Genomic DNA, 56,245 nt, shown 5'->3' on the forward strand with positions numbered 1-56,245 from the left:
GCGAAAAGTGGCCCCGGCGAGGACAGTTTTTGCCGGGTTTGCAGCCTCATAGCCGTAGCTATGGGGCAAAAAGCCGGTGAAAAATGGACCGTCGCGGCCGCTTTGCAGCCGACGTCCCTTCTGCCGCCCAGGCTCCTAGGGTCAACGCCCAGTGCAGCAGCGGCGGCCAGGTACACATCAGGCGCGGGTTTGGAGCGCGGCAGCTCGTGGCCGCTGAAGATGCAGCCCTTGAAATAAGGCATCAGCCCGCACTTCGCCAGCTGCAGCTCGACCTTGAAGCGGTCAGCGCCCGAAGCCCAGGCGATGCGGCCCTGGTACAGCGCGTAGATCTTCGCCACGGCTTCGACGGCATTGTTGCAGGCCCAGATTGGCGGCCCAGCGCCTAACAAGCAACTCTCAAGACCTGCAGTCGTTGATGGTCGCAAATGCACGAAACCATGAATGCGGGTGAATGTCTGCTTCGGGTCGGTTCCGACAAGGGGAATAGCCGCTGTCGACGTCTGCAGCCGACCTCAAAGCGGTCTGCCCCAATCCAGAAAGCCGACGGTCAACGCCATGAGTGGCAGACTGGGGCTTGTCGGTGAACCCAATCGCAAAAGGTCCGAACTTGAGCGAATCGCCGGCTCAAACTTGAACGAGCAGGCATGTCCTCGAACGCCAGAGGCGCTACGCTGATCCGCTTTACCCCCTCCGCTGCACCGGCCCAGCCCTCAAGCCGGCAGCGCAAGCGTCATGCGGGTTGACAGCGCCGACCCACGCTTCAGCAGGAAACTGTGCAACAACGCCGGATAGTCTGGCCGCACGGCCTTGCGCACCGAATCACGCTGCGCCAGTGCCAGACGCCAGGTGTTGACCTTGGGCGTATCGGCAAACACGCCAAAATCAGCAATGGCGTCCAGCACGTCGATGTACCTGAAGACCGGGCCAAAGACCGCATCCACCATGCCGAAATGCTCGCCAGCAAACCAGGGGCCTGCGCCCAGCGCGGCTTCGATCTGCTGGAATTTGGCACGCAGCTCGGCAGCTCGCGCCGCCAGGGCTTCGTCGTCCGGTGCGTTGTAGAAAGCGCCTATGGTGTTGAGGACGGCGGAGCCGAACTCCATCCAGCTGCGGTGCCGGGCGCGTTGCAATGCGTCATTTGGGTGCAGGCGGGGTGCGGCGGTTTCGTCCAAGTATTCGCAGATCACGGCGGACTCGAACACCGCTTCGCCGTCCACCAGCAGCACGGGCGTTTTGCCCAACGGGGAGAGTTTGAGAAACCAGTCGGGCTTATTGGCCAGGTCAATGTCCTGCCGTTCGAAGGGGATGCCTTTTTCGGCCAGAACAATTGCTGCGCGCTGGACGTAGGGGCAAAGCTTGTGGCTGATGAGCGTTAGTTTGGGTGTGGTCATGGTTTGCGCCTTCATTACAAGGCGGGCACAAAACGCTGGCTGCGGCGCAGGGCCAGGGCGCCGTCGCCGGCCAGCCAAAGCGCTACCGATGCCGCCACCAGAAAAACGGGGTATTCCCAACCGCCACCCGGATTGGTGAACAGCCAGCCGTTGCCAAAGTGGACCGACGCGGCTCCCACCACGATGGGCGTCAGCGCCAGTGACACCTGGCGGGCATACAAGCCGAGCAGGATGGCAGTGCCGCCCAGCAGCTCCGCAGCAAACACGGGGTAGGCCAGGATGCCAGGCAAGCCCACGCTCTCAAAAAACTGCGCGGTACCCGGCAGGGTGAACACGAATAACTTGAGCAGAGCGTGGGCGATCCACATCACGCCCAGGCTGATTCGCAGCAGGGCCACGTCGTAGGCTGCGGTGTTGTCGGTTGGGTTTGCTTGCATTGCACTTCTCCAATGGGTTGATTGACGGATGTAATATAAGATTGCATCAACGCAATGAAAATAGGCGCACACGCAAACCATGAATGCAACAATGCAATACAAACTCAGCGCCCCGGACATTGAAGTGGTGCTCGCACTGGTACGCACCGGCACGCTGGCACAAGCGGGTGAGCGCCTGGCTGTGGATGCGTCCACCATATTCCGCTCACTGCAGCGGATTGAAAAGGGGCTGGGCCAGCGGCTGTTTGAGCGCTCCCGCACTGGCTATCAGCCGCTGGAGCTGGCACAGGTGCTGGCCACGCATGGTGAACAACTGGAGGTGCAACTCGAGTCAGCCCGCTCGGCCGCGCAGGCCAGCCCGGAGCAGGTCTCGGGCAGTGTGCGCATCACCACCACCGACACCGTTCTGCACGGGCTGGTGGCGCCAGCTCTGAAACTGCTGCAAACAAGCCATCCCCTGCTGAGTTATGAGCTGCATGCCGGCAATGAGCTGGCCAGCCTGACACGGCGTGACGCCGACATTGCGGTGCGCGCCACCCGGAGGCCGCCGCAACACCTGGTGGGCAAACATGTCGGGCCGATACGGGTGGCGCTGTTTGCCGCCAGAAAAGGCGGGCCCAAACGCTTTGACGCAGACGTGGCCACCACAGCCATCTGGATAGCCCCCGATGACGCGCTGCCAGACCACCCCTCGGTCATCTGGCGCAAGAGGCACTTTCCCAAAGTGGCGCCGCGCTACCGGGTCAACAGCATCCTGACGGTGGCGGAAATGGTGGGGCAAGGCATGGGCATTGGTTTGTTACCCCTGTTTCTGGCGCAGGGCCGCACCGACCTGCGGGCGCTGACGGATGCGCTGGATGAGTGCCAGACAGAGCTTTGGCTGCTGACCCATGCCGAGTCACGCCATCTGCGGCGGGTGTCTGCGGTGTACAGCCACCTGGCCCAACACATGACCTTGGGCTGAGCCGCGCCGGTTCAGCTCAGCAACGCCGCCAGCTCTTTCATGTCGGTAAAAATCCGCGCGGCGCCCGCTTTGGTCAACGCGCCTGGCGTATCATGCCCCGTCTCTGCCGGGCTGTAGCCAAACACCGTGGCCCCGGCGGCCACGCCAGACATGACGCCGGTGACCGTATCTTCCACCACGGCACAGCGCTTGGCATCCACCCCCAGCGCCGCAGCGGCGGCCAGGTACACATCGGGCGCTGGCTTGGAGCGTGGCAGCTCGTGGTCGCTGAAGATACGGCCTTTGAAGTAAGGCATGAGACCGCATTTTTCGAGCTGCAGCTCGACCTTGAAGCGGTCAGCGCCTGAGGCGCAGGCGATGCGGCCCTGGTACAGCGCGTCGATTTGCGCCACGGCTTCAAGGACGCCGCGAATCGGCAGCAGGCCTTCGGCCAGCCCCTCGTTGCGCCGGCCACGAAACTCGTGCAGCCATTCTTCGGTCAGTGGGCGACCGGTGTTGGCCTCGATCAAGGCGGCCTGATCTTTGACAGCCTTGCCGATGAACAGGCGCATGCATTCGGCGCTGCTGAGCTGCCAGCCGGCTTCTTCCAGCATGTCGCGCAGCACGCCGTTGGTGATGGGCTCGCTGTCTACCAGCACGCCATCACAGTCAAACAACACCGCATCGAATTTCAACAAGGCCATGTTTACTACCAATTTAATAGCTGCTTACGCCCGCCCGATAAGGGCCAGAGGCCGATTTGACGTTTAATCACAGTTGATCGCCGTCCACATAGTACCAACGGCCGCCCTCGCGCAGGCGCAGCGCCGCGCTGCCCGGGCTTTTCTGCCGGGCGACAAATTCAACTTCGGAGTGCGTAGCGTCAAGTACCCGGTGCTGCCGCACTTCAAGACCCAGCCATTTCACGCCGGGGTCAAACTCGATGCTTGCCGGGCGCTGGCTGGTATGCCAGGTGGCCAGCAGGTAGTCAGACCGCGCCAGCACAAAGGCGGCGTAACGTGAGCGCATCAGCGACTCGGCATCGGGCGCGGGGGTGTCATGCGCCAGGTAGCGGGCGCAGCAGGCGGCCCAGGCCAGCGGCAGGCCACGCCCATCGGCCCGGTCGCAAGGGCAGGCAGCCACTGTCAACCCTTCGCGGGATGACGCGCTGCGTGGGCCAGCTTGTGCGCTTCCAGGGTTTCCATCGGAGCGCCCTGCTTTTTCCACTCGGCAAAGCCGCCGTCAATGTGGGCCACGTTGCTCATGCCCATGTCCTGAAGCGTTTTGGCGGCCAGCGCACTGCGCCAGCCGGCGCCACAGAACAGGATGAACTGCTTGCCCTCGTCGCCAAACACCGGCTTGAAATAGGGTGAGGCCGGGTCCACCCAGAACTCGAGCATGCCGCGCGGCGCCAGCAAGGCGCCGGGCACCGTGCCCTCGCGTTCGAGCTCACGCACATCGCGGATGTCAACGATCTGCACCTGCGGGTCGGCGAGTGTGGCCTGGGCTTCGGCCACCGAATAAGTGGTGACCTCGGCCATAGCCTCATCGACGAGGGCGCGGAATCCTTTGGTAATCGGCATTTTGGGTTGGCTCCGGCTGTGTGGTTGGTGGGCATGGATTGCGGATCGGGCCTGCCCCGGACCAGGATCCAGGATCCGGGATCCGGGATCCGGGGTCCGGGGTCCGGGGTCCGGGGTCTGGGGTCTGGGGTCCGCAATGACAGAGCAGTTTAGGCCTCTTCTGTCATCCCGGGCTCGACCCGGGATCCACGCAGCAGAAACCTCCGCCGCCAGTCTGCACACATGGATTGCGGATCGAGTCCGCAATGACAAGCCAAGGGCCCTCATACAGGCAAATGGCCGGGTAAGCAGGACTTTTTCGGGGGCAAAAAATTCTATTTCCCCATGGACGCCATGCATGTGATTGTAGAAGTAGCCCTGCGGGCGACCTTGCCCTTGCGTTAAATGCCGGACGCGACGGAGCGCGTCTTTTCCAGCCATGCCTCTCGCTGCGACGGTTTGGAGCCGAGGATCGGACCAAAGCTGAACACCTTGACCGGCTTGATCCCGCAAAACTCCAGTGTGGTCTTGCGCATCTGGTGCAGCGCGGGCATGCGATACATCCATCTGAAATACCAGGGCGGTGTGTCCATGGTCGCCAAAACATGAGCCGAGCGTCCTTTCAGGAGCTGATCCGGAAATGCGGCGCCTGCCCGGTACTTGAACGCGAATCCCGGCAGGAAAGCCCGGTCCAGAAAACCTTTTAACGACGCCGGCACCCCGCCCCACCAGATCGGGAAAACAAAGCACACATGCTCTGCCCACCGGATGGCCTCCTGCGCCTGCACCAGGTCGGGCTCCAGCTCCTGAACCTGCCTGAATCCCTCATGCAATACAACATCAAACTTCAACGCCCCCAGGCGAAGCAGTCTGACCTCATTGCCTGCGCTGCTGGCAGCTTTGACATAACTGTCGGCGAGCGCGCTACAAAAACTGTTGCTCGAAGGATGACCCAAAATAACCAGAATCCGCTTACCCATGTTGCCCTGCTCCAAAGTAAAAGGGTCAGGGTAAGGCTTGCCCCTAGGGGCAGAGTCAAGAAGTTTTTGCGGTTGGCAGCGGCGGCGCAACATCGCAGGCTTCGCCTATGCTTTCGCCACCGCCGGGACAGGAGCGGATTTCCAGATTGATCCGATCCAATTGGGCGTCCAGGCTGCGCAGCCTGTCGATTTCGTGCCTGATGCTCTGTCGCTTGCGCTCTATTTGTTGCGACAGCCCTTCCCAGTCGGGTTCGTTTGCTTCGTCTTGCAAGACCAGGCGCAACTCTGACAAACGAAAGCTCAGGGTTTGCGCTTGCCTGATCAAACTGACTTGCCTCACGTCATTGCTTGAATACACACGGTAGGACCCGGCGCGGCTGACCTTGCCCAGAAGGCCAAGCGATTCATAGTGGCGAATGGCCTTGGGCGATGCGCCCGTCAACTGGGATATTTCTCCGATGAACATGCGCCAGCGGTTGTTTGGAGTCGGCGAGGCGCCCCCCACGGTCCCGGCGCTGAGCTCGCGCACATCGCGGATGTCAACGATCTGCACCGTGGGGTCGTTGAGCCTTGCTTTGACCTCGTCCACCGAATCAGTGGTGACCTGGGCCATGGCCTCATCGACAAGGGCGCGGAATCCTTTGGTGATGGGCATGGGGTTCTCCTTGTAAAAGCAGCGCTGGCAATACTAGTACTAGGCCCGATCAGCGGCCCACCAGAAGGACAGAGGCACGGCCCAGAGTTGGTCCCCAAACGGCACAACTTCGCGTCCCGCATACAGCACGACGCCGTGTTGAAAAATGGCAGGCTCTGTCTCTTGCAGATGGCGCAGCCCTTTGAAGTCCTTGCTGTCCACCGTGGCGCTGGCCTTGACCTCAATGCCAGTGATCTGGCCCAGGCGATTTTCAAGAAGAAAATCGACCTCAATGTGGGTTTGAGTCCGGTAGTGCCACAGCGACAGGCCTTGCGCAGAAAAAGCCACATGTTTAAGCAGCTCGGCAAGCACAAAAGTTTCGACCATGCCGCCTGGCAGGCCAGGTTTGGCCATCAGGCTGTCTGCGGTAGCCGCCATGAAATGGTTGAGCAGGCCGCTGTCGGGCAAAAAAACCTTGGGCGCTTTCACCAGGCGCTTGCCCGGGTTACGCTCCCACGAGGGCAGGCGCACCACAAGAAACAACATCTCCAGCAACGCGAAATAACGCTTGAGGGTGCTTTGCGGCAGCCCGGCGGTGCGGGACAGCTCGGCAAAGTTAAGCAAGGTGCCGCTGCGCGTCGCCAGCAATTGCAGCAAGTTTGGGATTTCAGTCAGTTGCTCGATGTTCGCCAAGTCGCGCACGTCACGCTGCAGGATGGCCTGAACATAGCTGTCAAACCAGGCCTCGCGTCGGCGCGCACCGGTACGCGCCACAGCGTCCGCGAAACCACCGGCCAGAAGATGGCTGACCAATTCAACTCGCTCGCAGGGCACTACCTTTAAAGCAGACCAATCGGCCTGGAACAAAGCGTCGGCGCGATTGAGCGAAGGGCTGCCTGCCATTTCGGCACACGACAGCGGCCAAAGCGACAACACCTCCATGCGCCCGGCCAGCGAATCGGCAATACCGGGCAACAACAACACGTCAGCCGAGCCGGTCAGCAAAAACTTGCCGGGCTGACGCCCGCGGTCCACCGCCGCCTTGATGGCCAGAAACAAACCGGGCGCGCGCTGCACTTCATCAAGCGTCACGGCCCCTTGTAGCGCGTTCACAAAACCGGCAGGGTCGGACCGAGCGGCATTGAGCACCACTGCGTCGTCCAGCGTCAGGTATTGGCGCGGCGCGCCCTCCGCCGCCGCTTGCGACTGCACCAGCGTGCTTTTGCCGCTTTGGCGCGCACCATTGACCAGCACAACCGGCGTATCCGAAAGCGCATCGGCAAGCAGAGGGGCGATGTGTCGGGGGTACATGGTCGGTAGTTTACTGGTTGAAAATCAACCACGCAATGGTTGATTTTCAACCTTTACATCACCCCAGTAGGGGCCGCGGGTCCGGCTTTGCCGATCCGAAGGCGCCGCCCCCAGCAAGGGGGGAGGAGGCTACACGCAGTGAGCCTCAACGGGGGTGCGCCTAGAGATTTCGCTGAATGATGATCTTCTGCACGTCAGACGTGCCTTCATAGATCTGGCAGACACGCACGTCGCGGTAAATTCGCTCTACCGGGAAGTCGCTCACATAACCATAACCCCCCAGGGTCTGGATGGCGGCGCTACAGACTTCTTCGGCCATCTCGCTGGCGAAGAGTTTGGCCATGGCGGCTTCTTTCAGGCAGGGCTGGCCGGCATCGCGCAGGCTGGCCGCATGCCAGATCAGCTGACGCGCGGCTTCAATTTTGGTGGCGCAATCAGCCAGCCTGAAACCGACCGCCTGGTGGTTGAAGATGGCGGTGCCAAAGCTTTGCCGCTCTTTGGCATAACTCAACGCAAACTCAAACGCGCTGCGGGCCATGCCGACACTTTGCGCGGCAATGCCGATGCGCCCGCCCTCCAGCGCGCCCAAGGCGATCTTGTAGCCTTCGCCCTCGGCGCCTATCAGGTTGTCCGCCGGGATGCGGCAGTTGTCAAAGTTGATCTGCGCCGTGTCGCTGCTGTGCTGGCCCAGCTTGTCCTCCAGCCGCGCCACCACGTAGCCGGGCGCGTCAGTCGGCACGATGAAGGCGCTCATGCCTTTTTTGCCGGCGCCCTTGTCGGTGACGGCGATCACCACCGCCGCGTGGCCATTTTTGCCGCTGGTGATGAACTGCTTGACGCCGTTGATCACGTATTCGTCGCCCTGTTTGACCGCCGTCGTGCGCAGTGATGAGGCGTCGCTGCCCACCTGCGGCTCGGTCAGGCAGAACACGCCGAGCATCTGGCCCTGCGCCAGCGGTGTGAGCCACTGCTTTTTCTGCGCTGCATTGCCGTAACGCATCAGGATGGCGTTGACCGGGCAATTCGTCACGGAAATCGCCGTGCTGGTGCCGCCGTCACCGGCGGCAATTTCTTCCAGCACCAGCGCCAGCGTCATGTAGTCGAGGTTGGCACCACCAAACTCTTCCGGCACACAAATGCCGTAAGCACCCAGCGCGGCCAGGCCCTTGTGTGCCTCGACCGGAAAGTGGTGCTCTTTGTCCCATCGGGCGGCATGGGGCCAGAGTTCGGTCTGCGCAAAGTCGCGCACCGCGTCGCGGATCATCTGCTGGTCTTGCGTCAAAAGCATGTCAGGTCACCAAGTTGCAAAACGCGAGCCGTCGTAATTGAGGAACGCGCCTTTGTGTTGCGGGGTCAAGGCAGCCAGTGTTTTACGCATGGCCGCCACGCTGCTGTGAACGCTCAGCGGAGCGCCAGTGCCACCCATCTCAGTCTGCACCCAACCTGGCGACAGCGCCACCAGCACGGCGCCGGGGTAGTCGTGCTGGGCAGCGGCAACAGCCATGTTCAGCGCCGCTTTGCTGACGCGGTAAGTCCAGGCGTCACTGGAGGGGACCTCACCGATACAGCCCATCTCGCTGGTGATGCAGGCAAAGCAACCACCAGTCGCCTCTACCAGCGGCGCCACTTGCGGCAGGGCCTGCATGGCGCCCAGCACGTTGGTGTGCAAAGTGTGGTCAAACACAGCCTGCGTGGGCGGCGTGCGCGCATCGCCTTGGGGGAAAACACCCGCCACATAGAGCGCAATATCGATTTTTTCACCGTCGAGTTGCCCGGTCAGACCGCTGATGCTGGCCGGGTCGGCCAAATCCAGCTGGAGGGCCTGGGCGCCCAGCTTGCGCAGACGCTGCAAGCCCGCCTCGTCGCGCGCGGTGCCCAGCACGCGCACGTTATCTGCGCGGTACTGGCGAACAAACTCAAGGCCAATGCCGCGCGATGCGCCTATCACCAAAACTGTGTTCATACCAACATCTTTATAGTAAAATCAGGCTGTAGCCCTTTACCTACGGGCGCAAGCAGCTATCTTATTTATAGCAACTCCAGCGCCAGAGCCGTACCTTCACCGCCACCAATACACAGCGTGGCCACGCCGCGTTGAAGGCCGCGCGCCTGTAGCGCATAGATGAGGGTGACGATAATGCGGGCGCCGCTGGCACCAATCGGGTGGCCCAGCGCGCAGGCGCCGCCGTTGACATTGACGATAGCGTGGCTGATACCCAGCTCTTTCATGGCGGCCATGGGCACGACGGCAAAAGCTTCGTTGACCTCCCACAGGTCCACGTCTTTCACGCTCCAGCCGATTTTCTTGAGCAGCTTGTTGACCGCGCCGACAGGTGCGGTGGTAAACCACTCGGGCTCTTGCGCAAAGGTGGCGTGGCCTACGATGCGGGCGATGGGCTTGGCGCCAAGCTCTTTCGCCGTTGATGCACGCGCCAGCACCAGAGCGGCGGCGCCGTCGTTGATGGACGAGCTGGACGCGGCGGTGATCGTGCCGTCTTTCTTGAACGCGGGTTTGAGCGTGGGGATTTTGTCGAGCTTGACCTTGCCCGGGCCTTCGTCGATGGAAACCACCGTCTCGCCACTGCGGCTCTTGACGGTGACGGGTGTGATCTCGGCCTTGAAAGCGCCGGACTCGGTGGCAGCCTTGGCGCGGTTGACGCTGGTGGTGGCAAAGGCGTCCTGCGCCTCACGCGTGAACTTGTATTTGTCGGCGCACTGCTCGCCAAAGGTGCCCATGGCGCGGCCGGGCTCGTAGGCATCCTCCAGGCCGTCGAGCATCATGTGGTCAAAAATGCGGTCATGCCCGATGCGTATGCCACTGCGACCCTTGAGCAGCAGGTGCGGCGCGTTGGTCATGCTTTCCATGCCGCCAGCGACCATCACGTCGCGGCTGCCGACCAGGAGCTGGTCGTGCGCGAGCATCGTGGCTTCCATGCCGGAGCCGCACATCTTGGACAGCGTGACAGCGCCGGTGCTGGCGGGCAAGCCGCCCTTGAAACCGGCCTGACGCGCGGGCGCCTGGCCCTGGCCGGCCATCAGGCAATTGCCAAACAGCACTTCATCCACCTTTTCAGGCGCAATACCCGAGCGCTCAATGGCGGCCTTGATCGCGGCGCCGCCCAGGTCATGCGCGGACAGGCTGGAAAAATCGCCCTGAAAACCGCCCATGGGGGTGCGCGCGGCGCCAAGAATGACGATGGGGTCGACGATGGTAGTGGACATGGTTTTCCTTGAAAATGGTTATACAAGCTGGATCACGGTGCCGCGCTCTTCATCGGCGACACGCAGGATGTATTTCTGGAATTGCGGGTCCTCGCCGCGCAACAGCAGCGGCAGGGCATTGAAAAAATTTTCGCGGCGGCACCAGTCGCGGATGTAGTCGTCCCAGCTATTCCAGCGGCGCGCTTCCACTTCGGACATGCGCTCGCGCCAAGCCACGATGTAGGCGCGCTCGAAAAGCGAGATCAGCATCTCGTAGATGATCATGGTTCGCTCGTTCTGTTCTGTCGTGGGGTGTGACAGGGCCTCGTTGGTGCGCAGATGCAGGTCGGGGTTAGCGAGCACGACTTTCAGAAAGTCGTTGTAAGCGTCAGACAGTAGCTGGTAAGCCTCTTCGTCTTCGTTGTCGCGCTCCTTGCGCTGCTCCAGCGCAAAGAAAATGATGGCAAACGGCAGGGCCAGTGCGGTCACCACGAAGCTGGCATATTCCCAAGCGTCTCTCATCATGCAGCCTCAAGCCTTGGGCTCAGCGTACTTGCGCACAAAGCGCCGCTCGCGCTCGTACGGAAACACGTCATGCACATGACCGGCGGCAATCCGCTCCTTGTGGCCTTGCCAGAAGGCGGCTTCAAGCAGGTCGGCATGGTGCTTCATGAACACTTCGCGCACTGCGTCGTTGCCCAGCAAAAAGGGGCCGAAGGTTTCCGGAAAGACGTCTTTGGGACCGACCTTGTACCAGACCTCGCCGCTCATTTCTTCTTCTTCGTTGCGCGGCGTCGGCACCTTGCGGAAGTTGCAGTCGGTGATGTATTCGATCTCGTCATAGTCGTAGAACACCACCTTGCCGTGGCGCGTGATGCCGAAGTTTTTCCAGAGCATGTCGCCGGGGAAGATGTTGGCGGCCACCAGGTCCTTGATCGCGTTGCCGTATTCCAGCACAGCGCGCTCGATCTGGCCCTTGGCAAAAGGGTCTTCCACGCCGGTGTCAAACGCCTCCTGCAGGTAGATGTTCAGCGGGATCATGCGCCGCTCGATGTACACATGTTTGATGATGACTTCGGTCTGGCCGTCGCCGTCGCGGTCGCTGATCTCAAGCTGGCTGGGCGCGAACTTTTCAATCTCGGCAATCAGCTCGTCGTCAAAACGCTCGCGCGGAAAAGCCACCTCGCTGTACTCCTGGGTATCGGCCATGCGGCCTACACGGTCGTGCTGCTTGACCAGCAGGTACTTGCCCTTGATCTGCTCGCGCGTGGTGTCTTTTTGCGGCGGGTAATAGTCTTTGATGACCTTGAAGACGTAGGGGAAAGACGGCAAGTCAAACACCAGCATGACCATTCCCTTGATGCCGGGCGCGGTGCGGAATTTGTCGGTCGAATGCCGCAGGTGGTACAAAAAGTCGCGGTAAAAAAGCGTCTTGCCCTGTTTGGCCAGGCCCAGCGCGTTGTAGATCTCGGCGCGTGGCATGCGCGGCATCATGCTGCGCAAAAACTGAACATAAGCCGACGGAATGCCCATGTCGACCATGAAGTAAGCGCGCGCAAAGCTGAACAGGATCAGCAGGTCGTCTTCGCCGATCAGCACCGAGTCAATCGCCAGTTTGCCCGATTTGGCATGCAGCAGCGGCAGCGCAAAAGGCAGCTCACTGAAACCGTTGATCAGCTTGCCGACGATGTAAGCGCCCTTGTTGCGAAAAAACAGGCCGGAGAGCACCTGCATCTGGAAGTTGGCGCGCAGCTTGACCTCGCCCAGACGAGCGCTGAGCTCCTCGACAACATAACCGGCATCACGCTCCAGGTCCTCGAACTCAATATGCAGTTCGAAGTCATTGACCAGCTTGACCAGATGCTCTTTCAGGGTGTCGCGTGTGGGGTAGTAGGCCCGGTAGGTCGGCTGCGCAGCCGGTTCGTCGTTTTCGATGTATTCGGTGCTGACAGCGGGCCGAACGAAAATAAAGTCGTTGTGGAAATAGCTGCGGTGCAGGATTTTGGTGGTGACCGAATTGAAAAAAGTCTCAGCCAGCTCGGGCTGGTGGTGGTCCACCAGCAAGCCGATGTAATGCAGCTTGATCTGATGCCAGACCTCCATCGGCTGCTCGCCGGCCTTGAACTCGCGCTCCAGCCGCATGGAGGCTTCACGCACACGCAGGTCGTAAAACTCGATGCGCTCGCGCTGCGCGCGCTGCTGGCCGTGCCAGTCGGCGGTTTCAAAGCGGTGTTTGGCACGCGCCGACTCGGTGCGGAACAGCTGGTAATGGCGGTTGAAGCCGTCCATCATCGCCTTGGCTATGTCGTAGGCAAGCGGGGAGTCGAGGCGCTGGGGAAACACGCTCAAGCCTCGGCAGAGGGTCGGTTCCAGGTTTCCGCGACCCGGTCGATCGCCTTGCGATACAGGCCGTCAAGTTGCCCGGGGCTGGAGATGCTCATCTGCAAGTCCTGCAACAGGCCGTCATGCACACCGAAAGCCCAGCCGTGCACCCTGACCTCCTGGCCACGCGACCAGGCATCGACCAGAACTGTGCTGACCGACACATTGACCACCTGCTCGATCACATTGATGTCACACAGTGCATTGGCACGCACGGCTTCCGGCAGGCTGTCCAGCATTTGCCGGTGTCGGTGGCGCACGTCCTGGATGTGACGTATCCAGTTGTCGGCCAAGCCGATACGCGCGCCCTCCTGGGCAGCCTGCACACCCGAGCAACCGTAGTGACCGACCACCATGATGTCCCTGACCTTGAGTCGCTCGACGGCAAACTGGATCGCCGACAGCGCATTGAGGTCGGAATGCACCACGAGGTTGGCCACGTTGCGGTGCACAAACACCTCGCCCGGCTCCAGCCCGGTGATCTGGTTGGCGGGCACGCGGCTGTCGGAGCAGCCTATCCACATATAGCGCGGGGTCTGCTGCTTGACCAGCCCGGTGAAGAAACCGGGGCGCTCGCGCTCCATCTGTGCGGCCCAGGCACGGTTGTGGGCGAAGAGCTTTTGTATTTGCAGGGGCATGGCCGATTTTCACATGGTCTCGGCAAACAGCTCGCGCCCAATCAGCATGCGGCGTATCTCGCTGGTTCCTGCACCAATCTCATACAGCTTGGCGTCGCGCCAGAGCCGGCCCAGCGGGTAGTCGTTGATGTAGCCATTGCCGCCGAAAATCTGCACGCCCTCGCCGGCCATCCAGGTGGCTTTTTCAGCGCACCAGAGAATCACCGAAGCGCAGTCCTTGCGCACCTGGCGCACATGGCCGGTGCCCAACATGTCGAGGTTTTTGGCGACGGTGTAGGCAAACGAGCGTCCGGCCTGCAGCGCGGTGTACATGTCGGCCACCTTGCCCTGGATCAGTTGGAACTCGCCAATGGGGGTGCCAAACTGCTTGCGGTCATGGATGTAGGGAATCACGTTGTCCATCACGGATTGCATGATGCCCAGTGGCCCGCCGGTCAGCACGGCGCGTTCATAGTCAAGCCCGCTCATCAGCACCTTGGCGCCGCCGTTGAGGCCACCCAGAATGTTTTGCGCGGGCACCTCGACATTGCTGAACACCAGCTCGCCGGTGTGTGAGCCGCGCATGCCCAGTTTGTCGAGCTTTTGCGCGACCGAAAAACCCTTCATGCCTTTTTCGATCAGGAAAGCCGTGACGCCCCTCGCGCCCAGCTCAGGCTCGGTCTTGGCATACACCACCAGGGTGTCGGCATCCGGCCCGTTGGTGATCCACATCTTGCTGCCGTTGAGCAGGTAGTAGCCGCCTTTGTCTTCAGCCTTGAGCTTCATGCTGATCACGTCGCTACCGGCGCCCGGCTCGCTCATGGCGAGCGCACCGACATGTTCGCCGCTGATCAACTTGGGCAGATACTTCTGGCGCTGTTCTTCAGTGCCGTTGCGTTTGATCTGGTTGACACACAGGTTGCTGTGCGCGCCGTAAGACAGGCCCACCGACGCGCTGGCACGGCTGATCTCTTCCATGGCAATCATGTGCGCCAGGTAACCCATGTTGGCGCCGCCATATTCTTCGCTGACAGTGATGCCCAGCACGCCCAGGCTGCCCATTTTTTGCCAGAGGTCCATGGGGAACTGGTCGTTGCGGTCGATCTCCGTTGCGCGGGGCGCGATCTCGGCCTGCGCAAATTCGCGCACTGCGTCGCGCAGTGCGTCGATGTCTTCACCGAGCTGGAAGTTGAGTCCGGGCAGGTTGTTCACAAAAGTCTCCTTGAGAATTCAGTTCTTGACGTCGTCGCGGCCGGTGATGGTCATCAGCGTGGCGCCCAGGGTAGCGATCAATTTTTCACGCCCGTCGTCGATGGCGTAAGCCCGGCCTTCGGTGACGGTGATGGTGCGGCCGGGCTTGATGACCTGGCCGACCATGCGAAAGCTCTGGCCCTTGGCCGGCGCCAGCAGGTTGATCTTGAATTCAATGGTCAGCACGCCGGCACCCTCCGGCATCAGCGTGAAGCCGGCATAACCGCAGGCCGAGTCCAGCGCCGTGGCGACCATGCCGGCATGCAAAAAGCCGTGCTGCTGGGTCAGGCCGGCGGCCCAGGGCAGCTCGATCACGACACGACCGGGTGCGATATCGCCCAGCGAAGCGCCAAGGGTGGCCATGGCGCCCTGCAACGCAAAGCTGTCCCGCACGCGGGCCGCGTAAGCCGCGTCTTTGGGCTTGAAGTCAGGCTGATGCATGCGCTGTTTGTCGTTTCTTTTGATTGACGTTTACGTAAACGTCAATTATGGTCTATTTTGCCTTTTTACCGGTCTTGGCCAGTAGCGTACGGGCTTCTTTTTCGTGCACTTTCACTTCTTCCAGGTTGGCCTGCAGGTCGGCCATCTGCTCTTCGAGCTGCTTGCGATGCTGGGCCAGCACGGCCAGGAACTTGGTCAGTTGCGGGCCGGTGTCACGCGGGCTGTCATAGGTGTCGATGATTTCGCGCGCCTCGGTCAGGCTCAGGCCCAGGCGCTTGGCGCGCAAGGTCAATTTGAGCCGGGTGCGGTCGCGGGCGGTGTACACGCGGCTGCGCCCGCCCGGCCCTTCGCGCTGCGGCTGCAGCAGCCCCATGTCTTCATAAAACCGGATCGCGCGCGTGGTCAGGTCAAACTCTTTGGCCAAGTCGCTGATGGAATAGGTGGTGCTTGCCATGCTTGTCAAACCCGGGTGACAGGACCTTTGTGAAACTGCCCGCCAAATCAGGTGTAATGGGCTGTTTACGTTAACGTAAACGTCAATGAATCGGTGATCTTACAAGATGAATGCACAGGAAGCCGAACTTCTCTACCCCCTGGGCGACGCCCTGCCGACCGCCGGCGGCACGCTGGAGGTCGCGCCCGGCGTGAAGTGGATACGCATGGGCCTGCCGTTTGCGCTGGACCACATCAACCTGTGGCTGCTGCGCGACGAGCTTGACGGCCCGCAAGGCTGGCAGCAGGGCTGGACCGTGGTTGATTGCTGCGTCAGCCGCGACGAAGCGAAAGCCCAATGGGAACAAATTTTTGCCGACGCGCTTGAAGGCCTGCCGATCCTGCGCGTCATCGTGACCCACATGCATCCCGACCACCTCGGACTCGCGCACTGGCTGTGCGAACGCTGGAAAGCGCCGCTGTGGATCAGCGCCACCGACTACAACACGGCCAGCCTGAGCATTCGCGGCGGCACCGGTTTCGGCGGTGAAAATTCAGCCGTTTTTTTCGCCTCGCATGGCCTGACCAACGCCGACTACCTTGCGCAGATTCGTGGCCGCAGCAACTACTACCCCGGACTGGTGCCAGCCCTCCCCAGCTGCTTTCACCGCATGATGGACGGGCAGGTGATCCGCATCGGCGGGCGCAACTGGACCTGCATCAGTGGCTACGGCCACGCACCGGAACATATCGCCCTGGCCTCTGAAAACGCCGGCTTGCTGATCAGCGGCGACATGGTCCTGCCGCGCATCTCGACCAACATCAGCGTCTACGATGTGGAGCCCGAGTCCAACCCGTTGACGCTGTTCCTGCAATCGATAGCCAGGTTCAAGACCCTGGATGCCGACACGCTGGTGCTGCCATCCCACGGCAAGCCTTTTCGTGGCCTGCACACACGGATTGACCAGTTGCATGCGCACCACCGCGACCGGCTGGCTGAAGTGATGCAGGCCTGCACGGCCAGCCCCTGCAGCGGCGCCGACATCCTGCCAGTGATGTTCAAACGTCCACTGGATCTGCACCAGACCACGTTTGCCATGGGTGAGGCCGTGGCCCACCTGCATACGCTGTGGTTTGAGGGCAAGCTGCGGCGCCAGTTGGGCAGCGACGGCATCTACCGGTTTCAGCCCGCTTGATCTGGCGGCGGCAGGCGCGGCACCTCCGTTGCACCGTCGTCCTGCGGTGCCTGTGGCAGCGACATGAAAAAACTGGCGCCACCGTTGTCTGTGGTGGTGGCCCAGACAGCACCGCCGTGGCGCTCGGTCACACGCTTGACAATCGCCAGGCCCAGGCCGCCGCCAGGAAAATCTGCGGACGAATGCAGGCGCTGAAAAGCGGTGAACAGTTTGTCGGCATAGGCCGCGTCGAAACCGGCCCCGTTGTCCGCCACCATCAACACGCTGTGCTGGGGTGATGCGCCTGGCATCAGCGCCACCTTGATCCAGCCTTGTTCTTTTTTGGCGGTGAACTTCCAGGCGTTGTCCATCAGGCAGTCCACCGCCGTGACCAGCAGGTTTTTGTCGCCGAACACCGGCAGCGTCTGCGCAATCTCAAGCACCAGTTGACGCTGCGGCTCGCGCTTGCGCCAGTCCTCAATCAGCCGACGACACAGTGGCGCCAGGTTCACCTGCTCGCGGTTGAGCACCACTCCCGGCAAATGGGCCAGCGTGCGCACGTCGTCGATCAGTTTGGCCAGTTGGCGGGTGCTGACGCGGATACGCGCGAGGTAGTGGCGGCCCAGCGGGTCCAGCGCGGCCGAATAGCGCTCAGCCAGCATGGTGGCAAAGCCACTGACGACATGCAGCGGCGCCTTGAGGAAATCGGACATGGCGTGCGTGAAGATGCCGAGCTCATCGCGGCTACGCTGCAAGTCAGCGCTGCATTGCGCGATGCGCTGCTCCAGCGTGTCGTTGAGCCTCTGCAACTGCGAGTCGGCAAAATGCCGCGCCCCCACATCCACAACGCTGACCAGCCTAGCTGGCCGCTCAAACCATTTCACGGTGCTGCAGGCCAACTCCACCAGCACCAGCTCGCCAGTGATCTTGCGTTGTGTGCAAACCCGCATCTGCTGCTGGAAGTCACCGGCCGGCAGGCTGGTCAACCAGCGCACCGCTTCGCCTTCCGGAAAAAAGGCCTCCACCTGCGGCATCGCCACGCTGCCGCCCGGCAGCCCGTAAAAAACAGCCGCCGCCTTGTTGAGCGCCAGCACATGCCGGGAGTCGGCATCCAACAGCCACATGGCCTGGGTGTTGCCGTCAAAAAGGCTTTTGTTGCAACCCTCGCTGCCCTGCAGCAGCAGCTGCGCTTGGCGGGTGTCACTGACATCGCGCAGGTTGACCACTGTTCCGCAGCCATGCGGCCTGAGGCTGTACTCGACCCACTGGTCTTCAAACGAATCGTGGACAACAAAGGCATGCGCAAAGCCGCCTCGCAAGGCCTGCTCGGAAACGCTGCGGTGGTTTTCTGCAATCAGGTCCGGCACGGCTTCCCAGAACTCCGTTCCGGGCAGGCTGGCGCCGAACGAACGAATCAGCGACTGCGCATGGCTGTTGAGCGCCACGATGGTCCAGCCGGCGTCGAGCACGATGATGCCCTGGGTCGCCAGCTCCAGCCCGGCTTGCAGCGCCTCAATGCTGGCCGCCTCGCTGCCGTCGGCTCCGGCGTCACATGAGGTGGGACGCCGCCGCCCAGGCCGGACGGCTCGCAGCCAAGCGCGGAACACGGTCAGTGGGGACTGCACGATGGCCGCTCTTTTCAAGCGCCGTTGTAGGCTGACGCGTCAGCGCCACTTGCGATTGGCCACCAGCAGAGCGGTCACGTAACCGTGCAGCCAATCGAAGTTGATGGGTTTTTCCAGGTAATGCGAGTTGGGTGGAAGCCCGCCGCGCTCTGCCACAGCTTGCCGGGGCAAGCCGCTGATCACCAGGATTTGCATGGCCACCAGTTGCTGGTTGCGCTTGAGCGCGCGCAACATCTCCATGCCGTCGACACCAGGCATGTTCAGGTCCGTGATCAGCAGGTCTGGCCGCATGGTGGCGATGTCCATCAGGGCTTCGAGCGCGGAGGGCATGAAGCTGCAGTCCACCGCCATGTCCCACTCCTCAAATTGCGCCTTGTAGAGCTCGCGCGCGTCTTCGTCGTCTTCCACCACCAGAACGCTCAAGCGGCTGCGCGGATCGGGGTCCGCTGGCGACAGTTGCGGGCTGTTTTTCTGCAGGTAAATGTTGATGGCTCGCAACGACAGCCGGCGGTGACCGCCGAGCGTTTTCCAGGCCTCAATTTCGCCCTTTTCAACCAGTGACTGCACGGTAGCCACCGACAAGCCAAGCAGCTTCGCGGCATAGGTGGTGCCGCAGTAGTCGTCGCTGGAGAAATCATTGGCCGTGATGGCAGTCTCAAAAGTCTGGGGTTCGCGTGGCATTGGAATAACCCAAAAAAGATAGAAATTGCAATTTAATAGATTTATTGAATTTAATCAATCGAATTGATTTTTATCAATTTTTTATGGCACCTATGTCCTGACATCAAGGCAGCGGCAGGACAGAGGGCAAGGTGAAAAAGAAAGTGGCACCTTTGCCCGGCTCGGACTCGGCCCACACCCGGCCCCGATGACGCCCAATGACCCGGCTGACCGTTGCCAGACCCACGCCGGTGCCGGGGAACTCACTGACCGCATGCAGCCGCTGAAAGGTATTGAAAAGTTTGTCCGCATACGCCATGTCAAAGCCAGCACCGTTGTCCCGGACAAAAAAGACCGGCACACCGGCGGCATCTGCTGCGAATCCAACCTTGATCAAGGCTTGCGGCCGCTGGGAGGTAAATTTCCAGGCGTTGCCCAGCAGGTTTTCCATCACCACGCGCAGCAGGCGCCCGTCGCCGCGCGCCTGCAAACCGTGTTCAATGCTGATGTCGGCCACGCGCTCAGGGTTGCGGCCCCGGCATTCATCGGCGATCTCGCGCGCAAGCGCGCTCAGATCGACAGTTTCGTCACGCAACTGCATGCGTGAAACCTGCGCGAGGGAAAGCAGGTCCTCGATCAATCGCCCCATCTGCGCGACGCCGGCCTGGATACGCGACAAGTAGTGCTGCACTTTTTCACTGGTGTTGCCGGCATTGAGCTGCTTGGCCAGCAGGCGGCTGAAGCCGTCCACGGTGTTCAGCGGTGAGCGCAGGTCATGCGAGACGGAATATGAAAAAGCCTCCAATTCCTGGTTAGACAGGCGCAGGGCGGTCTCAATCGCCTTGATCTCGGTCACGTCTGCATCAATGCCGACCCAGAACAACACTTGGCCGTCTTCGTCCAGCACGGGAGAAGCCCGGTAGGACATGGTGTGATAGACCCCATCGCGCGCGAGCAGGCGCCGCATGCCCTCGTACGGCTGCAGGCTTTCGCGCGACGAAGCCCAGTTGGTGGCCAAGGCGTCGAGGTCATCGGGATGAACAGCGGCCAGCCACTTGTTTCCCATCCAGTCAGCGGGGGTGCCGCCCATCAGCTCGTACCACTTGAGGTTCAGGTAGGTCAGCCGGCCTTGCGCATCGGCGTTCCAGATGACCTGCGGCGCCTGCTCGGCCAGCACCCGGAACAAGGCTTCCTGCCGCGCCAGGGCGGCGGACCGCTCGGCGACTTTTTCTTCCAGCCCAAGGTTGAGCTGGTGCACCTGCTCAAACAACTTGGCATTTTCAATCGCGATGGAGGCGAGCTGGGCGAGCTCGACCGCCACAAACTGGTCCTGCAAAGTGAACTCGCCCTCGTATTTGTCGGTGAGCTGCAGCAGCCCGACATTCTCGCCATGGCGACCGGTCAAGGGCACGGCCAGCCAGCCCCGCATGGCCAGGACTTGGGCCCTATCGCCAGCAAACTCGCGCCAGCGTGGATGCGCCTCCAGCTCCGCCTGGGTCAGCCGCACCGGGTTGTTGGTTTCACAGACGATAGAGGTGAGGCCGCTGGCATGCGACTGGGCGACAAAGTCACGGCAGTTGGCATATTTGTCTGAAAAAGACACGGCGTTCATCACCAACGCTGGCTCGCCACGGGCCAGCAGACTCACCACCGCATGGTGCGCGCCGACGACGGCTCGGGCCTGATCCACGGTTTCCTGCAGAGTGGCGTCCAGCGTGCGGCGGCTGGTGATGGCCAGGCTCGCGTCGGCGGCGCGCTGCAGGGTAAACAGGTAGGCTTGCACCTCGTTTTCGGCCTTGACCTGGGCGGCGACATTGACGGCCACCACAAAACGTGCCGGCCGGTCCAGGTAGGTGATGGCGCGCGAGAAGGTCTCTACCGGAAACTGCCGCCCTTGACTGTCCACATGTTGCCAGCGATGAACGATGTCAGAACTGCTTTTGGCAATGTGCTGCTGCAGGTCCGCGCGCTCCACGGGCGCCAGGATGTTGGAGATGGTCAGGCGTAAAAACTCGTCGCGGCTGTAGCCATAGTTACTCAGGGCGGCTTCGTTGACGGCCAAAAAGCCCAGTGTCTGCATATCCACAATCCACATCGCCACCGGCGATGACTCAAAAAGTGCGGCGTAACGCTGCTCGCTGTTCATTAGCGCCTGCTCGGCCAGCTTGCGCCGGGTGATGTCGCGCTCGACCGCCACGAAGTGCGTGAACTGGCCCTTGCCGTCGGCGATGGGGACCATGTCCAGGTCAAGCCAGAACTCCTCACCATTTTTTCTGTAATTAATCAGCTCGGCGCGCACCGGCTTCATTTGCTTGAGCGCTGCGCCTATGCGGTCGAGTTCGGCGCGCTGCGTTTTCGGCCCCTGCAGGAAGCGCGGCGAACGGCCCAACGCTTCCTCACGGCTGTAGCCGGTGCGGCGCACAAACGCATCGTTGACAAACACGATGCGCGGACCAGGCTCGTCAATCGGGCTGGTCTCGGTGATCAGCACCATGTCATTCAAGCGGGAAATGCTGGTTCCCAGCAGCCGAAGCTGCTCCTGCGATTCGTGTTTTTCGGTGATGTCCTGGAGTGCACCCACCACGCGCACGATCTTGCCGTCCTGCATCAGCGCGAGCCCCTGGGTGCGCACCCAGATGGGCCGTCCTTTCATGGTCACCATCGGCATTTCCAGGTCCCAGGCGGTGCCGTGTTCGGCGGCGGCGCGGGCAGCCGCCCGCAGAATGGGCTGCGCTTCGGGGGCGTAACAGGCCATGGCCTGCGCCACGCTGAACGGCGTGTCGGGCGCCAACTCGTAGATCCGGTAGACCTGCTCGGACCAGACCGGCTGCAGGCCGTCGAGCAGGACTTCCCAGCCGCCGATTTTTGCCATGTCACCGGTTCGCCTGAGCATCGCCGTGGTTCGCGCGGCGGCTTGCTGCGCATGTTTTCGCGTCGTGATATCCTGCACCACCCCGACACGCAAGCTGCCCGTACCCGCACTGTCGCTGTGCGGCTCGCCAATCTGGTGGATCCAGCGGCTCTGCCCATCCGGCATGATGATGCGATATTCAACGTCGAGCGGCAGCCCATCCCGCACGGCCTCCTCGCGCAGACGCCCGTACTCAGCACGATCATCCACATGGATCAGGCCCATCACGGTGTCGGGCCTGCCGTCGAACGCCTCGCGCGCCAGTCCGTACAACACATACACCTCGTCCGACCACCAGAGCAGGCCGGTTTGCATATCCAGCTCCCAGTTACCGATGCGCCCCAGGCGCTGGGCATTGAGCAGCTTGCGCTGGACTTCGCGCAGTTGCTCGTAGCTGCGCGTCTGCTCCATCTGCAGCCGCTCAAGGTGCGTGATGTCGCTGAACACCATCAAGGCGCCGACGATGCCGTCAGGGCCACGCATCGGCCGGTAGCTGCAACTGATCAACCGCCCCTCGGCTTCGCGCTGCTTGTCCACGAGGATGTGCAAGGGCCCACCGCTGTTGCCCTGCAAAGCCCTGTACAAGGGAAGTTGCTCGAAGCTGAACAGCGTTTGCGTGCCGGGAACAAACAGGCCCTGTCGCTCTGGCCAGCGCGGGGACAGGACCATGGACATCTCGCCGATGCCAAACAGCTGGGCAGCCGTTTCGTTGATCAGCAGCGGCCGACCGGTGGTGTCAATCGCCAACAGGCCCTCCTGCATGCTGTTGACGGTCAGCTCCAGCGTCGCGTAGGCCTGCCGGCTGCGGGCCAACTCTTTTTCCACGTCACGTTCACGCTGCTCAAGCGAGTCGGCCATCAGGTTGAAGCCTGCGGCAATCCTCGCGAACTCCCCCTGGTGGGTGTTAGGACGAAGCGGGATGCGGACATTGAGATGGCCTTCTTCCAGCTGACGCGTCGCGTCGAGGATCTGGCGCGTCGGCCCCACAATGGCCGCGCCGCCTATCATCCAGGCCACCCACCCGCCCAGAAAGGCGACCAGCGCCAGCACCACCAGTTCCAGCCAGAGGTGTTTGTGACCCGGCCCCACGATCAGGTTGCGGTCCATGCTCACGGACACAAAAACCGATGCCTCGATGCGGGGACTGCTGGGCATGAAGGCCCACAGCCGATCGTGGCCGGCGCCGTCCAGGCCTTCGCGAACACCCGTGCTCAGGCTCTTCACGGCCTCCTGCAACACCGGACTTCGCACCATGTCGCCAACATTGATGGGAAGTTTCGGCTTGCCTGCCAGCAACCTACCCTCGCGGTCCTGGATCCCCAGGGCTGCGCCGGACGGCAGTTGTATGCCGCCAATCAGCCGGCCCATCTCAACAAGGTCAAACGAGGCAAACACCACCCCAGTGACCTTGTCTGCGGCGTCGATCACCGGCAGGGCGTAAGTCAGAACAGGTTTGTTCGCCAGCGGGCCCACAGCGTAGCTACCGACCACAAAACGGCGTAGTTGAAGGGCATCGTGAAAATAGGTCTGGTCACCCAGATAGACATTCCTGCCGCTGCCCAGGGCGTGGCAACGGGTCTGGCCGTCAAGCCCGATCAGGCCCAGGTTGGCATACTCCGGGAGCCCTCGGGACAGACGTGAAAAATGGCGGTCGCAATCGGTGTCGCCGGCGTCCTGGATATCCGGCAGGGACGCGATGAGCGTCAGGACCTGGCGGGCGGAGTCCGCCACCCGCTCCTGGCTGGCTGCAGCCAGCGACGCGGCGAAGCGAAGATCATTCTTGGCGCGTTCCACCTGGGCGTCAGCAGTGTGCAGCGCCGTGAGGGTGGACATGCCAAACAGCGGAACAATCGCCACGACCACCAGCATGACAATACGCGCGCGCAAACTGATCCTGGCCTTCATGGTGCTTTCAGCTATGTTGATGGACCCGACTGTAAATCACCCGGCCATCAGGCAAGCAAAGAAAGCCCCGGCCCGCGAAAGGCCGGGCCGCCCAGACGCCTAGCGGCGGCGCTCAAACCGTCGCGATGGACTCGTTGACGCGGAGCCAGTAGTGCTGCAAGCGGCTTAATTTTTCGGTGAAGTCACCAAAATCAATGGGCTTGCGGACAAACCCGTTGGCGCCGCTTTGGTAGCAGGCGATGATGTCAGACTGCTCGCTGGACGAGGTCAGCATGACCACCGGCACCAGGGCCGTGAGCGGGTTGGCGCGCACGCTGCGCAGAACGTCCAGCCCCGACAGCTTGGGCAGCTTCATGTCCAGCAGGATGAAGGCCGGCTGCTTGTTTGTGTCACGGCCCGCATGCGCGCCCTGGCCAAACAAATAGTCGAGCGCTTCGGCGCCATCACGCGCCGTGACGATGGCGGTGTCCGCACCTTGCTCCTGCAGCGTCAGCACAGTCAGTTCCAGGTGGTCGGGGTTGTCTTCCACTACAAGAATCGGGTTGTCGTTCATAAGACCTTCTCTGCACTGTTTGCTCTTTGTTTGCGCTCTGCTTGCTCTCTATTGTCTTTTGCTGTCATTTTCATCAACTTTGTCATATTACAGAAGTTAACAAACTTGTCCAGCCGTAGTTTTGCGCCATGCCTTTTCGGCGGTCCGTTCACCCCAAAGCCTGCCCTGTGCCGGTCACCAGCGCGGCACAGCTTCAGCCTTCAACTGGCTGCGCAACTCGGCATAGTCGGGCACCACAGTGCGCACCGTCTCCCAGAAGCGGGGGCTGTGGTCCATCACACGCAAGTGGCTCAACTCGTGGACCACCACATAGTCGATCACCGAAAGCTTGAAATGAATCAGCCGCCAGTTCAGCCGTATCGCGCCGTCGGCGCTGGCACTGCCCCAGCGGGTGCCCGCGCTGCTCAGACTGAGTTTGCGCCATTGCACGCCCAGATGGGGGGCAAAGTGGTTCAGGCGCTCGGTAAAAATTTGTTTGGCCTGCCGCATCAACCAGGCTTGCACCGAGTCGCGTATCTGCTCGGCCGTGGCATCGTGCGCCAGGCCAATGTGCAGGGTTTTCTGCGGCGAAGCGAGGTCGCCGTCTGAGGATGTTTTGAGTTCGCCGCCAACGCCGCCGAAGGCGTGGCGCGGGTCGATCACCAGCGTCACCATATCGCCGAGAAAAGGCAGCGTCGTGCCGTCGCGCCACTCGATGCGGGCGGCTTCGAGTCGGTCGTGTCGCGCACGGGTTTCTTGCAGCTTGGCCACGATCCAGCTGGTTTTCTCCTGCACGGCCTTGTCGACTTCATGCAGCGGCACCCATTTGGGCGCGCTGACCACCAGCCCCTCGGCACCCACCGAAAAGCCGATGGTGCGGCGCTTGCCACGCCGAAACTGGTAAGCCACGACCATGTCACCGAGCAGCGCTTCGCGCGTGGCCGCCGGGTGGCGGTAGGTGGCGGGTGCCAACACCTGCTGCAAGGTCTGCGCGGGCAACAGATCCTCAGCCGTCAGAATTGCTATCTTTTCAGGAGCTGTTTGTGCAGGCGAGGTATGGGCTGGAGGCCGATTTGACTGTTTTTTTCGGGTCCAGCGAAGGCGTGAGCCAGCCGGGCTGGCTGGCGCGCTGTCAAACAGGTCAAGCGTGAACTGGAGAAGCCTTTGCATCATGGCAGTTTAGCGCTGCAGCCCCGCATCAAACCTTCGCGCCGGCAGTCTCCGGATAGGCTTCTGGGTCCAGGCGCCGCATCTCGGCTTCTATCCAGGCCTGGACTTCCTGCATCAACTCTTCCGGCTTGCGGCCGACGCTGCTGATCGGCTTGCCGATCGAGATGTCAACGATGCCCGGCTTTTTGATAAAGGCCTTGCGCGGCCAGCATTTGGCCGAGGTCACGGCGATCGGGATCACCGGCGCGCCAATTTCTATCGCCAGCCGCGTGCCGCCGGTCTTGTAGACGCCCTGCTGCCCGCGTTCTATGCGCGTGCCTTCGGGGAACATGATGACCCAGACGCCTTGACTCATCAGCCGGCGGCCCTGCTCAACCACCTTGTTGAAGGCCTGCGCGCGCTGGCTGCGGTCGATGTGAATCATGTCCATGCGGGACATGGCCCAACCGAAAAACGGCACGTACAGTAACTCTTTCTTGAACACATAGGCCAGCGGGTGGGGCATCAGGGTCGGCATCGAAAACGTCTCCCAGGTGCTCTGGTGCTTGAGCAGCAGCACGGCGGCGCTGGTCTCGCCGGTCGGCAGGTTTTCCATGCCAGTCACCCGGTTTTTAATGCCGAGGATGACGGTGCCGCCGCTGACCGCCACCCGCAGCCAGCCGGCGCACAACCAGTAAATCTGCGTGCTGCTGCCGAACAGCGAAAAAATCAGGACAGCCAGCCCCCACGGGATCACGGTGACAGTCATCCACAGAAGATGCAGGATGGAGCGGATCAGGAGCATGGTGTGTCTTCTCAATCAAATTGATATGTTTCAGGGCTCTAGCCCATGTACAGCGGGCGCAAGCAGCTATTGTTTTTATAGCATCAGGGGGCCGCAGTGCGGCTCAGGACAAACTCTACGAAGGCACCCAGGTCGGCGTGCAGGCGCGTGCCTTCAGGCAGGCCCTCGGGCTGTCCACCGTCCTTGTAGGGCTCGGACTTGCCGGTCAGCACCAGGTGCGGCTCGCAGCCGGCTGCGGCACCGGCCAGCAGGTCTCGCACCGAGTCGCCGGCGGTTGGCACGCCCTTGAGTGGCACACCAAAGCGCGCGCCGATCTGCTCGAACAGGCCGGGCAGCGGCTTGCGACAAGTGCAGCTTTCTTCCGGGCTGTGCGGACAATAAAACACCGCGTCGATGCGTCCGCCCTGCGCAGCCAACAACTTGTGCATCTTGGCGTGCATGGCGTTGAGTGACGCCACGTCAAACAGGCCGCGGCCCAGCCCCGATTGGTTCGAAGCAATCACCACATGCCAGCCGGCGTGCGTGAGCCGGGCGATGGCTTCCAGCGCACCCGGCAAGGGCTCCCACTCTTCCGGCGCCTTGACGTAGTCGTCGCTATCGCGGTTGATGGTTCCGTCGCGGTCGAGGATGACAAGTTTCATGCGGGCTCCGCCCTGGGTCTGAAAATGAAGTTGTTGTAATAGTCCTTGGCGTCCCAGAAACGCTCGCCCGCCTGCCTCTGGTGCAGCGCCTCGCGAAACTCTGCCGCTGGCAACTCGCCGATGCCCGGCATGGCCAGCGTCGCGCTGTACCCGAGCGACTCCACCAGCGTGATGAAGTCCTGCACGGTTTTGCCGGACGGCAGGTGGCGGCCTTCGCACTCGATCACCAGCAGCGGCTTGTCGCGCCGGATCAGCGTCAGCGCGCCCTGCAGCACCGCCAGCTCATGACCTTCGACATCCATCTTGATCACGCGCACCGGCGCATGCAATTTTTCTGCAGCATAGGCGTCAAGCGTCGTGACGCGCACCGTTTCCGTGTGGCAATCGGTCTTGTCGGCAATGCTGGCCTCCAGCGACGCGCCCGGCGAATGGCTGTTGCCGGGCACAAACAGCTGGAGCTCGCCCTGCTGGTTGGACAGCGCCAGGTTTTCGACAGTGACGTTGGTCAAACCGCTGCGCTGGCAGGCGCCCGCCAGGTACTGCGCCAGCGTGCGCTGCGGCTCAAACGCCACCACTTGCGCCGTGCCGGCCCAGCGCGCCATCGAATACAGGTAACTGCCCTTGTTGGCACCCACATCCAAAGCCACACCGCCGCCGCGCAGCGCTTGCCGAATCGCGCGCAGCTCAAACACCTGATCGCGGTAGCGTGTTTTCCAGGCGCGCCAGGCCAGTTTGATATCCATCATGGCTGGCCTACCCCGGCTGCTTCCTGGGCGCGGCGCTGGGTCCACTGGATGATGTGCGCAAGGTCGTGTTTGGCGGCATCCAGAAGGCCAATACGCGCAACCAGAACATCCAGCTTCACCAACTGGTGCTGTAGCAGCGTACGAACGTAATCGGCGTCCTTTGGCCTGCCCGCCGCGCATTTGGAGGTGGCCAGGTCGTGTATGTCAGGGCAGATGGCGGTCACCTCACCGACGTAAGTCAATACCGCCCTGTCCATCCAGTCCTTAGGCAGACTGGCGGATTCTGGACCGACGCCATCCGCGTGGTATCCGAAGGTATCGTGAAAGGTGGACAACGCCCCAATGGCGCCATCGATCAGATCCGATTTTTCAGGGTGCAGCGCCGGGTAAAGGTCAATCTCGGTTGACCGCAGCAGCAGGGCGGGTGGATCATCCAGCAGCAACAAGATAGCCTGGCTGCCGACCAGAACAAAGCTGGTTTCGTTGGCTATGGCCGAGCTGGCACGCAGCACATGGGCAAGTTCACTGCGCTGCATGAAAACTATGCGGCGCTTTGCGCGCGCAACGCCTGCCTCTCGGCGGGCGTCAGCACAAAGCCCAGCGGAGACACATTGCGCAAGGTGGCAGCACGGTCGCTGTCTGCGCAGACCTGATCGAGCAATACATCCAGATCGCCACTGAGCAATGCCTGCCATTCGTCCAGGTAAGGATCGGATGCGCTCGGGCCCCGCTGATCGTGCCAGCGCTTCAAGGTGTGCAACGCGCGCTCGACAAGCTCAGGCTCTGCCGCAAGCCGGGGAATGGCGGCGCGATGAAAGGCCTGCGTGAAGGCGTTGAGCTGCTGTGTCGATGGCATGGGGTGATTATCGAGCCGAACGATCAGCTTGCCAACTTCGACAAGTCAGCCACACGGTTCATCGCCGCATGCAGCGTGGCCAGCAAGCCAAGACGGTTCAGGCGCAAGTCGGTTTGTTCAGCATTGACCATCACGCCTTCGAAGAAAGCGTCCACCGGCTCACGCAGCGCAGCCAGGGTTTGCAGCGAGGCTGCGTAGTCGCCGGCGTCAAACTGCGCGCTGGCCTGCGGTGCCACCTGCTTCATCGCGGCATGCAAGGCTTTCTCAGCCGGCTCCTGCAGCAGCAACTCGCTGACATGGGCGTCCGCGCCGTCGGTTTTTTTGAGAATATTGCTGATGCGTTTGTTGGCGGAGGCCAACGCAGGGGCTTCGGGCAAAGCGGCGAAGGCGCGTACGGCGGCGAGGCGTTTGGGGACATCGCCGAGGCGCTGCGGGCGCAACGCCAGCACGGCATCGACTTCCTGAGCGCTGTAGCCCTGCTCGCGCAAGGAACCGGCGAGGCGGTCATAGATAAATTCGACCAGCGCGCTGGACGCATCCTGAATCTTCTCGCCGAACACCGGCTGGGCGCCTTCGACCAGTTCGACCAGCCCCAGAGGCAGGTCTTTTTCAACCAGCATGCGAATCACGCCCAGCGCGTGTCGCCGCAATGCAAACGGGTCCTTGTCACCGGTCGGAAAATTGCCGATGCCAAACATGCCGACCAGAGTTTCCAGCTTGTCCGCCAGCGCGACGATCACGCCGACGGTGTTGCGCGGCAAGTCGTCACCGGCAAAGCGCGGCTTGTAGTGGTCTTCAATCGCATCGGCAACGTCAACACTCAGGCCGTCATTGAGCGCGTAGTACCGGCCCATGATGCCCTGCAACTCTGGAAACTCGCCGACCATGTCGGTCACCAGGTCGGTCTTGGCCAGCTCGGCGGCGCGCTGCACGTCAACAACCCGTCCGGCGTCGATGCGATTGGCAATGGCCTCGGCGATCGCACGCACACGCTTGATGCGATTGCCCTGCGAGCCCAACTTGTTGTGATACACGACCTTGCCCAGGCCTTCGACGCGCGAAGCCAGTGTCTTCTTGCGGTCCTGGTCAAAGAAAAACTTGGCATCGGCCAGACGCGGACGCACCACGCGCTCGTTGCCCTGAATCACGACACTCGCGTCTGCGGGGCTGATGTTGCTGACCACCAGAAACTTGTTGCTCAGCTTGCCGGAGGCTTCGAGCAGTGGAAAGTATTTCTGGTTGGCCTTCATGGTGAGGATCAGGCATTCCTGTGGCACGTCCAGAAACTCTTTCTCAAATTCGCAGACCAGCACATTGGGACGCTCGACCAGCGCGGTCACTTCATCCAGCAGCGCTTCGTCGTCGATGGCCTTGACACCGCCGCCAACTTTGGCGGCGGCTGCCGCAAGTTGTTTGGCGATCTCGGTCTTGCGCTTCGAATAACTTGCGATCACCTTGCCTTGTTCCAGCATCTGCACTTCGTAGCTATCCGCCTCCCGAATTGCAAAGGCCTTTACATCCGATTCAAATCTGTGGCCTTCGGTCATGTTGCTGGCTTCAAGCCCGAGGGCTTTGACGCCGAGGACAGTCTCACCATGCAGTGCGATGAGGCGATGCACGGGACGCACAAACTTCACATCGCTCCAGCCGTCGGCCAACTGGTAGGTCATGACCTTGGGAATTGGCAACTTGGCAATCGCCTCAAGCAGGGCTTTCTGCAAGCCTTCGACGAGAGTGGCGCCCTTGACGTTGCTGTCGTAGAACAAGGCTTCGGCTTTGCCGTCCATGGCTTTTTTCAGGCCCCCCACGGCAGAAGCGTCGGCGCCCAGCGCCTGTAGTTTCTTGAGCAGCGCCGGCGTGGCCTTGCCCGATACATCCAGCCCCACCGCCACCGGCATGAGTTTTTGTGACACCGCCTTGTCGGCGCCTTGCGCAGCAACAGCAGTCACATGCGCGGCCAGGCGGCGTGGGGAGGCAAAACTTGTAAGGACCGATCCGGGCGTCGTCAGCCCCTGGGTTTTCAGCTGTTCGAACAGCACACCGGCAAACGCATCGCCCAATTTTTTGAGCGCCTTGGGCGGCAGTTCTTCCACAAACAGTTCAACAAGGAGATTTTTCATTCACACTTTTCCAGAAAAATTCACTGTGCGCAGCCCCAACTTTTTTGCAGCCTTTTGCATCACAACATCCATGCTTGCCAGCGCTGTGCAGCCCGTGCGCCTGGCCAGGCTCAGATGCAGGGCGTCCGGCGCTCTCAAGTTGGTGCCTGACTGGGCGCACAAAACCGCAGCCTCGTCAAAGTCAATCGTTTCGACCAGCTCACACCGCGTCGATGCCAGTATGGACAGGCCTTTTTGGCCCGCCAATTCCACTTCTTTCTTGCTCAGCTGTTTGGTGCGTTGTTTGATGGCCAGCGCGCTTGCCAGCTCGGTCCGGCTCCACGGGCAGCTTACCAATTCAATGCCGTCTGATCGGGCAAACCAGCCCAGCACCTGATCGGTCTCGGGCTCTGGGCACAACATGGCCATCAGCACATTGGTATCCAGGTAAACCACCTTCACGTTCAGTAGCCCTGGTCACGCATCCAGCGCACGACAGACCGGCCCATTGGCCAGTCTTTGTGCATGGCACGCAACTCGTCAGCCAGTTGGGCGCGCGATGCGGTCAACGGCTCTGAACCGGACTTGACGACGCGCAACTCACGACCGGCCGTCACTTCTGCCTGCACACGGCTGCCTTCACGCAAGCCGACTTGTTTGACCAACGCAGTGGGTAGCCGCAGCGCCAGACTGTTGCCCCATTTGCCAACTTGCAGCTCCATGATTCACCTCAATGTATAAACAGGTATCTACATTATAGCCATCAAGAACGCGACAGCAACCAGGGGCTCATGCAGCCTTCTTCGTCATCTGTTCCACCCACTCGCGCGGCGCCATCGGAAAGTCAAGCCGTTCGCGGCTTTCGTAATAACTTTGCGCCACGGCACGGGCCAGGTTGCGGATGCGGCCGATGTAGGCGGCGCGTTCGGTCACGCTGATTGCGCCGCGTGCGTCCAGCAGGTTGAAGCTGTGCGCGGCTTTCAGCACCTGCTCGTAGGCCGGCAGGGCAAGCTGGACCTCGATCAGATGTTTGACTTGCTTTTCATGCGCGGCAAACGCTGTGAACAGAAAATCCGCGTCGCTGTGCTCGAAGTTATAAGTAGATTGCTCCACCTCGTTCTGCTTGTACACGTCGCCATAGCTGAGGTTCTCGGTCCACTTCAGGTTGTAGACGTTGTCCACACCCTGCAAATACATGGCCAGGCGCTCCAGGCCGTAGGTGATCTCGCCGGTGATGGGTTTGCAGTCAATGCCGCCGACCTGCTGGAAGTAGGTGAACTGCGTGACTTCCATGCCGTTGAGCCAGACTTCCCAGCCCAGACCCCAGGCGCCCAGCGTGGGGTTTTCCCAGTCGTCCTCGACAAAACGGATGTCGTTCTTTTTCAAATCGAAACCCAGCGCCTCCAGCGAACCGAGGTAGAGCTCCAGGATGTTGGCGGGCGCGGGCTTGAGCACCACCTGGTACTGGTAGTAGTGCTGCAGGCGGTTCGGGTTCTCCCCGTAGCGGCCATCTTTGGGCCGGCGGCTGGGCTGCACATAGGCCGCCTTCCAGGGCTCGGGACCCAGCGCGCGCAAAAAAGTGGCTGTGTGAGAAGTACCGGCACCGACTTCCATGTCATACGGCTGCAAAAGCGCGCAGCCCTGCGCGTCCCAGTAGGACTGGAGCTTCAAGATGATTTGCTGAAAGGTCAACATAGATAGGGTGGGCGGCGATGCAGGGCCAGAATGGAAAGACGAGGCAGGCCTGAACCCGCGGAACCTTTGATTTTACGGAGCTTTGTCCGGTTTACCCTCAAAGCGCAAGGAAAGATGACAGCCCAAGGCCTCAGCGTGGGCACGCTGGCGCTGTTGCGCGACCTGCCGGTCGGCGGCAAACGTTTTTTGCAGAAAGCCGATGGTTATGTGGCGATGCAGCGTGGGGGGTGAAATCACAGCCGCACGCCCCGGACACCATGCTGCGTATGGGCCAGGTTGTATGCTAATTTTTAAAGCCAAATCGGCCCCCAGCCCATAGTTGGTGGACAAAAGTAGCTCCTTTTTTTATAGCGCCGGCTGTGCCCGCTAGGAGTCTGGGCGGCAGAAGGCGTCGAAGCGAAAAGTGGCCCCGGCGAGGACAGTTTTTGCCGGGTTTGCAGCCTCATAGCCGTAGCTATGGGGCAAGAAGCCGGTGAAAAATGGACCGTCGCGGCCGCTTTGCAGCCGACGTTCCTTCTGCCGCCCAGGCTCCTAGCGGCGGCGCCGCGCCAACCAGGCCAACAGCACCAGCGCACCGGCCCCACCCCAGAAGGGCCAGAGCCCGAAACGCGAGACCCACTGCGCATAAGGCGTCAAGCCGTTACGGCCTTCGACCTCGCCGACCAGCGCGCCGCGTGTGTGGCGCGGCAACTCATGCGTGACCTTGCCGGCGTGGTCGATGATGACGGTGGCGCCGGTGTTGGTGGCGCGGACCATGGGACGCTCAAACTCCAGCGCGCGCATGCGCGAGATGGCCAGGTGCTGGTCGATCGCCACCGTATTGCCAAACCAGGCGATGTTGCTGACGTTGACCAGGATGGTCGGGGCCGTCGCCGCGTCGGAAAAGGCCACGGCCAGTTCCTCGCCGAACAGATCCTCGTAGCAGATGTTGGGCGCCAGCCGCTGGCCCTGCCATTCGAAGGAGGGCTGGCCCAGCGCGCCGCGGCTGAAGTCGCCGAGCGGGATGTTCATGAGGTTGATGAACCAGCGAAAACCCGGCGGCACAAACTCGCCAAACGGCACCAGGTGGTGTTTGTCGAAGTGGTAACTCTGGGCCGCGCCGGCGGCTGAGGCCGGTTTGAGCCCGACCACCGAGTTGGCATATCCGGCGGTGGTAGTGCCCATAGGAATACCGATCAGCGCAGCCTGCCCGCCCGAGGCAAAACGCGATTGCAGCGCGCCCCAGTAGCCTTCGGGCAGTTGCTGCGGCAACAGCGGCAACGCGGTTTCGGGTGCGACCACCAGCGCGGTTTTTGCGCCCTGCAACTGCTCGCCGTACCAGCGCAGGGCGGTCGCCATGCCGCTGCCCGGCTGGAATTTTTCGTTCTGCGGAATATTGCCCTGCAGCAGCGTGACCTGCAGGCTGCCCGCCGACGTGGAGGTGGGGCGCCCCGCCAGCACGGCCACACCGACAATCACCAGCGCCGTCAGCGGAAACACCAACACCTGGCGCCGCGACTGGCCCCAGCCAGCCAGGCTGGCGGCCAGAAAGGCGGCCAGGAAGGTGATGCCGTGAACACCGATCCAGCGCGCATAGTCGTCGAGCCAGCCGCTCAAATGGGCGTAGCCGGCCTCGCCCCAGGGAAAGCCGGTGAAAAACTCGACGCGCGCCAGTTCGGCCAGCAGCCACAGCGCCGCAAACACCAGCGCGCGGCGGGTGCGGCCGGCCGGCGCGATGGCGACAAACACGGCGCAGGCCAGCGCGTAGTAGCTGGCCAAGAAAACCGCCAACCCGACGACGGCCAGCACAGCCAGCGGCGCGGCCAGCCCGCCATAGGTGTGCAGCGAGATGAACAGCCACCAGAAAGTGCCACACAGCCAGGCCGTGGCAAATAGCCAACCCAGCGTCAGCCCCTGCCGGACGGTCCCGCAGCGGTCCAGTTGCCAGGCCAGTCCGGCCAGCGCCAGCAGTTGCAGCCACCAGAGCGGCTGGCCTTGCGGCAAGCCGAGCGCGAAGGGCCAGGCGATGCTGGCTGCATGCGCGCCGCCAGCGAGCAGCACCCCGATCAGTTGCAGCAGCGAAATGCCTTTTTCCTTTTGCCGGGGGAAACCGATGTGCTCAAGCAGTGCCGGCAGGGTAGGCAGCGAAGACACCCTACTGTCGATGGGTTGCCGTCCCATGCCGCGTGGTCGTTATGGCGCCGGAGTGCTGGCCGTGGCGGCCGGCGAAACCTTGAACCAGCGCACCGCGCCGCCCTTGGTGTGCAGCACGGTGAACTGCAGGCCGGCCAGCCCATACACCTCGCCGCGTTTGGGCACATGGCCCATCTCATGCGCGACCAGACCGCCAATGGTTTCAAAGTCGGCGTCCAGCAGCTTCACCCCGAAGGCCTCGCTGACACGCTCGATCGAGGTGTCGCCGCTGACTCGGTAGGTATGGTCGGTCAGCCCGAAGATGTCGCCGTCATCCTCGGCAATGTCGAATTCGTCCTCGATCTCGCCGACGATCTGCTCGAGCACGTCTTCAATCGTGATCAGGCCGGCAACGCGGCCGAACTCGTCGATCACGATAGCCAGGTGATTGCGATTGCCTCGGAACTCGCGCAGCAGGTCGTTCAGGCCCTTGCTTTCGGGCACAAACACCGCCGGACGCAGCAGCGCGCGAATGTTGAGCTCGGGCGCGCGCTGCAGCTTGAGCAGGTCCTTGGCCATCAGGATGCCGATGATGTTTTCCTTCTCGTTTTCGTAAACGGGAAAGCGCGAGTGTGCGGTGTCTATCACCAGGTGCAGCAACTCGTCAAAGGGCGCGTCGATGTTGACGGCGTCCATACGCGGCGCGGCTACCATCACATCCCCGGCCGTCATGTCGGCCATGCGGATCACGCCCTCCAGCATCTCGCGGCTTTGCGCGCCAATCACATCGTTGTCCTGGGCTTCGACCAGGGTTTCGATCAGTTCGTCTTTGGAATCAGGCCCTGGGTGGAGCATCTCGGCGAGCTTTTGCAGAAAGCCGCGTTTGTCTTCCGGCTTGGAAGGTCTACTGGGGGGGTTGTCGGACACGTAGGTGCGCGGTAGTGGGTAAGCTGCCAAGGATAACGTACTTCGATCAGTGCTGAGGCCAGCTTGGGCCATCCTTCGACAAGCACAGGACGATTGCCACCCGCAGTGAGCGGCCGTGGGGGTCGACATCTGGCTATCGCTGCGGCATGTCCTTGGCCGAATAACCCAGGCTCACCGTGGCATCGGCTGGAATCGGCGGCATGCTGTCGTTCCAGCGCATCCATTCTTCACGCATGTCCGCCAGGCGGCCGGGCTCTCGGCCGGCCAGGTTGGCGCGTTCGCGCTCGTCGGCGGGGATGTTGAAGAGGTAGTCGTTGCCGTCCACCTGCAAGTACTTCCAGTTGCCGTCGCGCAGCGCACGTTGATCACGGTGGTTCATGCGCCAGTAAAGAGGGCGTGAAAACTGATGGCCTGCATCGACCAGCACCGGCAACAGCGAGACACCATCGAGCGGGTACGCGGCGTCGGCTGACACGCTGGCGGCGTCCAACATGGTCGCCGACCAGTCCATGGTCATGCAGTGCTGTTCGCTGACCTGGCCCGCTGCAATCTGTGCCGGCCAATGTGCAATCCAGGGCACACGAATGCCACCTTCGGTCAGGTCCATCTTGCCGCCGACCAGCGGCCAGCTGTCGGAGAAGCGCTCGCCGCCGTTGTCGCTGGTGAACACCACCAGCGTGTTGTCGGCCAAGCCGTGACGGTGCAGGGCATTCATCACCTGGCCAATGCCTTCATCCATGTGGTGAATCATGCGGCGGTAACTGTGGATGTTGCCGCCGTGCAGGTGAAACAACTTGTCCTTGATCTCCTGCGCCAACGCCTCATCGTCGCGCGTCTCCCAGGGCCAGTGCGGCGCGGTGTAATGCATGCTCAGAAAAAAAGGCGTGCCGACTTTGGCAGCGCCTGCCATGCGGTCGACATAGTCCACCGAGCGTTGCGAGATCAGGTCGGTCAGGTAGCCGTCTTCCTTTTTTTCTTCCTCGCCAAACCACAGGTCATGGCTGCCGTTCGATGCGCAATGCGTGAAGTAGTCCACCCCGCCGGACATGGGGCCAAAGAACTCTTCATAACCCGAGCGCAAGGGCCCGAAATACGGCGGATAACCCAGGTGCCACTTGCCAATCAAAGCCGTGCGGTAACCGCTTTGCCGCAGCAGCGACGGCAGCGTGGGGTGATCGGGCGGCAAGCCCAGCGTGCTGCTGCTGCGGCTTTTGCTGCTGATGGGTTCTTCAGCGGCGCCGCGCAGGCGGTACTGGTAACGTGCGGTCATCAGCGCAAAACGGGTGGGCGAGCACACCGGCGAGTTGGCATAGCCTTGCGTGAATTTCAGGCCGTTGGCGGCCAAGCCGTCGAGCACCGGCGACACCGGTGCGCGGCCGCCATAACAGCCCAGGTCGGCGTAGCCGAGGTCGTCAGCGACGATGAAGATGATGTTGGGACGGCTTGAAGTCATCAGGCGCAGCAGTCCATTCGTCAGGCCTCAGGCTTGAAGCCAGAGCGGCGGATGACGGGGCTCCACTGCGCATTGAAGGCCTTGAGCGCAGCAGCGGTTTGGGCCTGGTTCATGGCCACCGGCACCATTTTGGCGGCCTCAAATTTGGCGCGTGTGTCGGGCTCTTGCATGATCTGGAGCACGGTTTTTGCCAGCAGATCCACCATCGGTTTGGGCGTAGTCGCCGGGGCAAACAGCGTGTTCCACCCGGTGGCCACCAGCGGCAGGCCCTGTTCCTTGAAGGTGGGCACGGTGGGCGAGAAGAGCGAGCGTTTGGCCCCGGACGTTGCCAGAATACGCAGCTTGCCGCCCTCGTGCTGCGGCAGCAGCGAGTCCAGCGTATCGAAGGCAATGGGGATCTGTCCGCCGATCAGGTCGTTAAGCAGCGGCGCTGATCCCCGATAACCCACCACCTCCACCCGGGTCTGCGCCATGTGGCTGACCATCAGCGCAAAAAAGTGCGGCAAGCTGCCAGTGGCCGGCACACCCGCGTTGGCCTTGTCGGGGTTGGCGCGTATCCAGGCGAGCATGTGCGAGACCTCCCGAACCGGCAGGGCCGAGCTGACGGCCACGCCAAAGTCGTAGTCCGTCACTGCGGCCACCGGCACAAAGTCGGTCAAAGGGTTGAATTTGAGGTCTTTGTAGATCAGCGGCGCGACACTCATGACCGCCGGGTTGCCGATCATCAGCACCGTCTGGTCGGGCGGCGTATTGACCAGCTGCTGCGCCGCCAGGCGTCCGCCTGCTCCCACGCGGTTATCAACAATCACCGGGCGTTTGAGCAACTGCTGCAGGCGCTCACCCACCATACGCGCGGCGCGGTCGGACGCACCGCCCGGTGGGTAGCCGACCACGATGCGTATCGGCCCGGTCTGGGCCCACCCGAGGCGTGGCAGTGCCAGGCCCGCAGCCACTGTGCAGGCGGCGGTATGGAGCAGAATTTTGCGGCGGTTGGGTGCAGCAGGTGGCAGGGGCTGTGGCATGATAAATCTCCGGTTGGAGCCGCGATTGTCCCGGCGCCACCCTTGATTGCGGAAATCAATCATCCTCGGGAGTAACCCTGATGCCCGCCTCCCCTGATGCCCCTGAAGCAGTTTCGCGCCTGGCCTCGCCCGAGGTTCTGGACGACCTTCTGCTCTACCGCTTGAGCCGACTGCAGGCCACCGCTGGCGGCATGGTAGTGCGGCACTGCGAGGGCCGCTTCGGCATCACCCGGCGCGAATGGCGCATCGTGGCTCTGCTGGCTTCGCGCGGGCCCATGGGCTCTTCGGAGCTGGCAGAACATGCCCACCTGGACCGGCCGCGCACCTCCAAAGCGGTCACCACCCTGACAGAGAAAAAACTGGTCAACCGCAGCAGCCGCGCCGGCGATGCGCGGCAGATCCGGCTGGCGCTGACGGCCGCCGGCAGCGCCCTGCACGCGCAGCTTTTTCCACTGGTGCGGCAGATCAACCAGGATGTGCTGCAGGTCCTGCAGCCAGCGGAAATTGCCCTGCTGGCTGACATCCTGACGCGCCTGCAGCAAAGCGCCGACACCCTGGCTGCTGAAGGGGGTTTGCCGCTGGCCGACAGGCGCCACGGCAGCAGCGCACGGCGCTACAAACCCGCTGCGGATTGAAATTTCAGCGCGGGGGCGAGGTTTTTCCGCCAAGCCGCGCCCCCCTCGGGGGCAGGGGCGCTACACGCAGTGAGCAACCGTGGGGGGGGGGCCATCCTCACTTGTGGTCGCGGCTGTCGCGCACGCCGCGCCGCACTTCCTGGACCATTGCCAGAATGCCCCAGAACTGCTGGGCCTGAACCTTGAGGCGGTAGTCGGTCTGGGCGATCTGCTCTTCCACCATCTCGGTCATGCGCGAGTCCAGATCGGCCGGGGGCAGCTTGAGGTAGGCCTCGCTTTCAGACCCGTCGCGCTCGATCACCGCGCCGGCCTTGCGGGCGATATTGAGCATGGCGGTGTTTTCGCTGAGCGCGTGGATGAACATCATGCTCACGCCTTCATTGCGGGCGTGTATCACGGCGCGGTCAAACAGCCGTGCGCCATAGCCACGGCCGCGTGCGTGCCGCAGCACCGACACGCCAAACTCGGCGCAGCTTTTCAGATCAGGGGCCACCGACAGCGCCAGATGCGCCATGGCGATCAGCTCCAGTTTTCGGTTGTAAATGCCGAAGATTTCGTCACGCTCGAAGTTGAGGCTGGCGACATAACGGCGAACCTGCTCGTCGCTGGCGGCGTAACCGAAGCGCAGGTAGCGGTCGTGCGGCTCCAGCGCCAGCAAATGCTTTTCAATGCGCTCCCCGTGGCTGGGGCCCATCGAACGGATAGGCACCATCACGGGCGCTCTGTGCGGCGGACGTACGTTTTCATCCACAGGTGGGCGGAAGAATTCCTTGCCTGCATTCAGGGAAGCTTTAAAAAGGGTGCCGGGAGTAACCATGCATTCAATATAAGGGTTTTCCCTAGAAAATCCAACCTGAAGGGCCTCTGCCGGCAGCACAAGAGGGTGGGAGCGGTAATAACTTAAAATTACAAGCCAAATTGGCCTCTAGCCCTTTACCGATGGGCGCAAGTAGCTATAAAATTAATAGCAAATGAGCGCTTCCAGGCTCGCCCCGGTTGGCAATCGTCACCGCCAAAACCGGTAGCCGCCCCTATTTCACCCCCCGATTATTGATCTTTTCCAAATACACGACAGTGAATTGGACTGCTCCCACCCTCGCCCCTTGGGAGGGGGTCGGGGTGAGGGATTGAGCGTTCTGACTGTCATGGTTCGGAAACGCTCAATAAGCGCCCAAGCACGCTCAAAAACAAGCCGGCCAGAGGCAAGCGGCCGCGCCACCTCAAACCGGCACGGCGGTCGTCGCCTTGACGCGGTCCAGCACAAAGCTGGTTTTGCAGTCCTGCACGCTGGGGTGTTTGAGCAGGGTGTCCATGATGAAGCGGCTGTAATGACCCATGTCCGCCACCACCACCCGCAGCAGGTAGTCCATCTCGCCCGTCAGCGCTGCACACTCCACCACTTCGGGCCAGGTCTGCACACTGGCACGGAACAGGTCCATGGGATTGCGCTTGTGCGATTCGGTGTGTTTTTCCAGCCGCACATTGATATAAGCGGTCAGCCCCAGCCCGACCGCTTCGGGTTTGACCAGCGCCACATAACGGTCGATCACACCGCTTTCTTCCAGTCGCTTGACGCGGCGCAGCACCGCGCTCGGCGACAGACTGACCTGCTCGGCGATCTGTTCATAAGTGGCGCGCCCATCTGCCTGAAGGCTGCGCAATATGAGCCTGTCCAGCTTATCCAATGCTTCCATATTGCTTATTTTGCAGGTTTACTGCGTGATTGCCAAGATAAGCGCCTTGGTTTGCATAAAACGTGAGGGCCGGCACCGGTAAAGTCAGACTATCTGTACCCTGTAGCTGTATATGCCTGGAGACACCATGACTTCCCCCGTCACCCCCGCCCTCAAAACCGCCACTGCCGCGTGGGACAACCCCATGGGCACCGACGGCTTTGAATTCATCGAATACGCCGCACCTGAACCGGCCGCCATGGGCGCGGTGTTCGAGCGCATGGGTTTCAAGCCGATTGCGAAGCACCGCCACAAAAACGTCACGCTGTACCGCCAGGGCGGCATCAACTTCATCATCAATGCCGAGCCCGATTCCTTCGCGCAGCGTTTTGCGCGCCAGCACGGCCCCAGCGTCTGCGCCATCGCCTTCCGCGTGCAGGACGCCAAGGCCGCCTATGAGCGCGCGATCAGCCTGGGCGCCTGGGGTTACGCCCACACCGCAGGCCCCGGCGAGCTGAACATTCCGGCCATCAAGGGCATCGGCGACTCCATCATTTATTTCATTGACCGCTGGCGCGGCAAGAACGGCGCAAAAGACGGTGACATCGGCAACATCGGCTTCTTCGATGTGGACTTTGAACCACTTTCCAATGGGTCGGGTGCTGAGCTGAACCCCGCCGGCCACGGCCTGACCTACATCGACCACCTGACCCACAACGTGCACCGCGGCCGCATGGCCGAATGGTCGGGTTTTTACGAGCGCCTGTTCAACTTCCGCGAAGTGCGCTACTTCGACATCGAAGGCCAGGCCACTGGCGTCAAGAGCAAGGCCATGACCAGCCCCTGCGGCAAGATCCGCATCCCGATCAATGAAGAGGGCAATGAAAAAGCCGGCCAGATCCAGGAGTACCTCGACAGGTACCAGGGCGAAGGCATCCAGCACATCGCCATGGGCTCCGACGACCTGTACGCCACGGTCGATTCGCTGCAGCTCAGCGGCATGAAGCTGCTGAACACCGGCGACACCTATTACGAACTGCTCGACAAACGCATCCCCGCCCATGGCGAAAACGTGGCCGAGCTGCAAGCGCGCAACATCCTGGTGGACGGCGCGCCGGGCGAGTTGCTGCTGCAGATATTCAGCGAGAACCAGCTCGGCCCGATCTTCTTCGAGTTCATCCAGCGCAAGGGCAACCAGGGGTTTGGCGAAGGCAACTTCAAGGCGCTGTTTGAAAGCATGGAGCTGGACCAGATGCGGCGTGGTGTTCTGGAAAAAGCGTAAACGTCGATGACCCTTGAAATCTGTCATTGCGGGCTCGACCCGCAATCCATGCCTCGCAGGCCAAGATGGTGGCGCATGAAATCTGGATCCCAGATCAAGTTCGGGATGACGGGCAAATCCGAATTCGGGAGCTTCTGAATGGCTGTTGATCCTGTTGTTTATGGGGCCAGCGAGCGCCCGCCACGCGGCGACTACACACGTGCTGGCGCTGACTACACCTGCCCGCAAGACTACGACAGCTACACCGCAGCTAACCACGACACCTACCGGCGCCTGTACGCGCGCCAGGCGGCGCTGCTGCCTGGCTTGGCCTGCGACGAGTTCATCACCGCCCTGCCCTCGCTGGGCGCGAGCGACCACATCCCACGCTTCGAGGACATCAACCAGCGCCTGCGCAAAGCCACCGGCTGGGAAATTGTCACCGTGCCGGGCCTGATTCCGGAGGTGCCGTTTTTCACGCTGCTGGCCAACCGCAAGTTTCCGGTGACCGACTGGATACGCAAGCCGGAAGAGTTCGACTACATCGTCGAGCCCGACGTGTTTCACGACCTGTTCGGCCATGTGCCGCTGCTGTTCAACCCGGTGTTTGCCGACCACATGCAGGAGTACGGTAAGGGCGGGCTCAAGGCCCACGGGCTGGGCGCCTGCGAGCAGCTGAGCCGCCTCTACTGGTACACGATTGAGTTCGGGCTGATCCAGCAAAAAGACGGACTGCGGGCTTACGGCGCCGGCATTCTGAGCTCTTCGGGCGAGCTGCGTTATTCAGTGCAAAGTCCCGAACCCCAGCGCCTGCCGCTCGACATTGAGCGCACCATGCGCACCCGGTACAAGATCGACAGCTACCAGCAGACCTACTTCGTGATCAACAGCTTTCAGGAGCTGTTTGATAAAACCGCGCCGGATTTTGAGCCGGTTTATGAACGGCTTCACAGGCTGCCGCAACTACCCGCCAACACGGACTCTACGGCAATATAGACCTCCAGAAGTGCGCTCTTTCGCACTGATACAACACATTGCAATTGAGGCCCCGGAGGCAGCCAGAAGAAAAGGTGTGTCAAACACCCGGGCCCCTTCTCAAGCAAAAAACTAAGCCCTACACTCGCAGTGCCTTAACACTACGTTGCAACTTTTACCAACGTGCGGCATTTTTACAACCGTAACTTCAGGAGAGCATCTATGGGCTATTTCATGAAAGAACACGACATCCATGTTGGAAGTCTGCTTGACCAACTCAATGTCCGTTTTGGCCCCACGCCGGACAAGAAGACCCACTTTGGTGGCATTGACGAAATGGTTGTGCTGCAGAAAGAGTTCAAGATTTTCAAGAAGGGACGCTCTTTCAAATCAAGCGTTGCGGTTCTCAACATCGGCGCCTCCAATGCAGAGGCCAAAAACCGCATGCATGAGTACTTCGACAATCTGGGTAAACATGACTCCAGCGTCGCGGGCCAAAATGGCGATGTCGCTATCGTGAACGCCATCATTCGTAACTTGGGTGCCAAGAGCCCATTGCCGGTTTATTTCACCTTCCACGACATGCGCGCTGAAAAAGGCAACACCCGCGTGCTGATCAGTGACAAAAGCCGGCCACTGGCCTACTTCAATCAGGACTACCTGACCATCTCCCTGCCCACCATGGCCTTGAAGGCTGCAAAACCTGCGGCGAAAGCAGCCAAGAAAACAGCCAAGTGACAAAAATCGGGGCGGACCACGCCGCAGTGAAAACTGCCGCTGCACCCCTCCCCGATCCAGCGCTTGCCGGTGTGTACGACGAAGTAGAGCGTTACTACACCGGCAAGGTGCTGGCCCACGGGGCCACACCCTTGGGCGCAGACTGGACTTGCCAGCCTACGCAGGAGCTGCGCTTCATCCAGCTACTGAAGTTATGCGATTTCAGCCAGGCCTTTTCATTGAACGACGTCGGCTGCGGTTATGGCGCACTGGCTGGCTTTCTGGCCAGGCGGCACCGTAACGCCAAAGTGGATTACCTGGGCATGGATTTATCGCAAGCGATGATCGAACAGGCCAGGCTCCGCCAAGCAGCCAATATCCGGACCCGATTTGTCGCTGGCACATCTATCCCGCGCGTTGCTGACTATTCGGTGGCCAGCGGCATTTTTAACGTCAAGCTGACGCAGCATGCTGACCGGTGGCAACTCTTTGTAGAAAAAACATTGTCTGAAATAAACCAGACAAGCCGGCTTGGCTTTGCCGTCAATTTTCTCGCTCCACAACCAGAGAATTTTCAATCGATTACAGAGCTATACCGCACCCCTGCTGAAGTCTGGGTGCAGTATTGCGAACTGCAGTTCAACACTCGCGTCGAACTTGTCAGGGGTTACGGGATGAACGAGTTCACCCTGCTGGTCACGCGCTGACTTCTACCGGCTTGCCGAGAGTCTGGATGCGTGCGCACTCGCGTTGTAGGGATTCCTCATAGATCGTCGCACCGGTCAAACGCACCAGCTCTGCCGCCATCGCAAATAATGGCTTCGCCTGCGCAACACCTATTAATCCGTGCTTGTCCAAAAGTGCAGCTGCGCTAGTTATAAGGGCCCGGCACTCGGGAAGTCGCGTGCTTCGCCGTCGGGCCAAGGCTATTGCTTCGCCGCCAAGCTCGACCGCCCGGTCTGCCTGCCCAAGCTGGCGATAACACTCAGCAAGGCTGGCAAGAATCTCAGTTTCATACTCCATTGCCACTTTAGCTCCACGAACAAGCGCCAGCGCGTCTGTGAGGGTGCTAGCAGCCGTAACGAAATCGCCCGCAATACTGACTGTTGTAGCTCTGCAGCTCAGCGCAAAAACGCGCAGATAAGGGCCCTCATGTTTGGCGGCAATCTCTTCCACATGAGCGTAATGCTCCTGTGCGATGGATGCACTCTGTCGGCACCATGCAAGGTCAATGTAGCCAAAGTGCGCAAACTGCATGATGACCGGGTCGTTGGACGACTGTCCCAGCACCAGCAGCTGCTGCAGACATTCTTCGGCGTCTCCCAACCGCCCCAAACGTGTCAGCAACCGGGCGCGCATGCCCAATACCCAATGCTCCACACTGAAACCTATCCATTCGCGGTCAAACCGGTCTATGGCGCTCATACCCTGCATCGCGGCCGTGTTGGCGGCAAGCGCTTGCTCCAGCAGGCCGGCCCATGCGTAGGCCTGGCTCAGTGCAGCGTTGATCATTGCCTCGCGACCAGGGTCTGCGCCCGGCTCCATCAGAAACTGCGCCTGCCGCAGAAGATCGACATAACCGTCTGCCGGGCCGCCACTGGCCTGCAACATGCGCCCTTCAGCCATCAGAAGAAGTTGCATCAAACGCCCGTCCATCTCACCTGCGAGAGCCTTGGCCTCGTCAATAAATGGCTGCACTTCCTGTAAAACCAGGCCTTCGCGCCAGCCAAGTACCGCAATCTGCCCGCCCGCGCGAACCCGCAAACTGTCGGCCCTGGCAGAGCGGGCCTGGCCCTGCAACAGCGAGCGCACCTTGTGCCAGTGCTTGATGGCGAGTGCCGAGTTCGTGGCTCCCACCCACTGCGCAGCACGGGACGAATGGTGAGCCGCATCCACATGCTGCCCAGCCGACTCATAGTGATATGCGATAAGAGCGGCATATTCGTCAAGCTGGTCGCGGTAATAAACCTCCATGGCCAGCGCCACCGCGCAATGGAGGGGGCCACGTCGAACCTTGAGCTGAGTGCTGTAGGCTACCTCCTGAATCAGCGGGTGGCGAAACGCAAAGCGCCGCCCCCCAACCGCCGGCTGCGGAAGAATGAGATCGGCATGGCACAGCCCGTCCAGCCCCTTTTCGATGACGCTGGCAAGCGGGCTGGCCATGTGCTCCAGCACTGCCAGAGGAATCTCTTTGCCAATGATGGCGCACATTTGCAGCAGGGTTTTTTCAGGCTCGCCCAGCCGGTCCAACCGGGCACCAATCACTGCCTGCACGGTCGGCGGCAGCGAGCGTTCTATTGCTTGAAGGGCTTCCGCGCTGAGGTCGGCCTCTTCTGCCAGAAACCCGCCATCGGCCAGCGAGCGCACCAGCTCTTCTGCAAAAAATGGGTTGCCACCACTTCGCTTGACCACAAGCCGGCACATCTCGCGAAGCTCTTCGCGCGGGCCTATCAGGGACCGGACGAGATGTTCAATCTCACTGCCGCTGAGCTGATCCAGTTCGACTTTCTGGAAATTATCGAACTGGGCCCACGGCAGCCGATAAGACGGCCGAAAATTGAGCACCACCATGGTCTGGGTAGCGGCTGCAGCCTCCACCAGAGTTGCCACAAATTCTTCGCTCGCTTCGTCCAGCCAGTGCAAGTCTTCAATCAGGATCACACTAGTTGTGGCGGCATCATGCTTGACGAGTTCACGCACCAGGCTGAGAAGGCGGGCATGGCGCAACTTGGGGTTGAGCCCGGGTAGCAGCGCACTGCCTGCTTCGGCCACACCCAAAAAATCGTAAAGCAAAGCCAGATCAGCCTCAGACGGGGGGCCTAGCTGGGCCAGGCGCGCGGTAATTCGGGCTCTGGCTGCGGCGCCATCGTCGGCTGGCGTGATCCGGAAAAAGAAAGTCCTCAAAAGACTCAGTCCCGGCTGCAACGGCATGGCATGGCCATAGGGCTGCGCACGCACCTCAAAAACAGGAATCGAATGGCTGCGGCACCACTGGGTGAATTCATGGCAAAGGCGGCTTTTGCCCGCCCCAGGCTCGCCTGAGATTCCAACCGCCCGCGCCTGGCCCCTTTCGGTCAGAAGAAGTGCCTGCTTGAGAACATCCATTTCGCCGGTTCGCCCGAGAAACGGCGTCAGACTGCCTTGCTGCGTGAGACGGTTGGTCGAGGCGGCCTTGAGCCCAACCAAGGCGTAAATACCGGTGTGGCCAGAAATGCCTTTGAGCAGGTGTTTGCCCATAAAACGCACGTCGCCGCTCGATCGAAGCAGGGCGTAGCAGCTTTCAGTGGCACAAATACCCCCTGGCTCGGCCAGGCCCACCACCCGGCTGGCCAGGTGAATCGTCAGACCATGGGCACCGCCGCCCCGGCCATCGGCCTGCTGCGGGTCAGACGCAACCTGGCCAGAATGCAGGCCGACACGAATACGAAAACCCAGCGAGTCGCCCTTGAAGGCCTGCTGCATGTCAAGGGCTGCCTCGCAGGCCAGCAGGGCATGGCCCTCCAGCGCCTTCGGTGCGCCAAACAAGGCCATCACGCCGTCTCCCATGGTTCTGACCACGGTGCCGGAGAACTTTTCGATGGACTCACACATCAACGCCAGGGCTGGTCCGAGGCGCTCCATGGCCTGCTCGGCATCCAGGTCGGCAATCTGTTCAGTAGAACTAACGATGTCGGCAAACAGCACGGTGGCTTGTTTGAGCTCACCCCAGGCAGGCACAGCCGGAATAACGGGCAAGGCGGCTGCGGCTACCGCAGCCGGACCTGCGCCTGCCTGCGGCGAACCACAGGCACCGCAAAACCGGGCGGACGGGCCGCACTCTTGCCCGCATTGACGGCACACATGAGCCAAGCCAGCACCGCATGCTTCGCAGAAACGGTTTCCGTCGGGATTGACGGTCAGGCAGGCGAGGCAGTTGATGGGCATTTTTTGAGGTTGAGCAAGGATCTTGCCGAGCTTATCCGGCAGTTCGAATCCTTGCACACCGCATGCTGCAACGCAAGGCATTCATGGCGCCGTTCAGGTGATCACTTTGACCGCCTGCCAGGCTGAGGTGACGGCTTTGTGCTCTTTTGACCCGACGCCGAATCTCTGGCTCGCCACCTGGCGGGTAACGCGTGCTGCATCTTTGAAAGTAGCTGCAGGAGTCAGTTTTGCAAAGGCCTCGTACCAGATTGCGCCGGTTTTCTCCCAGGAAAAACCGCCTAGGTGCTGTGCCGCGAGGTAAAACGCATGGTTGGGCACGCCAGAGCTGTCGTGCACATCGGCACCGTCCGCATAGTCGTCCATGCTTTTGTACTGCTCGTCTTCGTACCAGGTCAGGGCACGGTTGCCAGGGTCTTTGAGCGAGCGGATCGCGCGGCCATGGCGGGCCGCCAGCAGATGCTCGCCCAGCAGCCAGTTGGCTTTTGTCACATCCTGCCCGGCATGCCACTGTTTGACCATGCTTCCCACTACATCCGAGAACGACTCATTGAGTGCGCCCGACTGGCCGCGCAGGTCATGGGTCTGTTCCTTGAATTCACGGTCTTTGGGAGCCACGGGAACCACCCCAAGCCCGCCTTTGATCATGTGTTGCGTGACCCCGTGCGTGAGCTCATGGGCGATGATGTCCAAGGCTGCCGGGAACCCGCTGACGTTTTGGTCGCCGTCGCCATAGACCATACTTTTCCCGGTCCACATCGCATTGCCAAAGTTTTGGCCAAAGTGGACCGATGACTCAACCCTTGAGCCGCAGTTGTCGATTGAGCGCCGGCCAAAAACCTTGAGGTAAAAATCCAGGGTGATGCCGGTGTTGTCATACACGTGGTTTGCCGCTGCATCCGGCACGGGTTTTCCACCCTCATCGCGAACCGGGTGCCCAGGCAAGTCCACCCCCTGCGCCAGATCAAATACGACCCGCTGGTAGTTCAATTCAGACGCCTGGGCGCCCGGCAGCGCGGGGTGAGTGGCCCGCGTGCTGGCAACGCCGCGTAGCGTGCGCAGTCGAGCAGCAGCTTCAATATGACCATGCAATTGATGCTGCTCTGACGCTTGCGCTCTACTGGCCAGCTTTCGGGCAAGCTTGGCCGGCACGGCAAAACAGGCGCATCGATAGGCGTGTTTCATGGGCGCTTCGATCTGCACACCAGTACCGCAACTGTGCCGGCCTACCAGCGGCTGGGCAGCTTTTTAAGCAGCGTGATACGCCTGATGCCAAGCTCAATATAGCCACCCTTTTCAAGGTCTTTCAGCAGGCGGCTGACCATCTCGCGCGAAGCGCCGACGCGGTTGGCAATGTCCTGATGGGTGATGGATTCCAGCGTCGCGCTGCTTCCCTCGCCCTCGGTAGCACCTTCACGACGCTCTTCCAGCAAGGCTACCAGCCGGCCGTAAACATCGAGCAAGGCCATGTTCCGCGCGGTTTCCGTCGCGGCACGGGCACGGCGGATCACCTGGACCACCAAATTGATGGCAAATTCGGGTTCCTCGACCAGGTGCTCGCTCACGTCAGTGCGACTTAACACGGCGCAAGTGCAAGGCTCCAGCGTCATCACCGAGGCAGACCGGGGCCCGCCGTCAAGGGACATTTCGCCAAAATAGTCACCTGCGTTGACAGTGCCGTAGGTGATTTCACGTCCACTTTCGTCCATGGCGAACACCTTGACACTTCCCTTGAGAAGCACAAATAGGCTGTCGCCGGACTCACCTTCGTTGATCAAGACTGCATTTTTTCGGTAGGTACGCTGCACGCCACGGCGCGCCAGCGAGCGCAATTCTGGAACCAGCGATGTGTACAGGTCTTCAGCAGAAGGGATTGACGTGCTCATAATGAGCCGTAATCTAGCACGTGGCGTGCCGCCAGTGTGGGCGCCAGCACCGGCCGCGATGAATTTTTAGTGAATTTGGACCAGGTACAAAGGCGCCACCGGAGGCAAAACGGCAACCCTGTTCACTAATTCGCGCACCCCGCTGGAGCCGGTTTTCGCGCAAAGGCTGCGCACATGACTGCGCACAGTGGACACAGCGACCTTCATCTGAAGGGCAATTTCCGGCGTGCTCAGCCCCCGGCACAAGATGATCAACACCTGCTCTTCAGTCTGGGTCAATCCATAACTGCGGGCAAAAAATCCGAACATCCCTGGTTCACACACCTCGGCCCGCGAAAAGAACAGCGCAGTACGGTTTTCCCTTGCGCCGATTTCAGGCTTGAGCGGAACCACCGCCAGCATCAGGCTCAGGCCACCGCCGCTTACGTTGACCAAGCTGCGCTTTCCACCTGCCGCCTTGATCAAGGCCGTTTGCAGGGTTTTACCGTCCGCCGGCATGATGGCATGGACTTCATCGCCGACCTTCCCGAGCACTCTGCGGCGGCTGAGTTCGACCCGGGCTGCCTGATTGGCATGGATAAGCTGGCCGCGCACCCCCACCACGATAACGCCGTGAGCCAGAACATCAATCAACACACTGAGTACATCCGTGCTCGAATCAGAGAGCTCAGGATTGGCAGGAGGCGGAGCCAAGTCCGCAAATCCGGCATTCAACAGGGTATTCATCTTCACGCGCCTTGTAACCATTACAGTTTGTTAAGCGTATGAAGCCTGTCCAAATCTGGATAGTGAATATGTCTCGTGCTAGGTGTGAAAAATTTCACAGCTTTTTGGCGATGGATCGAGGCAGGAATTTCAAATTGTGAGCGTGCGCACACTCTCAAAATTTTGCATCTTGTCTCGATTCTTGTGGGCAACCGTTGGCAAAGGCGAGCTCAAACCCAAGTGCTCAATATGCCCTTGGTTTTCTCCCAATACACCTGAAGCCTGTCGAACTGCTGCGCAGCGTTGAGAGGTATACGGCCTTTTTTTGCCTCAAGCTCAAATTCAACGCAAACAGTCTGCATCGCAACAGCGCCTACATTGCTGGTCGCGCCTATGAGCGCATGTGCCGCCCAAGCGAGCGCAACGGGATCATCGGCGCGAATGCTCTGGTCGATGGCCTTGAGCCGCTGGGAAGCATCGGCGACAAACAAGCCAATCACCTCACGGGTCATGCTTAAGTTGTCGTCATCAAACTCCTTGAACTGCGCCAGACGCTCGAAGTCCATCAACTTCACCTCCAGCGCAACCGCCGGCTTGGGCTTGTCTAGCTGCGGCTTTGCCTGTGAAGCGGGGCCAGTTGCCCGAGCGAGCGTGGGTCCCGGCTTGGCCGGTTTGCTGGAGCCCTCGGCAGCCGAGGCCATTCTGGGCAACCAGCGCTCCAGCGCCTGTGCCAAGGCGGCCACATGCAAGGGCTTGGTCAAGTAATCGTCCATGCCAGCGGCGGCACAACGCGCGCGATCTTCGGGCGATGCGGCAGCCGTCAGGGCGAGAATCGGCGGGGCTTTTTGACCCATCATGGCTTGAATCTGTTGTGTCGCCTGAAAGCCATTCATGCGCGGCATGTTCACATCCATCAGAACCGCGCCAAAACGCCAACCTGCGCCATGCGCCCGTGCCACAGCCTGCACGGCCTCCCTTCCGTCCAGGGCGGTTTCGGCTTGGTAGCCCAATTTAGCCAACATCGCGCAGCCACCTTGAGGTTGACGGCATTGTCATCAACCACCAGCAGCGTCATGTCTTTGGCGGCCACCGTTGCGGCACTGGCTTTCAGCTCGGCCGGGTGCGTGCCACTATCATCCATCGACAAACAGCGAGCCAGCGCGTCAAATAGCTGCTTTTGACGGACGGGCTTGAGCAAACGTGCTGCAAACAACTCGGCCGCCTCGTGACCGGGTGGCATGAAACCGGAAGTGAGCAGCACCAGCGGCACACTTGCCAGGCCCGCCTTTGCCTTGATAACTCGCGCCAGTGTCACACCGTCCATTTCGGGCATATGCATGTCGGTAATGATGATGTCGGGCTGGGCAGATTTTTCCTCCGCCAGGTCCTGCAAGGCCTGCGCCCCGGACTCGGCGCTGCTGACTTGCGGATACCCCAAACAAGGAGCAACTCCAGCATACACAATTTGTTACCGAGCAACGAGCCGACCGGCATCAATGCATACTTTTCCTCGAATCAATCGTCCTTCATCGCCAGGACTTCATCCATGACCTGTGGCAAAAAAGCCAGCTGGACGTGTGCAGCGCCTTGAACCAGTCGATTATTCGCGCCAGGCAAAGTGGCGGTGGCACTTGGAAACACAATGTTGTCGCAGTTCGAATACCAACAGGTAAACAAGGCGTGGCGATGCGCAGGCATGCCCAGGTCAAGCGCCTGATGCCACTGGCCCGATAACTGCATCTGGCGTCCGTTGGCAACTCGGCTGAAACGGGCCAACCAGGTCCCGCGATGCGGTGTTCCCAGCGTCACCACATGGTGAACGCGGTCCTCCGCCTTCATGCGCTTGAGCCAAGCCCGCGCAGCCAGGCCGCCCATGCTGTGGCACACCAGCAGCGGGGGTCGACCGGAAGCTTCCGTGACCTGCCGGACTGCGGCTTCGATGAGCGGGACGTAATCGTCGATAGAGGCAAACGGCGGCTCCAGATTGACCGCCACATAGGCGTGACCGCTTCCCTGAAGGCGTCTCAACCACGGTGCCCAAAAGCCGCGATTGCAAAAAAATCCATGAATGAACACCACCCCACGGCGCCCGCGGACCACGGACTGTTCTGACAGCTGGTCTGGAAACATGGCAGAGCGAAAAGGTTGCCGCCAACAAAACACCTGAGGCGCCACCAATGTTTCGCCAAGCCAGGCCTTCGCGAGTTCTGTCCAGGACGGCTGCGGAGCCGGGTCATCGCGATTGACGAATCGCAAAGCGAGAAATTCAATCGCAAGAAACCCGGAGTAGCCCAAGATCAAGGCGGCGAAACCAGCGAGCGCCAGCACCGTCGAAATTTCCCAGAAAAATATCAGCCACGCGACTGCTGCAGCCAGCAGCATGCAGATGATCAAGCGCTGAAGACGTGCCAGCATGCGCCCGACTCAAGCCAGCAGGAACTCTCGCCCGGTCAGCTTTTTGGCCAATCCCTGCGCGAGCCTGTTGACGACGCCGTAAATGGACAACTGGGGATTGGCGCCTATGCTGGTCGGAAAAACAGAGCCGTCGTGAATCGACAAATTTTCGAGCTGCCAATGCACACCATCAGGCCGGACCACCCCTGACTTTTCCTGGCCAGCCAGGCCACACCCACCCATCACATGCGCGCTGACCACCTTGGTCAACAGGGGTTTCATGGGCATGGCGTTGACCGCATCGCGGGCCTGGCTCCAGATGGTGTAGGGGGTGGCCATTTCATGCAGCGGCAAGACCTGGCGTGCGCCAGCGGCGAACTGGATTTCCATCATCGACAGCAAAGCGCGGCGCGCACCGTCCATCACAAAATCCGTGAGCGGATAGGCCAGCACTGCCGACCCATCACCACGCAGCTTGACCTGTCCGCCACGCGATTGCTCATGAAAACCATCGCGCAGCAACGCCAGCAGGGTGTGGTTGTGCGGGAAAGTCTTGAGCAGGTCGCGCTGGCTTTGACCCATGCCCGGAACAGTCGATGCAAAAATCACCGGATGCAGCGGCGGTGCTTCAAGCTTGTAGCCCATCGGTCCGTCAATCGCCTGCGTGTCCAGAAAATGATCGGTGTAGATGGTTTGCGGCGCGCCGTTCCAGGCTTCCACTTTCTGCGAAAACACTGCCGAACTCATCACCACCGGGTGCAGAAAAGTCCGAGCGCCCAGCACACCGTGTGGATCAGGTGCGCCCGAGCGCAAAAGCACCGCCGGCGAGTTGATCGCGCCGGCTGCCAATACGTAGTGTTTTGCTATTATTTTGGTAGCTACTTGCGCCCGTCCAACGTGGGCTAGAGCCCCATTTTTCTTAACACCTTGGCAGTGCAAAGCCGTCACCTTGCCATTGGCCAGTTCAAATTTCTCTACCCGCATTTCAGTCAGTAGCTGAGCCCCCAGGTCCAGAGCCGCCGGAATCGTGGTCACCAGCATCGATTGCTTGGCATTGGTCGGGCAACCGAGTCCGCAGGATCCCAGATTCCAGCAACCTTTGACATTGCGCGAAATCGCCGCCGCCTGGATATTGAGCTTGGCCGCGCCGCGCCGCAGCAGGTCATTGTTTTCGTTCGGTGGCGTCAGCCAGGGTAGGATGTTCAGCCGTTTTTCGGCTTGGGCAAAAAAGGGCGCAAGGGCATCCACGTGGTAATCCGGCAGGTCAAAATGATCCTGCCAGAATTTGAGCGTAAGCGCCGGGGTCCGAAAGGAACTGGTCCAGTTAACTGTGGTGGAGCCGCCCACACAGCGCCCCTGCAGGATGTTGATCGCCTTGTCTTCGGTTTTACGCGCCGCACTTTCTTGATAGAGCTGCGGGTAAGCCTCGGATTCCTTCTGATTGAAATCGCTGCTGCTTTTGAGGGGGCCCTCCTCGATCATCACCACATGCAGGCCAGCCCTGGCCAACAGTTCGGCGGTAATGCCAGCGCCAGCGCCAGAGCCGACGATGGCAACATCGCAGACAATTTTTTCGGGTGCCGGACCCAAGGCACCTCCGAAGACTTTCCAGCCGCGCTGGAGACCGTCGCGGATCGGGTCTTGCAATTGACTCATACGGTCTTCACTATTTTTAAAGTTTCGGCGGGCCGGGATAGCCAAGCAGTGGCCAAGTTGATGCATCCGTAAAGTAGGCTGCGGCTGTGATGTCATGCAGCGCCGCATACGCCTGCTGCCGCAACGCCAATGCTGAAAGCCGCATGCCCTGCAGCGCAAGTTGAATATCCGCATCGGAAGCCACTGGCCACGCCTGACTCAAACCGGCCATCAGGTGCCGCCCGGGCGCGCTCGCCAGCAAAGACAACAACTGCGACAGCTCGTCCTGCGCATGGGTTGGCAATGCCAGGGTCAGTTCGTCGATCCGCCCAAGCAGACCATCGAGTGCGACCTGCCTGGCAGCATCATCGGTTGGCAGGCTTCCCTGCAGCACCGCGCGGCCCACCGCCCGAAAGACCTCACGGCCGGCCTCACCCAACTTGCCATTCTGCAGTCCGGCTTGCATCAGCGCAGCAACGCCTCCGCCCAGGGCGAGCACCGCCGCCGAGGCGACGCCCAGCTTGACCAAGGTCCTTCTTTGCATCGGTCAAGTTTCGCACGCGCTCCCTGCATTTCTATAGAGCGCAGCACCTAGATAAACTCCGTGTTTATATGGAGCCTGCCGCATCCCGCATTCGTGAAGCCATGCAGGCTGTTTCGCAGCTACGATTGGGCCGGGCGGGCCAGCCCCTGCTCGAACAGGCCCGCCTGGAGATCAGGCGTTTTCAGGCGCAGCGTTTCAAGGCGACATATGCGGACCTTCTGCACAACCTCCGTTACTGCGGGGCCGCCGGATTTTTTCTGCATGAGCTGTATGGCGAGCAGGACTATGCACAGCGCGATCAGCAGTTCGCCCGCATTGCCAGCACCATTGCCCGCCTCTTTCCACAAGCGGTTGTCGAAACGGCGGCCGCACTGGCTGAAGTGCATGCGCTGACAGAACAGCTCGACGACATGATGGCCCGGCAATGGTTGGCGGCTCCCACACGCAGTGCGCATGTCCGGTATATCCAATGCTGGCGCGTTGTCGCAGACCGACCGGCAAGGCTCCGCCAGTTGGAAGTTGTTCTGCACCTGGGGCGCGAGCTGGATCGCCTGACACGCATGCGTGGCCTGCGCGGCCTGCTGAAAATGATGCGGAGACCCGCAGCTGCGGCCGGTCTGAGTTCACTGCAGGATTTTCTTGAGGCAGGTTTCGACGCTTTCGCGGACATGAAAGGGGCTTCGGAGTTTTTGACGCTGATCGAAAAGCGCGAATCAGACTGGATTGCAACCTTGTTTGACGAGGACGCTGTCGCCTGCGAGACGAAATTGCTTGAACTTCTTGCAAGCGGGGACGCGCATTAGGGACAAGCCCCATACGCTTGCACTTGCGGTGCTTTCACAATGGGACAAAAGGAGTTTTCATGGACAAGTTTTGGCTCAAGAGTTATCCCGAGGGTGTTCCGCACAGCGTTGACCCGGAGCAGTTTCGCTCGCTGAACCAGTTGCTGGAGGACTCCTTCAGGAAGAACGCATCGCGGCCGTTTTCAGTCTGCATGGATCGCTGGATGTCGTATGGGGAACTCGATGAGTTGTCCTGCGCGATGGGGGTGTGGCTGCAAGCCCAGGGACTGGAGCCCGGCGCCCGGGTGGCCATCATGCTGCCCAACATTCCGCAGTTTGCCGTGACCATGGCCGGCATCCTGCGCGCCGGCTACACCTGCGTCAACGTGAATCCGCTGTACACCGCCCGCGAGCTGGAACACCAGCTCAAGGACTCAGGCACGACCACCATCGTCGTTCTAGAAAATTTCGCCACAACCCTTGAAGAGATCATCGACCGGACTTTGATCAAGCATGTGGTGGTCGCGTCAATGGGTGATTTGCTGGGCTTCTGGTACGGGCAGTGGATCACTTTTGCGGTACGGCATCTGGCCAAGATGGTGCCTGCCTACAAGTTGCCGCTGGCGAACGGGCGCACCGTCACGCCCTTCAAGCGCGTGATGGTGGAGGGGATGGGCAAAGCGCTCAAGCCGTCTCAGACCAATCTGGATTCGATAGCTTTTTTGCAATACACCGGCGGGACCACCGGTTTGTCCAAGGGCGCGGTGCTGACCCACCGAAATATTGTCGCCGCCGTTCTGCAGGCAGAAGCCTGGTTCACGCCAGCCTTGCGCCGTATTGGCGATGTCAGCAAGACCAACGGCATTGCCGCTTTACCGCTGTATCACATCTTCGCGCTGACGCTGTGCCTGTTGGCGATCCGCTGGGGCTCCCACCTCACTCTGATCCCGAATCCGCGCGACTTCGGCCAGTTCATCGAAGTTCTGAAAAAACGACCCTTCCATATGCTGCCGGCTGTGAACACCCTCTTCAATGCCCTGCTGCAGCACCCCCAGATCAAGTCGGTGGATTTTTCCAGCCTCTGCGTCTCACAGGCAGGCGGGATGGCGGCCTCCGAGGGCACTGCCAAACGTTGGCTGGAGGTCACAGGAAGCCCGATGATCGAAGGCTGGGGGATGAGTGAGACCTGCGCGATCGGCACCAACAACCCCGTACTCAATCG

55 protein-coding genes and 2 pseudogenes (1 of these 57 cut by a window edge) are annotated in these 56,245 nt (G+C 61.1%); 9 read left to right on the plus strand and 48 right to left on the minus strand.

The genetic code is table 11. The features are described from left to right. Positions 1 to 137: 137 nt before the first annotated feature. The 3 genes and pseudogenes from Q8O29_RS12115 to Q8O29_RS12125 all read right to left on the minus strand — a co-directional run. Positions 138 to 323 (minus strand): annotated as a pseudogene (locus tag Q8O29_RS12115) (HAD family hydrolase); the annotation flags it as partial. A gap of 387 nt (positions 324 to 710) precedes the next feature. Beyond that, positions 711 to 1,391, minus strand: a complete 681-nt coding sequence (locus Q8O29_RS12120) for a glutathione S-transferase family protein (protein ID WP_305563118.1) — start codon at positions 1,389 to 1,391, stop codon at positions 711 to 713. 14 nt (positions 1,392 to 1,405) lie between these two features. After that, positions 1,406 to 1,828 (minus strand): DoxX family protein, encoded by a 423-nt coding sequence (locus Q8O29_RS12125; RefSeq protein ID WP_305563120.1) that lies wholly within the window; start codon positions 1,826 to 1,828, stop codon positions 1,406 to 1,408. 79 nt (positions 1,829 to 1,907) lie between these two features. Between Q8O29_RS12125 and Q8O29_RS12130 the strand changes: the two genes are divergently transcribed. Continuing rightward, the gene (locus Q8O29_RS12130) at positions 1,908 to 2,792 is read left to right on the plus strand and encodes a LysR family transcriptional regulator (protein ID WP_305563122.1); all 885 of its coding nucleotides are present in this window, start codon (positions 1,908 to 1,910) and stop codon (positions 2,790 to 2,792) included. A gap of 11 nt (positions 2,793 to 2,803) precedes the next feature. Here the strand turns inward: Q8O29_RS12130 and Q8O29_RS12135 are convergent, their stop codons facing one another. The 15 genes from Q8O29_RS12135 to Q8O29_RS12210 all read right to left on the minus strand — a co-directional run bounded on the left by Q8O29_RS12135 (position 2,804) and on the right by Q8O29_RS12210 (position 15,604). Next, the gene (locus Q8O29_RS12135; RefSeq protein WP_305563124.1) at positions 2,804 to 3,475 is read right to left on the minus strand and encodes an HAD family phosphatase; all 672 of its coding nucleotides are present in this window, start codon (positions 3,473 to 3,475) and stop codon (positions 2,804 to 2,806) included. 67 nt (positions 3,476 to 3,542) lie between these two features. Next, positions 3,543 to 3,914, minus strand: coding sequence for a YchJ family protein (locus tag Q8O29_RS12140; RefSeq protein WP_305563126.1), 372 nt, complete (start codon positions 3,912 to 3,914; stop codon positions 3,543 to 3,545). 2 nt (positions 3,915 to 3,916) lie between these two features. Further along, the gene (locus Q8O29_RS12145) at positions 3,917 to 4,354 is read right to left on the minus strand and encodes a rhodanese-like domain-containing protein (protein ID WP_305563128.1); all 438 of its coding nucleotides are present in this window, start codon (positions 4,352 to 4,354) and stop codon (positions 3,917 to 3,919) included. A gap of 380 nt (positions 4,355 to 4,734) precedes the next feature. After that, a complete protein-coding gene (locus tag Q8O29_RS12150; RefSeq protein WP_305563129.1) occupies positions 4,735 to 5,313 on the minus strand; it encodes an NAD(P)H-dependent oxidoreductase in 579 nt (192 codons plus the stop codon). Between the two features lie 55 nt (positions 5,314 to 5,368). Beyond that, positions 5,369 to 5,968, minus strand: a complete 600-nt coding sequence (locus Q8O29_RS12155) for a MerR family transcriptional regulator (RefSeq protein WP_371134227.1) — start codon at positions 5,966 to 5,968, stop codon at positions 5,369 to 5,371. 39 nt (positions 5,969 to 6,007) lie between these two features. Next, complete coding sequence (locus Q8O29_RS12165; RefSeq protein ID WP_305563131.1) at positions 6,008 to 7,258, minus strand: ATP-binding protein; 1,251 nt, start codon at positions 7,256 to 7,258, stop codon at positions 6,008 to 6,010. A 160-nt stretch (positions 7,259 to 7,418) separates the two neighbouring features. Continuing rightward, positions 7,419 to 8,546, minus strand: a complete 1,128-nt coding sequence (locus Q8O29_RS12170) for an acyl-CoA dehydrogenase family protein (RefSeq protein WP_305563133.1) — start codon at positions 8,544 to 8,546, stop codon at positions 7,419 to 7,421. A 6-nt stretch (positions 8,547 to 8,552) separates the two neighbouring features. Further along, a complete protein-coding gene (locus Q8O29_RS12175) occupies positions 8,553 to 9,221 on the minus strand; it encodes an SDR family oxidoreductase (protein ID WP_305563135.1) in 669 nt (222 codons plus the stop codon). A 65-nt stretch (positions 9,222 to 9,286) separates the two neighbouring features. After that, positions 9,287 to 10,468, minus strand: a complete 1,182-nt coding sequence (locus Q8O29_RS12180; RefSeq protein ID WP_305563221.1) for an acetyl-CoA C-acyltransferase — start codon at positions 10,466 to 10,468, stop codon at positions 9,287 to 9,289. Between the two features lie 30 nt (positions 10,469 to 10,498). Beyond that, the gene (locus tag Q8O29_RS12185; RefSeq protein WP_305563137.1) at positions 10,499 to 10,984 is read right to left on the minus strand and encodes a hypothetical protein; all 486 of its coding nucleotides are present in this window, start codon (positions 10,982 to 10,984) and stop codon (positions 10,499 to 10,501) included. Positions 10,985 to 10,990: 6 nt separating this feature from the next. Then, positions 10,991 to 12,802 (minus strand): bifunctional isocitrate dehydrogenase kinase/phosphatase, encoded by a 1,812-nt coding sequence (aceK, locus tag Q8O29_RS12190; RefSeq protein WP_305563139.1) that lies wholly within the window; start codon positions 12,800 to 12,802, stop codon positions 10,991 to 10,993. A gap of 2 nt (positions 12,803 to 12,804) precedes the next feature. Next, the gene (gene can, locus Q8O29_RS12195) at positions 12,805 to 13,479 is read right to left on the minus strand and encodes a carbonate dehydratase (RefSeq protein WP_305563141.1); all 675 of its coding nucleotides are present in this window, start codon (positions 13,477 to 13,479) and stop codon (positions 12,805 to 12,807) included. A gap of 9 nt (positions 13,480 to 13,488) precedes the next feature. Next, positions 13,489 to 14,670: an isovaleryl-CoA dehydrogenase gene (locus Q8O29_RS12200; RefSeq protein ID WP_305563143.1), complete on the minus strand. Its 1,182-nt coding sequence runs from the start codon at positions 14,668 to 14,670 to the stop codon at positions 13,489 to 13,491. A gap of 18 nt (positions 14,671 to 14,688) precedes the next feature. Further along, entirely contained in the window at positions 14,689 to 15,150 is a 462-nt protein-coding gene (locus tag Q8O29_RS12205; RefSeq protein WP_305563145.1) for a PaaI family thioesterase, read from the minus strand. 52 nt (positions 15,151 to 15,202) lie between these two features. After that, positions 15,203 to 15,604, minus strand: coding sequence for a MerR family DNA-binding transcriptional regulator (locus tag Q8O29_RS12210; protein WP_305563147.1), 402 nt, complete (start codon positions 15,602 to 15,604; stop codon positions 15,203 to 15,205). A 106-nt stretch (positions 15,605 to 15,710) separates the two neighbouring features. Between Q8O29_RS12210 and Q8O29_RS12215 the strand changes: the two genes are divergently transcribed. Further along, positions 15,711 to 16,778, plus strand: a complete 1,068-nt coding sequence (locus tag Q8O29_RS12215; RefSeq protein ID WP_305563149.1) for an MBL fold metallo-hydrolase — start codon at positions 15,711 to 15,713, stop codon at positions 16,776 to 16,778. Here the strand turns inward: Q8O29_RS12215 and Q8O29_RS12220 are convergent. The 18 genes from Q8O29_RS12220 to Q8O29_RS12305 form a co-directional block, all read right to left on the minus strand. After that, complete coding sequence (locus tag Q8O29_RS12220; protein ID WP_305563151.1) at positions 16,766 to 18,382, minus strand: ATP-binding protein; 1,617 nt, start codon at positions 18,380 to 18,382, stop codon at positions 16,766 to 16,768. The two genes, Q8O29_RS12215 and Q8O29_RS12220, sit on opposite strands and share 13 nt — an antisense overlap. A 39-nt stretch (positions 18,383 to 18,421) precedes the next feature. Next, positions 18,422 to 19,063: a response regulator gene (locus tag Q8O29_RS12225; protein ID WP_305563153.1), complete on the minus strand. Its 642-nt coding sequence runs from the start codon at positions 19,061 to 19,063 to the stop codon at positions 18,422 to 18,424. Positions 19,064 to 19,166: 103 nt separating this feature from the next. Then, complete coding sequence (locus Q8O29_RS12230) at positions 19,167 to 23,858, minus strand: PAS domain S-box protein (protein WP_305563155.1); 4,692 nt, start codon at positions 23,856 to 23,858, stop codon at positions 19,167 to 19,169. A 112-nt stretch (positions 23,859 to 23,970) separates the two neighbouring features. After that, positions 23,971 to 24,411, minus strand: a complete 441-nt coding sequence (locus Q8O29_RS12235) for a response regulator (RefSeq protein ID WP_305563157.1) — start codon at positions 24,409 to 24,411, stop codon at positions 23,971 to 23,973. A 174-nt stretch (positions 24,412 to 24,585) separates the two neighbouring features. After that, positions 24,586 to 25,560, minus strand: coding sequence for a M48 family metallopeptidase (locus tag Q8O29_RS12240; protein ID WP_371134228.1), 975 nt, complete (start codon positions 25,558 to 25,560; stop codon positions 24,586 to 24,588). 28 nt (positions 25,561 to 25,588) lie between these two features. Next, positions 25,589 to 26,344 carry a 1-acyl-sn-glycerol-3-phosphate acyltransferase gene (locus tag Q8O29_RS12245; RefSeq protein ID WP_305563161.1) on the minus strand — a complete coding sequence of 252 codons (756 nt, stop codon included), beginning with the start codon at positions 26,342 to 26,344 and terminating at the stop codon, positions 25,589 to 25,591. Positions 26,345 to 26,427: 83 nt separating this feature from the next. Next, positions 26,428 to 27,042, minus strand: coding sequence for a D-glycero-beta-D-manno-heptose 1,7-bisphosphate 7-phosphatase (gmhB, locus tag Q8O29_RS12250; protein ID WP_305563223.1), 615 nt, complete (start codon positions 27,040 to 27,042; stop codon positions 26,428 to 26,430). Continuing rightward, positions 26,982 to 27,731, minus strand: a complete 750-nt coding sequence (locus Q8O29_RS12255; protein ID WP_305563163.1) for an FkbM family methyltransferase — start codon at positions 27,729 to 27,731, stop codon at positions 26,982 to 26,984. The genes gmhB and Q8O29_RS12255 overlap by 61 nt, the downstream gene beginning before the upstream one ends. Next, complete coding sequence (locus tag Q8O29_RS12260) at positions 27,728 to 28,267, minus strand: DUF6036 family nucleotidyltransferase (protein ID WP_305563165.1); 540 nt, start codon at positions 28,265 to 28,267, stop codon at positions 27,728 to 27,730. The genes Q8O29_RS12255 and Q8O29_RS12260 overlap by 4 nt, the downstream gene beginning before the upstream one ends. Positions 28,268 to 28,272: 5 nt before the next feature. Then, entirely contained in the window at positions 28,273 to 28,587 is a 315-nt protein-coding gene (locus Q8O29_RS12265; RefSeq protein ID WP_305563167.1) for a hypothetical protein, read from the minus strand. A gap of 23 nt (positions 28,588 to 28,610) precedes the next feature. Further along, a complete protein-coding gene (gene glyS, locus Q8O29_RS12270; RefSeq protein ID WP_305563169.1) occupies positions 28,611 to 30,707 on the minus strand; it encodes a glycine--tRNA ligase subunit beta in 2,097 nt (698 codons plus the stop codon). Continuing rightward, positions 30,708 to 31,148 carry a type II toxin-antitoxin system VapC family toxin gene (locus Q8O29_RS12275; RefSeq protein WP_305563170.1) on the minus strand — a complete coding sequence of 147 codons (441 nt, stop codon included), beginning with the start codon at positions 31,146 to 31,148 and terminating at the stop codon, positions 30,708 to 30,710. A gap of 2 nt (positions 31,149 to 31,150) precedes the next feature. Further along, positions 31,151 to 31,408 (minus strand): AbrB/MazE/SpoVT family DNA-binding domain-containing protein, encoded by a 258-nt coding sequence (locus Q8O29_RS12280; RefSeq protein WP_305563172.1) that lies wholly within the window; start codon positions 31,406 to 31,408, stop codon positions 31,151 to 31,153. 67 nt (positions 31,409 to 31,475) lie between these two features. Then, entirely contained in the window at positions 31,476 to 32,381 is a 906-nt protein-coding gene (gene glyQ, locus Q8O29_RS12285; RefSeq protein WP_305563174.1) for a glycine--tRNA ligase subunit alpha, read from the minus strand. 531 nt (positions 32,382 to 32,912) lie between these two features. Beyond that, positions 32,913 to 34,541, minus strand: a complete 1,629-nt coding sequence (gene lnt, locus Q8O29_RS12290; RefSeq protein ID WP_305563176.1) for an apolipoprotein N-acyltransferase — start codon at positions 34,539 to 34,541, stop codon at positions 32,913 to 32,915. 12 nt (positions 34,542 to 34,553) lie between these two features. Beyond that, positions 34,554 to 35,420 (minus strand): HlyC/CorC family transporter, encoded by an 867-nt coding sequence (locus Q8O29_RS12295; protein WP_305563225.1) that lies wholly within the window; start codon positions 35,418 to 35,420, stop codon positions 34,554 to 34,556. Positions 35,421 to 35,553: 133 nt separating this feature from the next. Continuing rightward, a complete protein-coding gene (locus Q8O29_RS12300) occupies positions 35,554 to 36,873 on the minus strand; it encodes a sulfatase (protein WP_305563178.1) in 1,320 nt (439 codons plus the stop codon). 20 nt (positions 36,874 to 36,893) lie between these two features. Further along, on the minus strand, positions 36,894 to 37,895 hold the full coding sequence (locus tag Q8O29_RS12305) for a tripartite tricarboxylate transporter substrate-binding protein (RefSeq protein WP_305563180.1): 1,002 nt from the start codon (positions 37,893 to 37,895) through the stop codon (positions 36,894 to 36,896). An 80-nt stretch (positions 37,896 to 37,975) separates the two neighbouring features. On the opposite strand from Q8O29_RS12305, the gene Q8O29_RS12310 reads away from it, so the two are divergent. After that, a complete protein-coding gene (locus Q8O29_RS12310) occupies positions 37,976 to 38,530 on the plus strand; it encodes a MarR family winged helix-turn-helix transcriptional regulator (protein WP_305563182.1) in 555 nt (184 codons plus the stop codon). A 97-nt stretch (positions 38,531 to 38,627) separates the two neighbouring features. Here the strand turns inward: Q8O29_RS12310 and Q8O29_RS12315 are convergent, their stop codons facing one another. Both Q8O29_RS12315 and Q8O29_RS12320 read right to left on the minus strand, forming a co-directional pair. Further along, on the minus strand, positions 38,628 to 39,347 hold the full coding sequence (locus Q8O29_RS12315) for a GNAT family N-acetyltransferase (protein ID WP_305563184.1): 720 nt from the start codon (positions 39,345 to 39,347) through the stop codon (positions 38,628 to 38,630). A 403-nt stretch (positions 39,348 to 39,750) separates the two neighbouring features. Next, positions 39,751 to 40,224, minus strand: a complete 474-nt coding sequence (locus Q8O29_RS12320) for an Lrp/AsnC family transcriptional regulator (RefSeq protein WP_305563186.1) — start codon at positions 40,222 to 40,224, stop codon at positions 39,751 to 39,753. Positions 40,225 to 40,351: 127 nt separating this feature from the next. Between Q8O29_RS12320 and hppD the strand changes: the two genes are divergently transcribed. The 4 genes from hppD to Q8O29_RS12340 all read left to right on the plus strand — a co-directional run bounded on the left by hppD (position 40,352) and on the right by Q8O29_RS12340 (position 43,863). Continuing rightward, positions 40,352 to 41,485: a 4-hydroxyphenylpyruvate dioxygenase gene (gene hppD / locus Q8O29_RS12325; protein WP_305563188.1), complete on the plus strand. Its 1,134-nt coding sequence runs from the start codon at positions 40,352 to 40,354 to the stop codon at positions 41,483 to 41,485. A 138-nt stretch (positions 41,486 to 41,623) separates the two neighbouring features. Next, on the plus strand, positions 41,624 to 42,460 hold the full coding sequence (gene phhA, locus Q8O29_RS12330; RefSeq protein WP_305563190.1) for a phenylalanine 4-monooxygenase: 837 nt from the start codon (positions 41,624 to 41,626) through the stop codon (positions 42,458 to 42,460). 162 nt (positions 42,461 to 42,622) lie between these two features. Beyond that, the gene (locus Q8O29_RS12335; protein WP_305563192.1) at positions 42,623 to 43,177 is read left to right on the plus strand and encodes a hypothetical protein; all 555 of its coding nucleotides are present in this window, start codon (positions 42,623 to 42,625) and stop codon (positions 43,175 to 43,177) included. Continuing rightward, entirely contained in the window at positions 43,174 to 43,863 is a 690-nt protein-coding gene (locus Q8O29_RS12340; RefSeq protein ID WP_305563194.1) for a class I SAM-dependent methyltransferase, read from the plus strand. Before Q8O29_RS12335 ends, Q8O29_RS12340 begins: the two co-directional genes overlap by 4 nt. Here Q8O29_RS12340 and Q8O29_RS12345 read toward each other — a convergent pair. From Q8O29_RS12345 to Q8O29_RS12385, 10 genes and pseudogenes are all read right to left on the minus strand, one after another. Beyond that, positions 43,853 to 46,891, minus strand: a complete 3,039-nt coding sequence (locus tag Q8O29_RS12345; RefSeq protein WP_305563196.1) for an AAA family ATPase — start codon at positions 46,889 to 46,891, stop codon at positions 43,853 to 43,855. The two genes, Q8O29_RS12340 and Q8O29_RS12345, sit on opposite strands and share 11 nt — an antisense overlap. Before the next feature lie 57 nt (positions 46,892 to 46,948). Then, positions 46,949 to 47,161, minus strand: a pseudogene (locus tag Q8O29_RS20385) (zinc ribbon domain-containing protein); the annotation flags it as partial. Between the two features lie 12 nt (positions 47,162 to 47,173). Continuing rightward, positions 47,174 to 48,262: a M4 family metallopeptidase gene (locus tag Q8O29_RS12350; RefSeq protein ID WP_305563198.1), complete on the minus strand. Its 1,089-nt coding sequence runs from the start codon at positions 48,260 to 48,262 to the stop codon at positions 47,174 to 47,176. Positions 48,263 to 48,303: 41 nt separating this feature from the next. Next, positions 48,304 to 48,963, minus strand: coding sequence for a Crp/Fnr family transcriptional regulator (locus Q8O29_RS12355; RefSeq protein WP_305563200.1), 660 nt, complete (start codon positions 48,961 to 48,963; stop codon positions 48,304 to 48,306). A gap of 66 nt (positions 48,964 to 49,029) precedes the next feature. Beyond that, on the minus strand, positions 49,030 to 49,689 hold the full coding sequence (locus tag Q8O29_RS12360; protein WP_305563202.1) for a LuxR family transcriptional regulator: 660 nt from the start codon (positions 49,687 to 49,689) through the stop codon (positions 49,030 to 49,032). Positions 49,690 to 49,898: 209 nt separating this feature from the next. Beyond that, positions 49,899 to 50,690: a response regulator gene (locus tag Q8O29_RS12365; RefSeq protein ID WP_305563204.1), complete on the minus strand. Its 792-nt coding sequence runs from the start codon at positions 50,688 to 50,690 to the stop codon at positions 49,899 to 49,901. Beyond that, positions 50,582 to 51,106 carry a response regulator gene (locus Q8O29_RS12370; RefSeq protein WP_305563206.1) on the minus strand — a complete coding sequence of 175 codons (525 nt, stop codon included), beginning with the start codon at positions 51,104 to 51,106 and terminating at the stop codon, positions 50,582 to 50,584. The genes Q8O29_RS12365 and Q8O29_RS12370 overlap by 109 nt, the downstream gene beginning before the upstream one ends. Before the next feature lie 77 nt (positions 51,107 to 51,183). Further along, on the minus strand, positions 51,184 to 52,083 hold the full coding sequence (locus tag Q8O29_RS12375) for a triacylglycerol lipase (RefSeq protein ID WP_305563208.1): 900 nt from the start codon (positions 52,081 to 52,083) through the stop codon (positions 51,184 to 51,186). A gap of 9 nt (positions 52,084 to 52,092) precedes the next feature. Continuing rightward, positions 52,093 to 53,718: a GMC family oxidoreductase gene (locus Q8O29_RS12380; RefSeq protein ID WP_305563210.1), complete on the minus strand. Its 1,626-nt coding sequence runs from the start codon at positions 53,716 to 53,718 to the stop codon at positions 52,093 to 52,095. A gap of 16 nt (positions 53,719 to 53,734) precedes the next feature. Next, positions 53,735 to 54,226: a hypothetical protein gene (locus Q8O29_RS12385; RefSeq protein ID WP_305563212.1), complete on the minus strand. Its 492-nt coding sequence runs from the start codon at positions 54,224 to 54,226 to the stop codon at positions 53,735 to 53,737. Between the two features lie 83 nt (positions 54,227 to 54,309). Between Q8O29_RS12385 and Q8O29_RS12390 the strand changes: the two genes are divergently transcribed. Further along, a complete protein-coding gene (locus Q8O29_RS12390) occupies positions 54,310 to 55,044 on the plus strand; it encodes a hypothetical protein (RefSeq protein WP_305563214.1) in 735 nt (244 codons plus the stop codon). A 59-nt stretch (positions 55,045 to 55,103) separates the two neighbouring features. Further along, positions 55,104 to 56,245: the 5' portion of an AMP-binding protein gene (locus Q8O29_RS12395; protein ID WP_305563215.1), read on the plus strand. The gene runs 544 nt beyond the window's last position; 1,142 of the gene's 1,686 nt are visible here — the first part of the coding sequence; it begins with the start codon at positions 55,104 to 55,106; the stop codon falls past the right edge of the window.

The sequence above is a fragment of the Polaromonas sp. genome (assembly GCF_030689685.1).
In the GTDB taxonomy this organism is placed as follows: Bacteria; Pseudomonadota; Gammaproteobacteria; order Burkholderiales; family Burkholderiaceae_C; genus Polaromonas.

Excerpts from the sequence above, each read along its gene's own strand:
- Q8O29_RS12375 (WP_305563208.1), bottom strand. The coding sequence starts at position 52,083 with ATGCTGGCACGTCTTCAGCGCTTGATCATCTGCATGCTGCTGGCTGCA.
- Q8O29_RS12260 (WP_305563165.1), bottom strand. The coding sequence starts at position 28,267 with ATGCAGCGCAGTGAACTTGCCCATGTGCTGCGTGCCAGCTCGGCCATA.
- glyS (WP_305563169.1), bottom strand. The coding sequence starts at position 30,707 with ATGAAAAATCTCCTTGTTGAACTGTTTGTGGAAGAACTGCCGCCCAAG.
- Q8O29_RS12240 (WP_371134228.1), bottom strand. The coding sequence starts at position 25,560 with ATGCAAAGGCTTCTCCAGTTCACGCTTGACCTGTTTGACAGCGCGCCA.
- Q8O29_RS12390 (WP_305563214.1), top strand. The coding sequence starts at position 54,310 with ATGGAGCCTGCCGCATCCCGCATTCGTGAAGCCATGCAGGCTGTTTCG.
- Q8O29_RS12170 (WP_305563133.1), bottom strand. The coding sequence starts at position 8,546 with ATGCTTTTGACGCAAGACCAGCAGATGATCCGCGACGCGGTGCGCGAC.
- Q8O29_RS12245 (WP_305563161.1), bottom strand. The coding sequence starts at position 26,344 with ATGCTCCTGATCCGCTCCATCCTGCATCTTCTGTGGATGACTGTCACC.
- Q8O29_RS12255 (WP_305563163.1), bottom strand. The coding sequence starts at position 27,731 with ATGATGGATATCAAACTGGCCTGGCGCGCCTGGAAAACACGCTACCGC.
- Q8O29_RS12120 (WP_305563118.1), bottom strand. The coding sequence starts at position 1,391 with ATGACCACACCCAAACTAACGCTCATCAGCCACAAGCTTTGCCCCTAC.
- Q8O29_RS12135 (WP_305563124.1), bottom strand. The coding sequence starts at position 3,475 with ATGGCCTTGTTGAAATTCGATGCGGTGTTGTTTGACTGTGATGGCGTG.
- Q8O29_RS12185 (WP_305563137.1), bottom strand. The coding sequence starts at position 10,984 with ATGATGAGAGACGCTTGGGAATATGCCAGCTTCGTGGTGACCGCACTG.
- lnt (WP_305563176.1), bottom strand. The coding sequence starts at position 34,541 with ATGGGACGGCAACCCATCGACAGTAGGGTGTCTTCGCTGCCTACCCTG.
- Q8O29_RS12155 (WP_371134227.1), bottom strand. The coding sequence starts at position 5,968 with ATGCCCATCACCAAAGGATTCCGCGCCCTTGTCGATGAGGCCATGGCC.
- Q8O29_RS12355 (WP_305563200.1), bottom strand. The coding sequence starts at position 48,963 with ATGAGCACGTCAATCCCTTCTGCTGAAGACCTGTACACATCGCTGGTT.
- Q8O29_RS12145 (WP_305563128.1), bottom strand. The coding sequence starts at position 4,354 with ATGCCGATTACCAAAGGATTCCGCGCCCTCGTCGATGAGGCTATGGCC.
- can (WP_305563141.1), bottom strand. The coding sequence starts at position 13,479 with ATGCCCCTGCAAATACAAAAGCTCTTCGCCCACAACCGTGCCTGGGCC.
- Q8O29_RS12130 (WP_305563122.1), top strand. The coding sequence starts at position 1,908 with ATGAATGCAACAATGCAATACAAACTCAGCGCCCCGGACATTGAAGTG.
- Q8O29_RS12175 (WP_305563135.1), bottom strand. The coding sequence starts at position 9,221 with ATGAACACAGTTTTGGTGATAGGCGCATCGCGCGGCATTGGCCTTGAG.
- Q8O29_RS12225 (WP_305563153.1), bottom strand. The coding sequence starts at position 19,063 with ATGCCACGCGAACCCCAGACTTTTGAGACTGCCATCACGGCCAATGAT.
- Q8O29_RS12300 (WP_305563178.1), bottom strand. The coding sequence starts at position 36,873 with ATGACTTCAAGCCGTCCCAACATCATCTTCATCGTCGCTGACGACCTC.
- hppD (WP_305563188.1), top strand. The coding sequence starts at position 40,352 with ATGACTTCCCCCGTCACCCCCGCCCTCAAAACCGCCACTGCCGCGTGG.
- phhA (WP_305563190.1), top strand. The coding sequence starts at position 41,624 with ATGGCTGTTGATCCTGTTGTTTATGGGGCCAGCGAGCGCCCGCCACGC.
- Q8O29_RS12315 (WP_305563184.1), bottom strand. The coding sequence starts at position 39,347 with ATGGTTACTCCCGGCACCCTTTTTAAAGCTTCCCTGAATGCAGGCAAG.
- Q8O29_RS12380 (WP_305563210.1), bottom strand. The coding sequence starts at position 53,718 with ATGAGTCAATTGCAAGACCCGATCCGCGACGGTCTCCAGCGCGGCTGG.
- Q8O29_RS12235 (WP_305563157.1), bottom strand. The coding sequence starts at position 24,411 with ATGAACGACAACCCGATTCTTGTAGTGGAAGACAACCCCGACCACCTG.
- Q8O29_RS12215 (WP_305563149.1), top strand. The coding sequence starts at position 15,711 with ATGAATGCACAGGAAGCCGAACTTCTCTACCCCCTGGGCGACGCCCTG.
- Q8O29_RS12320 (WP_305563186.1), bottom strand. The coding sequence starts at position 40,224 with ATGGAAGCATTGGATAAGCTGGACAGGCTCATATTGCGCAGCCTTCAG.
- Q8O29_RS12305 (WP_305563180.1), bottom strand. The coding sequence starts at position 37,895 with ATGCCACAGCCCCTGCCACCTGCTGCACCCAACCGCCGCAAAATTCTG.
- glyQ (WP_305563174.1), bottom strand. The coding sequence starts at position 32,381 with ATGTTGACCTTTCAGCAAATCATCTTGAAGCTCCAGTCCTACTGGGAC.
- Q8O29_RS12230 (WP_305563155.1), bottom strand. The coding sequence starts at position 23,858 with ATGAAGGCCAGGATCAGTTTGCGCGCGCGTATTGTCATGCTGGTGGTC.
- Q8O29_RS12360 (WP_305563202.1), bottom strand. The coding sequence starts at position 49,689 with ATGAATACCCTGTTGAATGCCGGATTTGCGGACTTGGCTCCGCCTCCT.
- Q8O29_RS12280 (WP_305563172.1), bottom strand. The coding sequence starts at position 31,408 with ATGGAGCTGCAAGTTGGCAAATGGGGCAACAGTCTGGCGCTGCGGCTA.
- Q8O29_RS12210 (WP_305563147.1), bottom strand. The coding sequence starts at position 15,604 with ATGGCAAGCACCACCTATTCCATCAGCGACTTGGCCAAAGAGTTTGAC.
- Q8O29_RS12350 (WP_305563198.1), bottom strand. The coding sequence starts at position 48,262 with ATGAAACACGCCTATCGATGCGCCTGTTTTGCCGTGCCGGCCAAGCTT.
- Q8O29_RS12150 (WP_305563129.1), bottom strand. The coding sequence starts at position 5,313 with ATGGGTAAGCGGATTCTGGTTATTTTGGGTCATCCTTCGAGCAACAGT.
- Q8O29_RS12125 (WP_305563120.1), bottom strand. The coding sequence starts at position 1,828 with ATGCAAGCAAACCCAACCGACAACACCGCAGCCTACGACGTGGCCCTG.
- Q8O29_RS12205 (WP_305563145.1), bottom strand. The coding sequence starts at position 15,150 with ATGCATCAGCCTGACTTCAAGCCCAAAGACGCGGCTTACGCGGCCCGC.
- Q8O29_RS12310 (WP_305563182.1), top strand. The coding sequence starts at position 37,976 with ATGCCCGCCTCCCCTGATGCCCCTGAAGCAGTTTCGCGCCTGGCCTCG.
- Q8O29_RS12365 (WP_305563204.1), bottom strand. The coding sequence starts at position 50,690 with ATGTTGGCTAAATTGGGCTACCAAGCCGAAACCGCCCTGGACGGAAGG.
- Q8O29_RS12265 (WP_305563167.1), bottom strand. The coding sequence starts at position 28,587 with ATGCCATCGACACAGCAGCTCAACGCCTTCACGCAGGCCTTTCATCGC.
- Q8O29_RS12165 (WP_305563131.1), bottom strand. The coding sequence starts at position 7,258 with ATGTACCCCCGACACATCGCCCCTCTGCTTGCCGATGCGCTTTCGGAT.